This is a genomic window from Rathayibacter sp. PhB151 (assembly GCF_004366415.1).
GTDB lineage: Bacteria > Actinomycetota > Actinomycetes > Actinomycetales > Microbacteriaceae > Rathayibacter > Rathayibacter festucae.
This window is the reverse complement of record NZ_SOEN01000012.1, coordinates 56864-114534: the sequence shown is the minus strand read 5'-3', so window position 1 is coordinate 114534 and position 57671 is coordinate 56864. Positions and strand designations below refer to the sequence as shown.

Sequence of the window (57671 nt, the reverse complement as noted above, 5' to 3'; positions counted from 1 at the left end):
GGCGGGGGACGCGAGGACAGCTGCCGCGTCCGTCCGGGCGGTGTCGAACGGCGTCCAGCTACCAGCGGAGTAGTCCTCGGCCGTGGCGTCCTGGTTCTCGTCGTAGGCCGCCTGCAGTGCGGTCGTGTCGGTGGCCTGCTTCACGAGGGAGAGGGAGTCGACCTTGACCGACTTGCTGCCGCCGGCGCTGCGGGCTTCGATGGAGATCGTCGCGGTGGCTCCGGTGAGCTGCAGGTCGCCGAGCTCGACGTCCTGCCATCCGGTGGTCGCCTCGTTGATGTCGAGCGTGTAGCTCTCACCGGTCGCCCCGGTGATGACGATCCGTGCGTAGTCGAGGCCTCCGGCGGTGTTGATCTTCCCCTTCAGGCGGTAGCTGCCGGCGGGCACGGCGTTCTGCTGGGAAACGGAGCCGGAGAAGGCGTTCGCGTTCGCGAGCTGCAGCGCGAAGCGGGACGAGTCCGCGCCGGGGCTGGAGTTGCTGACGAAGGTGTTGCTGGAGTAGGCGGTGTCGACGTTCGTCGTCCAGCCGGTGATCTGCGGGACGGTGACGCGGTCGGCGGCGAAGTCGGGGTTGAGGACGTAGTTGTTCTCCGCGCCGACCCGCCATTCTCCGGTGACGGCGTTGAACTCCCAGTTCGTGAGGGAGTTGAAGGACAGCTCGCCGCCGTCGGCGGAGAGGGGCACCCACTGGTTGTAGCCGTTGCCGTTCCAGGCGAAGTCGGCCCACCGGTCGCCGGCGTAGAGGACGGTGTCCTGCTTGGTGCCGTGGACGGTGACGAAGAAGCCGGTCTGGGAGACGAGGCTGTAGTCCTTCTCGCTGCCGGCCAGGGTGTATTCGCTCGAGTAGGCGCCCTGGATCGCGCTGGTCTGCGACTCGATGACGTGGTTCGCGGAGGCGTTCCAGCCGTGCAGGTCGGAGGTGAGCATGTAGTACTTGCCGTCGAGCTTGAACATCGCGTTGCCCTCACGGCCCGCGACGACGTAGCCGACGCGGACGGCGGGTTCGATGGTGAGCGAGTCGTTGTCGGAGAGCTTGCTGATGAAGGCGTTCGCGCGGCCGCTGCTGTTGGAGAAGATCAGGTAGTCGGTGCCGTCGTCGTCGGTGAAGACCGTCTGATCGCCTGTGGAGCGGGTCGGGGAGTTCTCGATCTGCGGCTGGATGTTGGCGTAATCGAAGTCGTCGGTCGGCGAGTCGCCCTGCAGCATCAGGACCATGCCGCGCTGCTGCCCGTTGGGGTCGAAGCTCTGACCGCTCTGGACGTAGAGCGTGTACTTGCCGGTGTTCTCGTTGTAGGCGACGCCGAGCCGGCCGACCCAGATCGCGTCGGCGAGGGTCTTCATCTGTGCGAAGTAGTGGCCCTTGGACTCGGGAACGTTCATCGGGGTGGTGCGGTCGGCGATGTCGTTCTCGAAGGTCCAGTTGACGAGGTCCTTCGAGGAGTAGACCGGGATGGACGCGAACGTCTGCGTCGCGTAGGTCTTGCTGGGGCTGGTGCGGTAGGGCTCGGCCTCCTGGTAGTGCACGCCGTACCAGAAGTAAGTGTCACCGAACTGGAAGATGCCGCCGCCCTGGGAGTAGATGGGGTTGCCGTCGGTGTCGGTCCAGAAGGTGTTGTTGGTGATCGGCTCGAAGCTGCCCGCGGAGACGGTCACGAGCTGTGCTGCGGTGTCCTGCAGGGAGTTCTTCGCAGCGACGACCGCCGCGTGGGTCGCGTCGGTGGTGTCGGCGACGGTCTGGGCGGAGGTGAGAGCGGCGGCGAACGCGGACCACGAGTCGCTGGTGAAGTCCGACGGTACGCGCGTCTGGTAGTCGGTGATCAGGTTGCGCAGGCCCTGCACCTCGACGAGCGCTGCCGTTGCGGCGCGCAGACTCTGGATGGCGGCGTCGCGCTCGGCGCGGGTTCCGCCGGTACCGAGGTTGACGGCCGTCGTGAGGGCGCTCTGGAACGCGGGCCAGGAGGCGGCTGTGTAGTCGGCCTGCTTCCGGGCGGATCCTTCGCGGGTGAGCGCGGGGAGGTCGTCGAGGATCGTGCTGTCCTCGACTTCCGCGGAGACGATCGCGGCAGCGTGGTCGATGAAGCCGCCCTCGACCTGGACGCGGAGGGTGTGCTGCGCTTCGGCGAGACCGTTCTTGGTGAAGAGGACGCGAGCGGTGCTGTTCTTGGCGGCGCGGTAGTTGACCGTGCCGACCTCGGTGTCATCGATGAAGACGCGGCCGATGCCGTGTCCGGTGTCGGTCAGTCCGGTGAGCTGGACGGTGTTGCCGACGAAGACGACCTCGAACGACGCTCCGGTCGTGGCGTAGTGGCTGCGCGAGGTGGACGCCCACCCGGCGGAGTACCAGGTCTTGTTCACCGTGCCGCGTGTCGTGGTGGTGGCGCTGTGCGCGATGGTCGTGGTGACGGGGGCTGCGACGGCGGCGGGCGCGATCGCAGCGCCTTGGACGACCAGTGCGGCCGCGGCGAGGAAGGTGGCGGCGAGAGTGACCAGCCGCTTCCCTCGAACGCTCAGTGGTGTGGACATCGGAGACGGACCTACTTCCTTGTAGTTTTCGGGCTCTTCGTGGATCTCAACGGGTGGCGTCGAAGGAGCGTCCGCTCGGACGCCAGGAGGCGTCAGTGGGCGGGAGCTCGTCGCCGAGGGTGAGGTAGATGCGGTCGACGCGCAGGGCCGACTTGCGGGCGAGGACGGAGAACGTGTGCGGGCCGGCCAGAAGGTCGATGTCGGACACGGCGACCCAGATCCAGCGCTGACGGAGGCCGTACGCGCACATCTCTGCGCCGGAGAACTGCTTCTCGAGCGGCTGCGGCGTGCCGTCGACCGCGAGGACGCAGGAGTCGTCCTGGTCGTTGTCGAACTTCACCAGCAGCCAGGCGCGGTAGCGGCCGGCGGTGCCGACCGTGAGCGCGTAGTGCAGACCGGGGGCGTGGGTGGAGTCGTCCCAGCGAAGACCGCGGGTACGGACGTGCATCGCGAGTCCGCTGCCGTTTCCGGTCTCGGCGGCGGTGTGCGACCAGGTCCAGGTCGAGCTGGTGTCGGCCGTGGACCACGCCGAGGCGCTCTGCTCGAGGACGGTCTCCGCGTCGAAGGCGATGATCCCCTCCGACTCGACGATGCGGCCCTCTCCCGTGCTGTCGTCGGAGCGCTCGCGTTGACGTGCCGCCTGCTGGGGGACGGTGATCGGCAGACGGAACGTCGTCGGCCCTTCCCAGAAGAGGCTGTCGGCGTACGCCTGATCCGGCAGCGGCAGCGTCGCGGGGTCGGCGCCGTAGAGGCGCCGCGTCTGCGCGTCGATCGAGGAGGGGGAGGCGAGTGCCGGGTCCTCGACGGTCTCGAGCGCGCGGGGTCGTGAGCTGTGGCTGCTGAACGTGGGGCCGAGATTGCTCGGCCGCGCGGGCTCGGTGTAGACGACGATCTTGGACAGGGTGACGTCGTCGTCGATCGCGTGCAGGCGGAGGCGGTGTGCTCCGGCGCTGAGCCAGGGAAGTCGCGTGTGCAGCTTCTCGACGTTGTCCTGGATCGCCTGCGACCACGTTCCGCGGTGCTCGTCCGTCGTCGGGCTCTCCAGGGTCATCGGCGGGTGTCCGTCGGTGCTGACTCCGACGCGGATCCGGCCGACGGAGTTCAGGGTCGGCAGCCGGTGCAGCTCCAGGAGGTGCGCGCCTTCGGTGCGGAGGTGGATGTCGAAGGTCAGCGGGTCATCGCTGAGGTCGGAGGTGTCCAGGGGCAGCGCCTTCACGGCGGGGTTGCCGTAGCGACCCAGGCCGGGGATGGCGGCCCAGCGGGAGCTGCCGGTCAGCGGTCGGCCGTCAGGATGGGACGGGTCGATGCTGATCGAGCCCTCCGCTTCGATCCAGCCGCGGAGCTCCGTCGGCGGTGTCGCTGCGGGTCGGGCGCTCACGCGGACGTCGATGATGCCGGTAGCGGAGGTGATGCGGATGCGGCCCTCGGCGCCGTCGGGCGTCGGCTGGACTCGGACCGGGATGCGGGTCTCCGTGCTGACGGAGGACGGGTGCGGGCCCATTTCGATCCAGGGGTCCGCGTCGATCGTGACGTCGAGGCTGTCGCGTCCTCGGTTGGCGATCTCGATCCATTTCGTGGCGGTGCCGGCGGGGTCGAAGATCAGCGACGGTGCCTGCTCGGGCGCGTCGGCGCCCCAGACGGTGACGGCCAGTCCCGGTTCGCCGAAGGAGAGGGCTGGGGTCGCAGCCGGGTGCATCGGCATCACCGGTGGCGGGAACTCCTGCGGGGTGAACATCCCCTCCCATCCGCCGCCGGCCAGACGGTGGTTGTAGAAGTCGATCAGCGCCCGGATGCTGCGCCCGAAGGCACGCGAGACGGCGAGGTAGTGGTCTGCAGCCGCGGCGGCGCCGTCGTCGGCGCTGAGGGTGCTGCGGTCCGCGAAGTAGAACTCCGCACTGGTCAGATACGCGAGGTGGATCTTGACGGCGAAGAGCTGGAAGAACGCATCGCGTTCCTCTGCCGGCAGCGCCGTCCAGATCTCGTTGGTGTCCTCGAAGAGGCGACGAAGCTGCGCGAGGCGATCGCCGGCCTCGTCGCCGTACCCGCGCTGCGGGAACACGCCTGAGGCGAGGTGCTCCAGCTTGCGCTGGTTGTTCAGCTGGTAGTACTCGTCGTAGATGCGGCCGGCGCGTGCGCCGTGGCCGCCGGTGAACTTCGCGTCGATCCACTCGGCGGTGAAGGCCGTGATGTTCGCGGTGCTCGTCTCCCGGCCGGCTTCCCACGCGCTGCGCAGGAAGAACTCCATCTCGATCTCCAACGGCTTCAGACCGCCGATGTTGTCGACCCAGAGCTCGCGGATACCGCCGTCCCACGCCTTGCGCAGCTCGGACTTCATCAGCGCCAGCGGCGTCGAGGAGGTGGCGAGGTAGCTGGTGGTGTAGTTCGACCAGTAGGACGAGTGGTAGTAGAGACCATGTCCTCCGCGGCGTCGCTGCTCGTTCTCGTCGGGAAGGCGTCGGATGTGCCCGAAGCTGTCGTTGGCCCACACGATCGTGATGTCGTCGGGCACCTGCAGTCCGGCGTCGTAGAGCGGCAGGACTTCCTTGTAGGGGATGAACAGCTGCGGTGTCGTCTCAGCCGGGCGGGACAGGCCCTCGGTGAGGAGGGCGCGCTGGTCCCGCATGACCGATTCGAGTAGGCGGACGCGAGCGGTCAGCTTCTCGGACTCGGAGAGCGAGTCGTCGTCGTCGATCGCGGTGGTGACGAAGCCGGAGTCGTGCACGCCGCGCATTCCGACGGTCCAGGTCACCTCGTAGCCGCGGTTCTGCGCGACGCTGCCCCGCCAGTACTGCTGCAGCAGTGCGCGGTTGCGGCCCTCGATGGAGTAGTCGTAGTCCACGTCACCGCCGTGCTCGGCGACCCACGAGGGGAACTCGCGTTCGTTGCTGCGCAGCAGCATGTCGCAGTGGCTGGTGCCGATGACGACGCCCATCTCGTGCGCGAGGCGGCCGTTCTCGGGGTCGTGGTTGAAGGCGCCGACGTGCATCGCGGGCCACAGGTAGTTGCCCTTGAGGCGCAGGATCAGCTCGTAGACGCGCTCGTAGGTGGCCGGGCCGATGGTGTCGTCGCTGGTGTGGATGCGGGCCCAGTGGTCGAGCTCCTCTTCGTCGTTGAGGAAGATGCCGCGGTAGCGCACCGAGGGCCAGTCGGCGATGGAGGTGTTGGGGCGGAGGGTGATGTGGTCGCGGGGTCGAACCGGGACGTCTCCCCACCAGGTCCAGGCGGACACGCCGATCGCGTCGGTGAAGTGGTAGATCGCGTAGACGGTGCCGCGGCGGTCGGTGCCGACCAGGTAGAGGACGTCATCGACGACGGCGACGAGGAATCCCTCCCACCGTGCAGCTCCGTCCTCGTCGTAGAGCGCGGACACGTCGAGCCGTCCGGCGTCGATGGCGGCGTCGACGGCGGCGGAGTGGCCGATCGTGCCGATGACGATGCGGGCGGCGGCCGTGTCGGTCGAGATCACGGCGTGAGCGCCGCTGACCTGGGCGAGGTCTCGGGCGAGGTCGGCGGTGGCTCGGCGGACGGCGCTGTCCTCGGTGTCCTCGACGGCGAGGCGCACGATCTGTCCGCGCTCGGCGACGGTGATGCCGTCCGAGGCGAGGTCGGTGAGGAGGGGGATCGAGCGGGTGGGCTCCGTGGGTGGGCGCACGGTGGTGGGGCCGGTCGTTCCGGCGTCGATGAGCATGGTCGTTCAGATCTCCACGGTGTAGCGGCCGGCGGTGACCTCGAACGTGACGCTGCTCGTGCCTCGTGTCGCGGTGCCGGTGTGCTCGACGGTGTCGCCGTCGACGGTGAGGCCTCGCAGGTGCGCGAGTGCTCCGGACGGGCTGGGGACGGTGATGGTTCCGCCGGTGCCTGCGGGAGCGACGACGTCGACGGTGAGGCCTGACTCGTCTCGGTGCCAGCTCACCTCGATGGCGCCGAAGGGGGTGGGGACCTGACCGCGGGCCCAGGTGAGGGATCCGGTCTGCGGTGCGATACGCCAGGTGCGGAAGGCGGTGCTCGTCGGAGTGACTCCGAGGACGGAGGTCGAGAGCGCGACGGTAGGGGCGCACGCCCAGCCGTGGGCGAGGCTCGTGGTGCTGCCGAAGCCGGGAGTGCCGTCGATGTTCAGCAGCTCCCAGACGGTGCCGGCGGCGTAGGGGCCGGAAGCGGCCATGTGACCCCACAGGTCGTGCAGCAGCTCGAGCGCCCGGTCGGTGAGCCCGGCGGCGAAGAGGGCGCCGAGGTGGAATCCGGATGTGTAGGGGCTGACGTTCTCGCGGAAGCCGGCCGCTGCATCGAACGGCTGCGGTCCGTACGGGGTCTGCGGGAGCGCCTCGTCCAGCGCGAGCAGGATCGCCGCGGACGTGCCGGGTGCCGCGATGCCGTGCAGCACGGCGAGGGAGTTCGCGTCCTGCGCGATCGCGTCCTGGCGCTGGTCGGAGAGGACGTAGAGAGATCGGCCGGGATCGAAGAGGTGCGCGTTGATCGCGACCTTGTTCCGATCGGCGCGCTCGGTGAGCTCGGCGACGGTCTCGTCCTCGCCCAGCGCTGCGGCGAGGACGGCGGCCTGGCGGAGCACGTGGTTGTAGACGATGTTGTAGGCCGTCACAGCGCCGGTCTTGGGGCCGTCGTACCAGTCCCAGTCGAGGCCGTTCTCGTCATCGGTGATGTAGAGGTCGCGGTCGTCGACGAGGGCGCGGTCGTAGTCGAGCTGTCGCAGGACAGCCGGCCACTGCGACCGCGCGAAGTCGAGGTCGCCCGTGTGCTCGAGGTGCAGGGCGACGTTGGTGATCTGGTGCATCGAGTAGACGGCGGAGTACACCTGGCCGTGCTGCGGGGGGACAGCGGGCGGGAACAGCGGAGGCATCCGTGCCGGCAGTCGGCCGTCGGGCTCCTGGAAGCTGTTCAGGAAGGCGATCGATCCGCTGACGTACTCGGCGGCGGCGGTCGTGTAGAAGACGTTGGGGATCTGCACGATGAGGTCGCCGCTCCACACGGAGCGGTCGCGTCGTGCACCGTCGAGGATGACGGGCAGCGGATCGGGTGAGACGACACCGTCTCCGGTGAAGAGCTCGAGCGCGGCGGCGTCGTCGAGGCGGTGTTGGAACAGCTCGTCGCCTGCGGAGTCGGTGAGGCGCAGCTCGCGGAACCGTGCCTGCTCCCCCGGGACCTTGCTGGTGTCCCACGCCTCGTGGAATCCGAAGGAGCCTCGCTCGATGCGGGGCGTGGCGGGGTTCTGGGCGAGGTCGAAGTGAGCGACGGGGGCGCCGTCGATGCTGACGGCGATGGTCGTGCCCTGGACTGCTGTGCGGATGCGGTGCCAGGAGCTCGCGTCGAAGTCACTCGCGAGCGCGACCTCAGCGATCGTCGTGTAGCGGCGGACGGTGTCCTGCGGACGGTCTTCGTAGCCGTCGTCGATGTGCGACAAGCGCAGGAAAGAGGACGCGTCGTCGGTGGGAGCGCGCAGCTCGAGGAGGTAGCCGTGGGCGCCGTGCTCAGCGGCTCTGACGATCCAGCCTGCGGCGTGATCGAGGATCCGTGCCTCGAACTCGACGGTGACGTCGTCCCACTCGCCGTCGCGCAGGACTGCGAGGGTGCCGCCGGTGATGTGGAGGCTGTCCTCGTCGATGGTCCAGGCGATCGGGAGGGTGTCCGCGGGGAGCTGGTTGAGCTGCGTCGTGTAGGCGCTCTCATACCAGATGCGGTTCAGCTCGTCGTCGCTGCAGACGAACCAGCCTGCGTAGTCGCGAGCCGCGGCGGCGAAGGCGGAGAACCGGAATCCGATGCCGGCGAGGGAGAGGGTCCCGGGGGTGTCGAGGGAGAGTCGGACGTAGCGCTGTCCGCCCTGGATGAGGTCGGTGTCGATCCGGCCCGGGCGCTCGATGGTCAGTGACCGGCTGCGGCGCCGGTCGGCCGACGCGTTGTGACCGCCGCGCTCGTCGCCGTCGGCGCCGGCCCATGCGGCTGCCTCGCTGTAGGAGACGTCGAGGGTGGTCGGTCCGTCGACGGTGGCGATGTCGAACCAGGGGCGGCCGGCGACATTGCGGCCGAAGTCGAGGACGATGCTCGCCGGCGATCCGTGGTCGGAGACGGAGAGGGTGAGCGAGCCGGTCTTGGCGAGGAAGGTCTCGGTTCCGCTCACGTCGCCCGTGCTGCTCAGGACGGAGATGGGGTGCACGTCCGCCGCGGAGGGACCAGGCACGTAGCGGCGCCAATCGGTGTCGCTGGGGAGTTGATCGGCGATGTCGCGGGTCGAGTGCGCGAGGGAGTGCACGGTGTCCTCTCGGGGGAAGGGAGCCGTGGCCCCGCCGGAGCGGGGCCACGGATGGTGCGTCGAGCGGCTCAGCCCTGGAAGGCGGAGTCCATCTTGGTCAGCAGTCCGTCGACGGTCTCGGAGTCGTTGAACAGGGCCTGGACGCCGTCGAACACAGCCGGCTGCACCGTGGTGCTGGGCCAGAGGCGGTCGGGCCAGGTGGTGACCTTGTTCTCGCCGGCGTACTGGGCGACGAGGGTGCTCACGGCGTCGGTGGCGGGCTCGTCGCCGGGCATCGCTGCGGCATCACCGAACGCGTTCGCGAAGATGATCTGCGCTTCGGGGGTCGCCAGGTAGTCGACGAAGGCCTGAGTGGCCTCCGTGTTCTCGCTGGCCGCGTTGACGGCGAAGCCGCTGACCGAGGTGGGCAGGTACTCGTCTGCGGTGTCGTCCGTCGCGGGGAAGAGAGCGTAGGTCAGCTTGAGGTCGGAGGGGCCACCTGTGGCGATGTTCTTCGTCTCCGCTGCGATGCTGACGGTGCCGAGGGTCGTGCCCTGGCGGATGGCGTCCTGCACCTGCGAGTACGGGGTGCCGTTGGGGCTCTCGTTGAAGCAGCCGGCGTCGCGCATCTCGAGGTACTGATCGAACGCGTCCTTCCACTTCGAGTCCGCGAAGGTGGCGTCGCCGTCGACCTGCTGGTCGATGAACTCGGGGTCTGGCCCGTAGACGAGGCTCGCGGTGAGGGCGTAGGGGATCAGCTGGGTCGTCCAGGTGTCGGAGAGGCCGAGGCCGTAGGCGGTGAGGCCCTTCTCCTTCGCGTCGCCGCAGAACTGCAGCACCTCGCTCCAGGTGGTCGGCACGCTCAGGCCGGCCGTGTCGAGGGCGCCCTGGTTGTAGATGCCGCCGATGGAGGAGAGCACCATCGGGACGCCGACGAGCTCGCCGCCGTCGAGGGAGAGCTGCTGGCGTGCTGCCTCGGGGATGTCCGCGGCCCAGGAGCTGTCCGCGAGGTCGGCGTAGAAGCCGCGGTCACCGGCGACCCGGGCGCTGATGACGTTGCCGCCGCCGCCCGGGATCTCGATGAGGTCGGTGGCGTTGCCGCCGGAGAGCTGCGTGCCGACGACCTCGCGGTAGTTCTGGGCGTACTCCTTGACCTCGACGGTGATGTCGGGGTTGGCCTTCTCGAACGCGGCGACGACCTCCTTGGTCGCGGGGCCGTGGTTCGTGCTGATGCTGATGCTGCCTCCGGCCGCGGCGGTCTCGGAGGCGGGTTCGGTGGAGCAGGCCGCGAGGGTCCCGCCGAGCAGGAGTGCCGCGGCGGAGACCGCGACGGAGCGGCGCAGTGTCGTCGATGACAAGGTCGTACCTTTCAGGGTTGAGGGTGCTGTGACGGCTGATCGCACGATCAGCCTTTGAGTCCGGATGCGAAGCCGCGGAGGATGAAGCGCTGCATCAGGAAGTAGGCGATGAGGATGGGGATGACGGACGTGATCAGGGCGGAGAAGACCAGCGGCCAGTTCGCGCTGTACTCGCCGACGAAGGTGTAGACCGACAGCGGTGCGGTCCTGCTGGAGCCGCCGGTCAGGTAGAGCAGCGGGTGCAGGAAGTCGTTCCAGATGCCGAGAGCGGCGAGGATCGCGACTGTTCCGGTGACCGGGCGCAGCAGGGGGAAGACGACGGTCCAGAACGCGCGCAGCGGGCGGGCGCCGTCGAGCATCGCGGCTTCTTCGTAGTCCTTGGGCATGTCCCGGAGGAAGGCGGAGTACAGGAAGATCGTGAACGGCAGGTTCCCGGCGACCGAGATCAGGATGACGGAGAGCGGGTTTCCGACGAGGCCGAGCTTGGAGAAGGTCAGGTAGAGCGGCAGGAGAGCCAGCTGACCGGGGAAGAGGAAGCCGGCGAGGAAGAGGTAGAAGACGCCTCTCGACCACTTCTCGGTGCGGCGGGTGAGGGTGTAGCTGGCGATCGAGGCGATCACGATGATCAGCAGCACCGAGGTGACGGTGATGACGAGGCTGTTGATGATGCTCGCGCCCATCGCGGACTCGGTCCACGCGATCGCGATGTTCTCGAACTTCAGCGGCCAGGTGAAGCCGAACAGCCCCACTGCAGCGTCGGGGTCGCGCAGCGCGACGGCGACGAGCACGATCATCGGGATCATGAAGATCACCGCGGTGACGATCAGGATCGTCTCGATCAGGGCGGTTCCGCGGGTGTAGGTGGTGTTCACGAGAGCGCCTTCCGCTGAGTGATCCGGAACTGCACGAAGCCGATGACGCCGACGAGGATCGTCAGGATCACGCCTTGAGCGAGCGCGTTCGGGTACTGCAGGTAGAGGAAGGCCGTCTTGTAGACGATGGTCGCCATCGTCTCGCTGGCCCCGGAGGGTCCGCCGCCGGTCATCGAGAACACGGTGTCGAACTGCTTGAGGTTTCCGAGCACGCACAGCAGCAGGTTCACGACGATCGAGCCGTTGATGAGCGGGATGGTGATCGACCAGGTGCGACGGAACGGGCCGGCGCCGTCGATCGCGGCCGCCTCGAGGGTGTCGGCGGAGACCGCCTGCAGCCCGGCGAGGTAGATGACCATGGAGTAGCCGGCGCCCTGCCAGACGATGGTCGCGCAGACCGCGTAGAGGACGAGGTTGGGGTTGCCGAGCCAGTCCTGCTGCAGGGAGTCGAGGCCGAGGTCCCCGAGCATCGTGTTCAGCGTTCCCTGCGGGGTGAGCAGGTACTTCCAGAGGTAGCCCGCGACGATCGGGGTCAGCACCACCGGCAGGAAGAACACCAGTCGGAGGACGTACTTGCTCTTCACCTGCGTGTTCAGTCCGAGGGCGAGGAGCAGGCCGATGACGTTCTGCGCGAGAGTCGCGACGATCGTGATGACGAAGGTGTTGATGATCGCGCGGACGGAGTTGTCGTCCGCCAGCACCGACTGGTAGTTCTCCAGCCCGACGAACGCGGGCACGCCACTGGCGCCGTTCCAGTCGGTGAAGGAGAGGACGATGCCGCTGATGTTCGGGAGGAGGGTGACCAGCGCGTACAGCAGCACGGCCGGAACGATGAACCAGAACGGCGTGCGCACTCCTGCCACGAACCGGCGGCGCGCGGGACGGCGGCGCTTGTCGGCTGCGGGCGGCGGCGTCACGGTCGTGGGCCGGTCGTCGAGAGTGGCACTCATCGAGCGCTGTCCGTTCGACGCGAGAAGGTACTCAGGACACTCATCTCCTTTGATGACGTAGTGGGCGACTGCAGTGGACGAGCCGGCCGTGTGGAGGCGAATCGGGCGATTCGAGCAAACAGTGATCGATCACGTTTGGCGGTGAGTTGAACATAGTGATCGATCACGTTCTGTGTCAAGATGAGTTTCGCAGAGATGATCTGCACCGAACCGATGCTCGTGAGGGAGGCCAATGTCGGCCACAGCACCCGCTCGCCGCGCGACGATCTTCGAGGTCGCCCGCCTGGCCGGCGTTTCACACCAGACCGTTTCGCGCTACCTCAAGGACAGCAACGGCCTGAAGGTCGCCAACCGCGAGCGAGTCGAATCCGCCATCCGCGAGCTCGACTACCGGCCCAGCCTCACGGCCCGCGCGATGCGCACCACCCGCACCGGCCGTCTCGCGATCCTCTTCCCCTCAGGTAACGCAGCGAGCTCGCTCCGCATGCTCGAGGGTGCCACCGAAGCCGCGCGGCAGGCCGGCTTCCAGGTCGACGCGATCACCGTCGCCGGAAACACGGCCGAGCGGTCGGAGCGAATGCTCGAGCTCGCCGAAGCCGGCCTCTTCGAGGGCCTGCTCGCGCTCACCCCGCTTGCCGCAGAGAGAGAGGCGCAGATCGCGTCTCGAGTCCCCGTCGTCGTCGGCGCCGAGTACGACGACGAGATGCGCGGCATCGGCGACCTCGCTGACGCCTCCCCCGTCGCGGAGATCATCGAGAGCCTCGCCGGTCAGGGGCACCGCACCTTCCTGCACATCGCCGGCGACCGCAGCTACACCACCGTGCGAAGCCGCGAAGAGGCGTTCTTCGCGACCATCGAGCGCCTCGGCCTCGAATCGGCCGGCAGCGTGGGCGGAGACTGGCTCGGCGACACCGGACGCCGAGCCGTTCTCGATCTGCCGGACGACACCCGCGTGACCGCCATCATCGCCGCCAACGACCACCTCGCCGCGGCAGCCATCCACGGTGCGATCGAACGAGGGTGGCGAGTACCCGAGGACATCAGCGTGAGCGGCTGGGACGACGACCCGGTCGGTGCATGGCTGCCGCCGACACTCACCACGGTGACGATCGACTACGAAGAGCTCGGCCGACGATCCATGGCGAAACTGCTCGCCAGCATCCGCGACGAGGACTCCCCCGTCCCCACCGATCCGGTCGCGTCCGTCATCTGGCGCGGCTCCACAGCCCCCGCGCGCACTTAGCCCTCGCACCCCTCCTCCCGCAGTGCACGACCATGCGTCGTCGCCTGCTTCCTCGTCATGCCCGAACCCCTACAAGGAGGCACGCCCGTGCCCGACGGTCCACGACGCCCACGTCGCGGCGGCAGCCCGACCATCTACGACATCGCCGATGCCGTCGGTGTCTCGGCATCATCGGTCTCCCGAGCTCTGACGACGCCAGGTCGACTGAGCGCAGAACTGGAAGGCCGCATCCGCGCAGCAGCCACCCAGATGGGGTATCGGTCGAACCCGGCAGCTCGCGCGCTGCCGACGGGCAGGTCCGGGGCCATAGGCCTCGTGCTTCCCGATCTGACGGATCCGCTGAGTCTGGGACTGATCGCCGCCGCGGAAGCCGCCGCCGCCTCCGCCGGACGCCATCTGATCGTCGCCGACGCACAGCGCGCCCCAGGCCCAAGGACGACTCTGGAGCTCGCCGACGCCACAGGTGGTCTCGTTCTCTTCGACAGCCTCCTCAGCGACGGCGAGATTCAGGGCCTCGCGGCCACCCACGAGACGGTCTCCGTCGCGCGAGAAGTTGCCCAGGTCCGCAGTCTCATCCCCGATTACACGCCGGGGATCGATGGCGCATTCGATCACCTCCTCCGTCTGGGCCACCGGTCGATCGCCTACCTCACCACCTCCAGCGGATCTCGGATGCGCGGAGCAGCGGCGGAAGCGATCACCACACGCGCAGCGGATCGAGGTATCCCGCTCGAGGTGGTCAGCGTCACCCACGGACACCTCGATGGAACCCTGGCTCGCCTGCACGCCGCAGAGATCAGCGCCGTCATCACACAGGACGGCATCCTCGCCCTCGCCATCGCGGAGGCGGTCAGGAAGTGGGGCGCCGTCGTCCCCGACTCGTTGAGCGTCATCGGAATCGACGACCTGCACGTCTCACCCCTCACCTCGCCGGCGATGAGCAGCATCCGCCTTCCGCTTCCAGAACTCATCACCCGTGCCGTGCGATCCGTTCTTACGCCGGCCGACCTGCCAGCGGGCAGCCCACTTTCCACGCAGTACATCCCGCGGGACTCCGTCGGGCGCCACTCCCCTACCTCCCCTGAAAGGGCGCTCGTCCATGCAACTGTCGCCTGACCCCGACCGGCTTCTCCCCGTTGATCCGAGGACTCGAGCGATCGCTCGAGATCTCTACGACCGCGTCGCCGCTCTGCCGATCCTGTCTCCCCACGGCCACGTCGACCCCCGGATCCTCGTCGACGACATTCCGTTCGATGACGCATCGCAGCTGTTCATCCGCTACGACCACTACGTCACCCGGCTGATGCACGCCGCCGGTGTCGGCCTCGACGAACTGGGCATCCCCGGGAACGGGACGATTGCTCACCCGCGCGAGGTGTGGCGCACCTTCAGCCGACACTGGCCTCTGTACGCGGGCACGGCTTCCGGGTTCTGGCTGCAGAACATCCTCGCGGAGCAGTTCGGCATCACCGAGCACCCCGCCCCTGACAACGCCGACCGGATCTTCGATCTCATCACCGCCGCACTCACCACCCCGGAGTTCCGACCGCGAGCACTGTTCGACGCCTTCGGCATCGAGGTGATGGCGACGACGGACGATCCGATGGACGATCTCTCCTCCCACGCCGCACTCGCCGCGGATCCGACGTTCCGCGGCCGCGTGCTGCCGACGTTCCGCCCCGACGCGTACCTGGACCCGGCAGCGCCAGGATGGGCGGAACGCATAGCCCGTCTCGCCGACTGGAACGGCTCCGCCGACTCCAGCTACGCCGGCTACCTGAACGCGCTGGAGGGTCGGCGCCGCTACTTCCTCGAGCACGGTGCCGTCTCCGCCGACCACGGGATGCTGCAGCCGCTGACGGTCGAACTGGAGGGTCCGGACGCCGCCGCCCTCTTCGAGAGGGCACTCTCGGGCGGCCTCGACACCGCCGACGCGCGGATCTTCGCCGGGCACATGCTGTTGCAGATGGCGCGGATGAGCACCGAGGACGGCCTCGTCATGACCGTGCACCCCGGCGTGCTCCGCAACCACGACACCGCCACCTTCGAGCGCTTCGGACCCAACACCGGGCACGACATCCCCGTCGCGACCAGCTACGTCGAGAATCTCCGTCCCCTGCTGCAGCGATACGGCAACACCAAGGACTTCCACCTCGTCCTGTTCTCGATCGACGAGACGATCTACTCCCGTGAGATAGCCCCGCTCGCCGGCTACTACCCGTCCGTGTTCATCGGCGCCCCGTGGTGGTTCCTCGACGCGCCTGACGCGATCCTCCGCTTTCGAGCGGCGACCACCGAGACCGCCGGATTCTCCCGCGGCTCCGGCTTCATCGACGACACCCGCGCCTTCCTCTCCATCCCCGCCCGTCACGACATGGCGCGGCGCCTGGACTCCGCTTTCCTCGCCCGACTCACCGCCGAGGGCCGCATCGATCTGCCCACCGCCGAGCGCACCATCGTCGACCTCGTCGACACCCAGCCTCGAAAGGTCTTCAAACTGTGAGCACCGACGCCCCCCGCCGCCTCTCACGAACCGACGTCGATCGGCCGACCGCCCCGATTCGGATCGTGCATCTGGGACTCGGCGCCTTCCATCGAGCCCACCAGGCCTGGTTCACCGACGTCGTCGACCGCGACCACGAGTGGGGAATCGCCGCCTTCACCGGGCGCACCCCCACTGCCGCCGACGAGCTCGCGCCACAGGACGGCCTCTTCACCGTCATCGAACGCTCGGCCGACAGCGACACCGCTCGCATCGTGGGCAGCATCGTCGAAGCCACCCCCGGAACCGACATCGACCGGCTCGTCACCCTCATCGCCGCACCCACGACCGCGATCATCACCACCACGATCACCGAAGCCGGGTACCGCCTCCTCCCCGACGGCTCTCCCGACCTCCACGACGACGACCTCCGAACGGACATCGCAGCCCTCCGCGGCGATGGCCGGACGAGCACCGCGCTGGGACGGATCCTCCTCGGACTCCAGGAGCGGCGCTCGTCGCACGCCGGCCCGATCGCCGTCGTCCCCTGCGACAACATCCCGGACAACGGCGCCTGGCTGCGCCGCGGCATGCTCGCCCTCGCCGCCGACATCGACCCCGACCTCACTCAGTGGATCGAGGACAACGTGTCCTTCGTGTCCACGTCCGTCGACAGGATCACACCGAAGACCACGCACGCCGACCTGGCCGTCGCCGCCGACCTCACCGGCTTCACCGACGCCGCCGCCGTCGTCACCGAACCCTTCCACGACTGGGTGCTCTCCGGTTCCTTCCCAGCCGGACGACCGGCATGGGAGGACGCCGGCGCACGCTTCGTCGAGGACATCGAGCCATTCGAGCGCCGCAAACTCTGGCTGCTCAACGGCGCACACACCCTCCTCGCGTACTCCGCCCGGCTCCTCGGACACGAGAGCGTGTCCGCCGCCATCGCCGACCCCACTGCGCGCGCCTGGGTGAACGAGTTCTGGGACGAAGCCGTCCGGCACCTCCCCGCCGGCCTCGACCTCGACAGCTACCGTGCCGCGCTACTTGACCGCTTCGACAACGCCCGCATCGTCCACCGACTCGACCAGATCGGCCAGGACGGCGTGACCAAGCTCCGAGTGCGCATCGTGCCGACCCTGCTCGCCGAGCGCGCTGCAGGACGCGACGGCGCCGCGAGCATCCGCCCGATCTCCGCCTGGCTGACCACGCGCCTCACCGGACTCGAGCTACCGGACTCGGCTGCTTCGGCCATCGAGGGCGCGCTCCACGCCCCCGACCCGACCATCGCGCTCCTCTCCCTCATCGACCCGCGTCTCACCGCCGACCCGGCGCTGCTCGACGACATCCGCACCGCAGCCGCCGACGCTTCCGTCCCCGACTCCCCTACCGAGAAAGACCTCTCATGATCATCGACAGAGCCGACGTCATCGTCACCAGCCCCGACCGGAACTTCGTCACCCTCAAGATCACGACCGCAGACGGCCTGACCGGACTGGGCGACGCGACCCTCAACGGCCGCGAACTCGCCGTCGTCGCCTACCTCCGCGAGCACGTCGTCCCCCTGCTCATCGGAGCGGACGCCTCGAAGATCGAGGACACCTGGCAGTTCCTCTACCGCTCCGCCTACTGGCGCCGCGGCCCCGTGACCATGGCCGCCATCGCCGCCGTCGACATGGCCCTCTGGGACATCAAGGGCAAAGCCGCCGGCATGCCCGTCTACCAGCTGCTCGGCGGCGCCTCCCGCACCGGTCTGATGGCCTACGGCCACGCCTCCGGCAAGGAGCTGCCGGAACTGTTCGACAGCGTCCGCCACCACCAGGAGCAGGGCTACAAAGCGATCCGCATCCAGACCGGCGTGCCGTCGCTCAAAGCGATCTACGGCATCGCCTCCCAGGGCGGAGACCACGGCGACGCGGAGATCCGCTACGACCACGAACCCGCCCGCCGAGGCGCGAAACCCGTCGAGGAGGACTGGGACACCCGCGCCTACCTCACCCACCTGCCCGGCGTGTTCGAAGCCGTCCGCAACGAGTTCGGCCCCGACATCCCCCTGCTGCACGACGGCCATCACCGGATGACACCCATCCAGGCCGCGAAACTCGGCAAGGCACTCGAACCCTACGACCTCTTCTGGCTCGAGGACTGCACCCCAGCCGAGAACCAGGAAGCCCTCCGCCTCGTGCGCCAGCACACCACCACACCGCTCGCGATCGGCGAGATCTTCAACACGATCTGGGACTTCAAAGACATCATCCGCGACCAGCTCATCGACTACGTCCGCGGCGCCGTCACCCACATGGGCGGTATCTCACCGCTGAAGAAGACCCTCGACTACGCCGCGATGTACCAGATCAAGTCCGGCATGCACGGACCCACCGACATCTCCCCCGTCGGCATGGCCGCCGCCATGCACCTCGGCCTCGCGATCCACAACTTCGGCATCCAGGAGTACATGCGGCATGGCGCGAGGACCGACGCGACCTTCGAGCAGTCCTTCACCTGGACCGACGGGTTCCTGCACCCCGGGAACAAGCCGGGCCTCGGCGTCGAGCTCGACCTCGACGAGGCCGGCAAGTACCCCTACGAGCAGGCTTACCTGCCCTACAACCGCCTCCTCGACGGCACCGTCCACGACTGGTGAGCGTCCTCAGAGGAAGTGCAAGCTGAGGCACCTTCTCGGCTATTGATGTCGACATCCGGGGCTCGGACCGGACGGTCTAAGCCCGTCGCCGACGTCGAAACGAGGGAAGGGCCCGCGACACCTAACGGTGCGCGGGCCCTTCCCCGTTGGCGGGCCTCAGCCCTGCACGTCGGGCGGGAACATTCCGGTCGGTGGGGCGGTGTAGGGCAGCATGTCGCCTGGCCGGTTCTCGTCCGTGGACGTCGCGAACGGGCCGCTGGGCGAGAGCAGGACTCGCATGTGCGGGTCGAGGTGGTTGATCCAGTAGGCGCTGAGTGAGCCTGCGCTGGTGCGAATTTCTTCCCACATTCGCCAGAGGGCTTCGATGCGGGTCAGTGCCTCGACGCTGCTCCACCACTCGGCGGCCCACCGGTCGCCGGCGGCCTGGCCCTTGGCTGTGACCCGGCGCCGGTAGGAGGGCCGGAGGAACTTGCGGACCCACTCGTCGGCGGATCCGAAGTACGTCGCCGGCACCTCTTCCTCGTCCACGTCCTCCACCTCGACCGGGTGCAGGCTGACGGGTCGAACCGGGGCCGAGAACGCATCCGTGTCGACGTCGAACAGGTCTTCGTCGCTCATCGCTCACCCGGCAGAGTCGCGTCCTGCGCCGTATCGAGGTCCGCCGCTTGCTGCGCCTCGAGCGGAGGCATCACCGTCACGACGGGCGAGACGGGTGCGGTGTTCGCGGGTCCGCTGCTGGCGTCGTGTGCGGCGATGGAGGCGTTGATCGCGGCGACTTGCTCCTTTGGCCCGTTGTACCAGGGCACGGTGTCGACGAGGGCGGCGCGGGCGCCGGAGGAGAGCATGATGGCGCGTCCGCGGCTCATGCTGGTGAGGTCGGCGACTTCGAGGATCTTCTCTCGGCGCAGCGCTGAGGTGGTCGACCGGATGCCTTTGTTGTAGCTGGCGGAGGTGGTCTCCTTGTCGTAGGTGCCGATCAGCTCGGAGAGGGTGCGCAGGAATTCGTCTTCTGCGACTCCGCCGGCGTACAGCTTCACGTTCGCGGCGGACCAGAGCTTGAGCATGCCCTCCTTGCCGAATACGCCGACGCCCTGGGACCAGGACTGGAACACGGCCATGATCGGGATCCCGCGCGAGCCGTAGTGCGAGTAGAGGTCGGGGAGGTCCTTCCACCGGCACACGTTCGCGGCCTCATCGAGGACGGCCACGAGCGGCGTCGCGAGGCGCCCGCCGCGGGAGTGCGCTGCGTGCTCCTCAGCGGCCTCGATGGTCGCGGCGGTCAGGGCGGTGACGAGGGGGCCGGCGGTGCCGGCGCCCTCCTTGGACAGCGAGTACAGCGTCTGGGTCGACGTGACGAACGTCTCGGGGACGAACTGCTGTCGGGTGTCGTTCGGGCGGGCGTTCACCCAGTCGGCGGTTGCGGCGCTCTTCAAGCACACGGCCATGCCCTGCGCGGTCGAGTAGATCCCGTCGCGGGCTTTCTCGGCGGTGTTCATGATGCCGCGGACCGCCCGCGCGTTGGTCGGGTAGCCGTTGTCGTGTAGGAGCTCGACGGGGGTTTCGTCCTCGACGGAGGTCAGCCAGAGCAGTACGTCGCTGATCGGCCGGTTGCCTGCCGCGGCGGCGAGCAGCAGGTCGGACAGCAGCTCTTGGCCCTTGCCGTCGAAGTAGGCGTCGGTCTTCGCGTTCAGCGTTCGGGTTCCGGAGGCGAAGTGCGTCGCGAGCTTCGCGGCCTTGGTGTCGTCGGTGACGTAGGAGAGGGGGTTCCACCACCAGGTCGCGTCCTCGAACGCGACCCGCTGGGGGTCGAAGACCCAGACGTGGCCGTTGGCGGCGCGCACGTCGCGGGTCGCGTCGAGCACGTCGCGCTTGTTCGATGTCGTGACGACGGCGCCTGGGGCGGCCATGATCGCGGGGATGACGAGGGAGGTCGACTTGCCGACGCGGGGGCCGGCGATCAGCAGCATCATGTCCTCGAACGAGGCGTAGAGCATCTGCTTCCCCATGTGCAGCCGGCCCACCGGGACGCCGGGGTTCTCAGCGACGCCGAGGCGGGCGGACTTCTTGAGCGCCTGCTTGCGCATCATCGGCGCGAGGTCGCGGGGCGTCGCCATGTAGCGGGCGGCGTGGTCCACGCTCGAGCGGTTCTTGCGTCCGAGCGAGCGCATCCACACGAGCCAGAGGCCGACGAGGACGATGACGGCGACGGCGGCCGCGGCGATCATCGTTGCGGACGTCGACCACACCACTCGGCCGCGGAACAGGCCCGAGATGATTTCGAACGGGTCCGAGGGTAGGCCCTCGTTCACGCCGTCGAGCTGCGATCCGACCGCGACGGCCACCCAGACGATGCCGATCGCGGCGATCGCTGCGAGGGCTGCGCCGAGCATCAGGGCGTCGTTGCCTGCCTTGCCGGGCTCGCGGCGGCGGTTGTTGGCGGTGGCGTTCATGCGGACTCCTCCGTGTAGATCGGGCCGGTCCACTGCGGGGTGCAGTCCTCGGCGGATGCTTGGTGCGAGGTCCCCCAGGAGAGGACCGCGAGGCCCCGCTCCACGAAGGAGACGGGGAGGTCGGTCGTGTGGAAGCCGTGCTCCCCCGGAGCGGACCGCTGGCAGGCCCAGCGGTAGCCCTCGAAGGCGAGCGTCGACGGGCAGCTCACGCGATCACCCGGTCCCACTGGTCCCAGGCGACGAAGCTCGCCAGGAGCCCGACGCCGGTCCAGCAGAGGGTGAGCAGGAACCGGTCGCGGTCCGCCGTCCGCTGGCTGGCGCGGAGCGCGCTGATGATCGCGGCGCCGGCGGCGCCTGCCGCGACGCAGCTCGCGCCGAGAGCGACGAGGACGCTCACGGCAGGATCTCGACGTTCACGGGATCGGTGGGCAGCGGCTCCGCCGCGCGACCGGCGCGGGAGGTCGCGTGCCAGAGCTTGTTGGTGTCGTTGACCTCCTTCTCCGCTGCGGTCAGCTCGACGCGCACCGGGATCCCGGGACGTCCGCCGACCTTGATCAGGAAGCGGCCGCGTCCGGGAGGTTCGGACTCGTGCCCGGACACGGGGTCCCAGGCGGGCGGGTCCTGCCAGGAGGTGAGCATCCCCTGTTCCGCGATCGACATCGGCACGGCCGAGGTCAGCAGCGGCATCTCAGCGCCCGGGAGGCCGCCGCAGATGACCATGCCGGAGCGTTCCACGAAGCCCTTCGCCTTCATCTGATCCTCCGAGGAGGCCAGTGCGAGGAGGTCGGACATGGTGTGGCTGATCATCGCCAGGCCGACACCGCGCGCACGGTTCAGGCGGGTGAGCGCGTCGACGCGATCGACCATGCCCTTACCCGCGCGCAGCGCCCGCCACAGCTCGTCCAGGATCACGAAGTAGTGCCGTTGCGGTTCGAGCTCCGCGTCCGCGAGGGCGGCCGCGACGTTGACGGTCCCGAATCCGGCGGACCAGCAGGCGAGGAGGATCGCGGCCTGGAGGTCGCCTTCGGAGTCATCGATCGAGGACACGTCGTAGACGACGGGCCGGTCCCGGCGCATCGGCGTGGTCGTCTGCTTCGAGAACACCTCGCCCAGGCGTCCACCGGTGGTGAGGCCGATGAGGGAGGCTTCGAGGTTCTCGGTGACGTCCTTGTACTTCTCGATGTTGCCGCGGTCCAACGCGACCTGACGAACCTCGTCCGGCGCCTCCTGGATCACGCGCAGCAGGTCCGCGAGGACCGGCACTCCCTGGTGGTGCTCGTCCAGGTACTTCAGCGCCCGGTCGATGATCGTCTCTTCACGGTCGCTCGGCGGCTGGGAGCGGAGGATCGTCAGCAGCGCTGCGACCATCGTGTGCCGGCGGCCGTGGGCGTCCGCGAGGACCTGGTGCGCGAGGCGCTGCACCTTCGCGGCGTGCTTGCGCAGCCGACCGACCTCCGCGATCATCGCCGCGGTGTCGTCGGAGACGCCGAGCGCGTCGACCTGGTGCGCGAGCTCGTCGGCCCGCTCGAGCGAGCGGTCGGCCTCGTCACGGAGGCGCTGCGCCGCCTCCGACGCCTCACCGGGATCGAGGATGTTCAGGTACCCGCGGCCACGGCCGAGAGGGATCACCTGCCCGTCGAGGGCTTCGATCAGATCCACATAATCCGGCTTCAAGTCGCCCAGCACGAGCGGAATCGTGCCGTACCCGGCGAGGCCCGCGGCCATGCGGCGGGTCAGCGAGGACTTCCCCAGGCCGGGCTTGCCGAGCACGAACATCGACGGGTTGCTGATCAGGTTCGCGCGCTGGAACCAGCTGATCGGGTCGCAGCAGACGGAGGCGCCGGTGGAGAGGTTCTTCCCCAGCGGCACCCCGATCATCGGCGTACCGGTGCCGACGGAGAACGGGTAGAGCCCGCACACCTGGACGGTCGTCCCGCGGAACTCGTCTGCGGCCGTGACGTTGACGGCTTCACCGCCGCCGCGGCCGAGCCATCCGCGGATACTCGGGCGCAGAGGACGGCGCAGCGCCGTCCCCTGGCTCTTCTTCTTCCCGCCGTGCGGGATCTCGATCTTCTTGCCCTCCCGGCGCCGGGTGCGCGGGGTCGTGCGCTCCCGAGTGAGCGTCGGCCGCTGCACGACCACCGCGACCGAAGCTCCGCTCTGCCCGCGCGCTGCTCGCTGCGAGGGTGTGGCCGTGACGGTGCCGGGCTCTGCCGAGGACGACACGGCACCGGTGGGCAGGCCGTCGCCGGTCAGCTCCTCCCCCGTCGTATCGCCGTGGGCGGCGGTGACCGCTCCGTCCGGCAGGACGTCCTCGCCGGGTTCGAGCTCGTTGTCGCTGTTCGAGGAGAACAGGCGGGTGATCAGGCTCACAGGGACTCCCTCACTTCGGTAGGCAGGCGCAGGTGACGCGGGAGCACGAGCCCCAGCGGCAGACCCGCAGCGAACACGGTGTCCTGCGACCCGAACGCCGGCCGCACCCGAAGACGCGCCGCGGCGGTCAGCGAGTCGATCGCCGCGCGCGCGTCCGCCTCGTGCACAGCGTCGGTGGTCGTCGCGGTGACGATCAGGCCGAAGTTGAGCAGGCCCGCACCGGAGGCCTCTTCCGCCGCGGTCGCCTGGGCGGAGCGGGTGGAGAGGGTCGAGCGGGCGGTGGGCTTGGTCGACGCGGAGCTGTTGAACTGCGCCGCGTTCAGGTCCGCCTCCACGATCGCCGCGGCGCGGGCCGGGTCGATGGGGCGGTAGAGCAGGGTGACGCGCTTGCGGGCGACGTCGCGGTGCGGGGCCAGCAGGCGCGCGAGGATCCCGGACTGCACGACACCGCGCGGCGGGGAGGTCATCGTCCACGACGTGGACACGGCGCCATCGTGCCGGTACGACTCCCACCGGGACTCCGCCGCCGCAGGGCCGACGTCCGTCCAGGACAGCTCGGGCACATCCCCGGAGGCGCGGGCCTCATCGATCAGGACGGCGGCGGCGGGGTCGTAGGCGATCCGGATCACCTCGCACAGCTCCTGAGCACCGAGCGGCCGCGCAGCGCCCGCCCCTGTCGCGGCAAGGCTCGTCGTCAGGCCGGGCAGGCGGGCGGCGAGGTCGGCGGCGACCTCCTTCGCGTTACGGCGCTTCCCGCCGATGCGAGACAGGGAAGAGAAGGTGATCGCGACGTAGGCGCGGATCGTGGCCGACCCGACCGGGTAGCTGCTGACGACCTCAGAGAGCATCGCTCGAGCGAACTCCGGCGTATCCGGGTCCATCGACCCCTCGACCTCCGAGCGCAGGCGCGTGCCGGTGTCGGGGGCCGTCTCGACGGTGACGGAGGCGGCCTCGATGCCGGGCTCGTCTCCGAGATTGGAGAGCCAGATGCCGTACTCCGCGACCTGGTTGTTGACCTGCTCCTGATCCACCAGCGCGGCCCCGTCCGGCTCTGTAGCGATCACGACGGTGTAGTGCTTGGTCGAGGGGACGTGCACGAGAGCGAACCGGCGGCCGTGCGAGTCTTCGTGCTCGGAAAGCTGCGACGCCGCGGCCAGGCCGGGGAGCTGGAACGTGCCCCACTTCGCTCTGCCCGCGGGACCGGAACGGTAGACGTTCGCTCCCTTGGCCTTCGTCCGCATCCAGTTCACGCGATTCACCGTCCTTCCGAGGGCGCTCTGCCCGTGCTTGTCCTTCACCGAAACCGTCAGCAAGATCCCGCCGAAGATCGCGGCGACGATCAGCGCGGCCCCGAGGCCGGAGAACATCGACGCGATGATCGAGGAGAGGATGCCGACGAACAGCACGCCCGTGGCGAGCTGTCCGAGGCCGCCGAGTCCCGCGGTCTGCGGGCGACGCCAGTTGCCGTACGTGCGCGGCGCCTCAACGCTGCGCGTAGGGGTTGTCGTGCTCATCAGTTCCCGCTTCCGTTGCCGCCAGTGGCGTCGTCCGTGGCGGCCTTGACCGCCCCTGCTGCGTGCTTCGCACCCTCGGCGGCCTTCCCAGCCACCGCAAGGCCGACACCGATCGGGCCGCCCGCCGCGGCCGCCGCACCACCGGCTGCCGCCGCACCGCCCGCAGCTGCGCCGCCGCCCGCAGCTGCGCCGCCGCCCGCAGCTGCGCCACCGCCTGCTGCCGCGCCGCCGCCTGCACCGGAGGTGGCCGGAGTCGCAGCGGGCGACCCCTTGCTGCCCGCGGAGGCACTACTGCCGGACGGTGCAGAGCCGAAGCCGCCGCCGCCGGGCGTTCCTCCGCCCCCGCCGCTGTCACCTCCGCTGCGCGAGCGGATCGCTCCGCTGGCAATCTCCGCCGCTCCACCGGCCGCGGCCGCACCGAGCAGGAGGCCGGCCCCGCCACCACCGCCGCCCACCGAGGCGACAGCGGGGACGAGGAAGCGCATCAGAGCGGGCAGGGCCACGAGCGCGATGAGCATCAGCGCGAGGCCCGTGACGATCTGGAACAGCCCGGTGCCGTCCGACTTGAACAGGTCAGTGCCGGTCATCCGGAAGGCGATCGCGTAGACGATCGCCGCGGCCGGCTTGTAGAGGATGAACGCGAGGGTCCAGGCGAGGGTCTTCTTGAACCACTGCTGCCCGATCTCAGTGTTCGTCGCGGCCGCGGCGATCGGGAAGATGCCGGCGAGGACGACGAGCATCGCGCCGCGGAACACCATCAGCGCGACCTGGACGTACGTCATCAGCACGGCGAGGATCCCGAGGAGGAAGAGGCCGATCAGGCCGATGGGAGCGGTCGCGGTGAGAGAGATCATCGCGAAGACGTTGGTGCCGAAGCAGTTGCTCTCACCGTTAGTGACGTCGCAGTCGGTGGAGTTGTTGAGGATCCAGACCGAGAACGCGTCCCCGGCCTGCGTGGCGAGGCGGATCACGACGAGTCCCGCTCCGGCGACGGCGATCAGCGTCAGCACCGACCGGGCGAGGGTGCGCAGCTCGCCCGCGCGCTGCGTCCACACCATGCGGCCGGCGGCGACGAGGACCGAGAGGATCGCGAGCCCGCCGGCGTACCACTCGAGCTGCCCCTGCACCCAGCCGACGGTGCTCGAGGACTCGTTCAGGTGCAGCGCCAAGGGCAGGAACCCTGTCACGAGTGCGGACGCGGAGGAGAGCAGGAAGACGGCGAAGATGATGACGCCGATGCGTCCCATATGCGCTTCGCCGTCGCCGTGGCGACGACGGGTGCTCATCATGACGCCGGCGATGATCAACGACATCACCGCGAGGCCCGCCGCGACCCACGTCACGTAGCCGAGGATCGTCTCGAACGCCTCCGGCAGGGGCGGCGTGCCGCCGCCGTTAACGCCGCCTCCCCGGTCGACGACGGTCACCGGGGAGGGAACGTTCACCCAGAGGGTGCCGAGCGAGACGACCGCTTTGCCGAAGCCCTCCAGGATGTTGTTGACGAACTGCTGCAGAGCGTCGTTCGACGCCTGCGAGACGACGTTGCCGATGCCTTCTCCGGTCCAGCAGAGAACGTCGACGACGGAGCACGGCTCTTTGTCGGGGACTGGGGTCATGTGGTGCCGCTCCAAGGGAGGTAGCCGCCGAGGCTCTGCAGAGCGACCGGGCGGAAGGTGGGGAGTCCGTCGTCGGTGAGCACGAACTTCCAGTCGCCCTCGGACCAGCTGAGGGCGTAGGGGAAGCTGATGAGACGTCCGTCGGAGATCTGGAAGGCGATGTCGATGGTGGCGTTCTGGCCGTCGTAGGCGAGGACTTTCACGCCGGCGATCTGGGAGCTCAGGCCGGTGTTGCTCTGAGTGGTCTCGCGGGCCAGCGCGGCGTCTCGACCGGGGCCGGGGACGGTGAGGCGTTCGGTGACGAGGTCGCTCAGACGGCCGTCCGTTCCCATCGCCCAGAGGTTTGCGACCGCGAAAGCTGCGCCTTCCACAGTGTGCGCGAAGCAGCTGCGGACTCCGTCGGCGTCGACGACGCCAGGCCCTGCATCGTCCGAGGAGGGCGCTGCCATGGTCCCGACGATGGTCCACTCCGCGTCGGGTGCGGCAGCGAGGCTGCCGCTCTCGTCGAGTCCAGGGAGGCCGCAGATGCTCGCAGCATCGGCGTCGAGCTCTGAGGCCTGGGAGGTGGGCGTTGCAGTGGTGGCGGGCATGGCGGTGCCCTGCCCGCCACCACTGTCCAGGGACGTGACGGCGAGCAGGATCGCGGCCAGGACGAGGACTCCGAAGACGATCGCTCCGAAGATGAATCCTCGACTGGTGAACGGGTTGCGGGACTGCGTGTCGCTCATGACGTCGTGCCTCTCGTTGGTGATGCCGGTCGGTGTCCTCGCGCGCTAGCTGCCCATGAGGAAGCCGACGATCGTGAACGCGGCGGAGACGATGATGACGCCGACGAGGAGTCGGCCGAGCCAGCCGCCGATCTCTCCGCCTTCGCCGCGGCGGGCGGAGACGGTCATGGTGACGCCGAGGATGATCAGGCCGACGACGGCGACGCCGAGGCCGACCCACTTGGCCCAGCCCATGACGGTGGTGAAGGCCTCGAATCCGGGCGGCATGCCCCCGGGGCCCGGGTCGGGGACGACGGCCCCGAAGCTGCCGGCGGCTGTGATCAGGTCGGAGGTGAGGGCGAGTACAGACATGGTGTTCTCCGTTTCGTGTGGTGGTGGTGCGGGGTGTTCGGCGCCGCCGGTGAGGGCGCCGAAAAGGTCCGGCTATCCGGTGGTGAGGGGGCCGTCGGCGTAGGCGACGTCGAAGTGCAGGTGGTTCGGGGTGTCTGTGAACTGGGTGATGTGCTGGTAGCTGGTCGAGCGGCACTGGATCTGCCCGGCACGCGAGCCCGCCGGAACCTGTGGGTCCAGGACGGTGAGGAGCGTGAGCGCGTTCACGTCGCAGCCGGTCGTGGCCGTGCCGTCGAAGGAGAAGAAATCGACCGCGTTCCCGCCGCCGTTCATCCAGTGCGAAGAGCCGGTGCCGGCGCCCAGGAGGGATCCGGTGCACTGGCGGTTGAGGTCGGAGACGCCCACCTTTCCGAACGTGTTCAGCGCGATCGTGATCACCTGGAGGATCCGCACGTCGATGCCACAGTTCTCCTTCGCTGTGCCGGCGGCCATGTCGCGGATCTGCTGCGCGTACCTTTCCTCGAGCAGTCGCAGGCGCCCCTCGTCCATCGCCGTCACGAGGCCGGCTGCGAGGGACTGCGCGTCGCCAGATACGGCGACGCATCCACCGATCGGCGCAGCCGTCGCAGGTGCGGTGCTGGCCGGCGTCGACGGAACATCGACCGGTGCAGCGGTCGTCGCGGGGGCGGTCGTGCTGCTGCCGAGGCCGTTGAGGTAGGTCATGATCGCCACGGCGTCGGCGCGGTACTTCGTGTAGTGGTTCGGGTCGGCGTTGCGCTGGACATTGTTGATCGCGATCGAGGGCTCCATCGACTGCCAACCCTCGACCGCGACGAGGCGGTCGTAGAAGAAGCCCGCCGAGGTCGTCGGGTCCATTCGCTGCTCAACGGTGCCCCAGCTCGACTGCTGCTGGAACAGTCCGATCGAGTCGGCAACTGACCCGTCCGGGTTGATCGCACCGTCCCCGTGGGTGATGTTCACCAGGGAGGACTCCCCGATCGCTGTCTGCACGCCGAGCGTCTGCCCGTCCGCGCCGAGCCCCTTCGCGGCTCCCGCGTTCACGATCAGTGCAGCGTTCACGAGTTGGTCGTGCCCATAGGCGCCGACCTTCGCGTCCGCAGGGATGGCGGAGACGTTGACGGGCCCCCCGCCCGGCAGGCATGCCGCGGCAGCAGAGCCGCCGAAGAACAGCACCCACAACAGCATTGCGACCGCCACGACGGGCACCATGACCGCCGCCATTACCCCCAGTCCCCCCTTCTGCATTCGGCTATTCCGAGGCCAGAGGGGTGATCTGCTCGACGGCCCAGGGAGTGCTCTCGCTGGTGCGGTGGACGTACACGGAGTACTCCCCCGCGTCGGTGGGGACGAGGATGCGCATCGTGAACGCGCCGTCACCGTCGCGGACGGTCGCAGCGCCCGTGAGGCTCGTGCAGGGCACGTTTGCCGGGTCGACCGTCTCGTAGGCCACTGCGGCCCGCTGGCTCAAAAACGGGTAGAGCTCGCTGATCCAGGTGTCGTAACCGACCGTTGGACGGCAGAACGCCACCACCGCCTCCGTCGCAATCGCGACGGCTGTGCTCATGAGAGACGGTTCTGGGGACGGCTCCGTGTCGACCGGTTGTACGCCCTCAGGGGTCGGCGTCGGCGATGAGAGTCGGGTGTTGGGGAGAGGTGAGGCGGTCTGCGGTGACTCGTTCTCACGTGACGCCTCACCTGGCGAAGTCGACGAGCAGCCGCTCACGAGGAGGGAGGCGACGAGGGCGAACAAGACGGTTGAGTACCGAGACGAAGAAGCGGGCACATGACAAAACTACCGATTTCGGTAGCTATTGCAACCCGGTTCGGTTACCGAAATGGGCTTATATCATCTTTGGTACATTCCAGGGGTGGCTAGACGACCGGCGCCGGGACCGACCGACTTTTCGCGACGCGTGGTCCGCGCGGTCGAGACGCTCCGCGATCGTGCACGACTGACCAACACCGAACTCATCCGTGCTGCAGGCATCTCGGCGAACTACTTCTACATCCGTCTGCGCGGCGAAGCGCCGTTCACCACCAACGACATCGAGAAGCTCGCTGGAGCCTTCGGGGTCGAACCGTACGAAGTGCTGCAGCTCGCGTCTTCTCCGAACCCGGAAGACGGTGGCGGAGAGCTCACTGCTGAGCGCATCGACGGCAGGGAGTTCGCTCGACGACTCCGATTCCTCGCCGAAGGGCCGACGAGTGCGGATGCTCAGATCTTCACGCTCGACACCCTCGTTCAGTCCATCCGCGGTCGTGACATCAGCTTCGAGCCGAAGGACTGGGATGAGCTGCTTGAGCTGGAGGGCTCCACGCGGCTCCCAGTCGATCTGCTCGTCGGTCTCAGCGAGTTCTTCGGCGTCAGCTACGAGTACCTGACTGCAAGGCGTGAAGACGAAGCCAGCGAGCTCATCGAAGCGGAGATCCGCTTCCACCGGGCGCTACTGGCTACCGGAGCCACCTCGGTCAGTGCTCGAGCGCTTGGGGGCATGAACGCGAAGCAGCTCGCCGCCGTGACCAAGGCGATTCTGTCGATCGAGCGAACTCCGAAGGAGGGCACTACCGAATGAGCACCACCCAGAGCAACGAAGCCCTGTGGTTCGAACACGCCGACGTCGCCGCACGCACGACGCAGACGTTCGAGGAGAACCGGTTCCAGGACGATCAGACCCTGGATGCCCTCCTCAAGCATGTCTCTGACCTGCACGGCAAACCGATCCACGTCGATGCCATCGACGACGATGACTGGCAGACGCTCACAGCTCTCTGGGTCGATTTCCCCGACGAGGCCCAGATTCTCTACCGCTCGACCGATACCCGGCTCTACCAGATGCACTGCATCCTGCACGAACTCGCTCATATCGCCCTCCGCCACCCCGGCTGCAACGTCCTTGGGGACGACTCTTCCGTCGCCTCCTATCGGGGGACGAACGGAGTCGTGCGCGGCCGGCTCCTAGAAGCAGGCGGCTTGGAGGACCTCGAGAACGTCGATGGGGACCGGCGCATTCTCGAAGGCGAAGCAGAGCACCTCGCCCATCTTCTTTCCCGCTCACTCCTGCGTCCTCGTTTCCGGGAGGACGAGGAGGTCTTCGGGTAGATGCAGGCTCTAGCCCTGATCGCTCTTGCGGTCCTCGCCGTCGTCTTCGTCGCCCGGATCCCCGCTGCTGTCTCCCAGCCCTCGAGCCGGCTGTCCTGGCTCGCGAGCGGAGTCGGCTCCCTCGCGCTCCTCACCCGAGTCCACCCCGGATTGGACCGGTTCCTCGGTGGCGAGAACTACATCAACCTCGCCCAGAACGTCCTGGCGACCACCGCGTTCTGGTTGGTCATGAGAGCAGCCCTCCTTCAGTCCCGCAGCACCCCACGATTCTGGACGAGGAAGCTCATCCTCGCCGCCATGGTCGTGTCCTTCGTCGTGCCGTTCCTGTTCATCACCGACAAGGAACCCACCTCGAAAACTTTCATCACCGAGCACATCTCCCAGACAAGTACCTGGCTTTACGCCAGCATCTACATGACGGCGATCCTCGCCATCTCGACGATGCTCCTCCTTGGTCTCCGTCGCAGAAAAGCGCGCTCCTACGGCTTCTTCGTCGCAGGCAGCAGCCTCGTCATCCTCGCCTGCATCGACGAGATCATCGTCTTGTCCCTCGACCACTTCGAGATCACCGACCTCGGTTTCCGCGTCCTCCTGCGGAACGCGTTCGACTTCCTGTTCTACTGCGGCGTGATCCTCATCGTCACCGGAATCGCCTCATTCACTCTGCAGAAGGCCATGCGCGAGGCACGACTCAGTCGGCATGCACGGCGACTTCGCCGCCTCGCCGGCAGACTCGCGGTGATGCCGACTACGAACGGGTCAAGTCGCGCTCGAGACGAATCATCGATCGCGGTCGTGTACGACCTGGTCATCGCGCTACGCGACTTCGAGAACGCTCACCGCGGCCGTCTGACACCAGCCGACGCTCGTCACGTTGCAGCGGCGGAGGCCATCGTGATGGAACAGCTCCCCTCCCCCGCGACCACAAGAGCTTGGACTCGATGAGCGCCCGGCAAGGCGGCGTGAGAGCTGTCGCAGGAGTAGCGGGAGCCGCTGTGACTGCCCTCTCCCTGCTGGCAGGCGTCGGTGTCGTCCTGGGGCGGCGAGTCGTGATGCCCGGGCGCAAGAGGACCGTGCAGGTCCTCTCGGCGACCCCGGACAGCCTCACTCTCCACGCCACGCCCGAAACCCTTCACGACGGCGAGTACGGCTTCTGGTTCGACTCCGATCGGGGCCACGCGCTCGTCGGCCGGATCCTTCATCACGACGCGATCGAGCGGACCGTTCGGCGCGAGGTTCTTCGAGTCACCGGCGGCGATCTCTCTACCGCTCACGAAGGCCGATGGACCGGGCACGTCTTCGCACGTCCTGAGGACATCGACCCGCGCGTGCGCGAGATTCACGTCGACGCGCCAACAGGCCCATGTCCGGCGTGGCTCTTCCCGTCGACCGGCGGCGAGGGCGAAACAACCTGGGCGATCCACGTGCACGGCATACGCACCACCCGCATCACCGCGCTGCGCTCAGTCCCGGCAGCACGCAAGCTCGGCTACACGTCGCTCGTTCCTTCGTTCCGAGGTGACGGAGATGGGCCACCAGCGAAGAACAGGGCGTCGACTCTCGGTCAAACCGAATGGGATGACGTCGATGCTGCGATCAACTACGCCGTGGAGCACGGAGCGCACAGCATCGTTCTGTTCGGCTGGTCCCTCGGTGGCGGCATCGCACTTCAACTCACCGAGCGGTCTCGACACCGCCAACTCATCACCGCCCTCGTCCTCATCGCGCCCGCCACCGACTGGCGGCAGGTCATTCGGGCTGGAGCGCGCCGTGCTCATCTGCCATCGGTGGTGGGTGCGCTTGGGACGTTCGCGCTCTCCACTCGCCCCCTCAGCACCCTCGTAGGACTTCCCGGGCCCATCGATTTCGATGCCCTGGACTGGACCAAAGGACCGAGACTCACCGTTCCGACCCTCCTCATCCACTCAGAAGGAGATCGGGAGGTGCCTGCCTCGTTGTCACGGGCCTTCGTGAGCGTGAACGTCGAGCGGAGCGCGCTAGCCCTGCTCCCGCCCGCTGCGCATGCCTGGGAGTACAACGTCGCGCCGGACGTCTTCGACGCCTCGGTTCGTGAGTGGTTGCAGAGTCCTGGCTGACCCTCTGGACGGTGTACCGGAATCGGTACGGGAGCGGCACCTATTTTGGTAGGGTGCCGACATGGTTGTTCGACGGGAGTCTCATGCCCCGGCAGGTAGGGGCCGTCACGGCGCGACTTGGGCTGACGCCCCTGCCCCTCGGCAGCAATCGCGCTTAATCCCGGGATTGATCCGCCCTACGCGCGGCGTGGCGCGCACAATCCCGGGGTTAAATCACCACTCTGGTGGCATGGCTCCGATCAAGCAGAAGCGACGCGCGCGCAACGGCGCCGTCACCGTGCCCGTCGAGTTTCAGATGCCTCACGTGCTAAAGGACGACGTCGACGGCGCCGCCAAGGCCTCAGGCGTCTCCCGCTCGCTGTACTTCGAGCTTCTGGCAGATCAGCTCCGCGACTCCACCGGGCGCCTGCCCGTGCTGGCACCGACGTTCGATATCGACCAGGAGGCGCACATCTCCGCCGCTTAAACGAAGGAGGCCCGCCGAAGCGGGCCTCACCAAGTTTCGTAGCTCGTACCCCGACACCGACCAAAGCAACGGGTCCGAGCTAATCAAGTCACCACCCTCACGGGAGGCTTCTCTATGCCCGAAAGATTACACGACGGGCTGAGAGATTCAATGATGGATCTTTCGGCGCGCCGTAGCAGCTCGTCGACGCTCGGCGGTGACGCATGGTCCCTGACGCGTCGGCTGAGCCCGCGCGGCACTGTCCGGACGATGCGCCGCGACGCCTACGGGCGCTTGGATGAGAACGCGTATCCCATGGCGTTCCTGATTTCTCCAGTTGCCCCGAGCACTCCCTGGGCGGTCTACCTTGCGGACGACACAGGCACGTTCCGGCTGCTCTGCTTCGACTTCGACGGCAAGGACTCCCACGGCGTCGACGCGGACCTCATGGAGCAGGCCGCGGACGACTGCGACGCTCTCTCCGCCGTTCTGGACGCGCACCATGTGGCCCACCTGGTGTGCCAGTCCTCAGGGACCGGCGGCCGGCACCTGTGGATCGCACTCGCCGAGGGTGCGCCGGCCGAGTTGGTGGCTCGGTTGGCGATCGCTGCTCGCGCGAACTTCCGCACGCTGGATCACGGGATGCTCTGCAACCCCCGCACCGGCGCCGCTCGACCGCCGCTGTCCCCGCACCGCGACGGCAGTTTCTCGAGCGTTCTGCGCGGTCGCGTGGAGGAGCTGCTGGACGCGACCGTCACCGTGGCCGCGGTCGAGTCCGTGACTACTGCGCTGCAAGCGTCCCGCCCGCCCCGGTCTGTCGACGCCGCTCCCCCGGTCGCCGCGACGACTGCGCATCGGGCGCACCGCCAGCTCAGCGCTGCCGGCGCCGGGCACATGGCGACGGCGGGTGGCGGTGCGAATCCGTCGTGGACGGCGTTCATGTGCCTGCTCTCCGCGGCGCACGCTGGCTGGTCCTTGACCGACGTCGAGCACGCCGCGCGGACCGCTCCCGGGATGGAGCACTTCCGGACCAAGAACACCGGTCGCGGCCACCGCCGTCCGCGCTCGCGGGACGAAGCGGCCGAGCGCCTGACGCGGCAGTGGCAGAAGGCGCTCCAGTACGCGGCGCTGCACGCCGTTCTCCCGTCCGAGCGCGAGCCGGGCGACATGGTGGAGCTGGAGAGCCTCGTCGGCTCAGTCAGCGCCCTCCTCGAGCGGTTCCGGGCGAGCCCGGGCCGGTGGGGCCGGAGTGAGCGGGCGACGTCGGAGAAGACGATCCTCACCGCGCTGGCCTACCTGACCCTGCATACCGGCAAGCGCACCGTCGCCGCATCCATCCGCGACCTCGCCCTCCTCGCGGGCCTGGGCCGCACCACCGCGGCCAGCGCCCTGCGGACTCTCCGCGAAGACGGCTACGTGCAGCTCGCCGTCCGCGCGGACGGCTCGAACGCCAGCGAATGGCGACTGTCCGAGCACTTTTCCACAGGCCCACTGCAAGGTCCGGCCACAACCACTAATAACCCCCGCCCCCCCGGTCCGATCTTCACCGAACGAACCATGCTCCTGACCATGCTCGAAGCCGACCTCACCGACACCCGGCACGACCTCTTCACCCGCGCCGGCCTGGGACACCTGGCAGGAAAGACCTACGCTCTGCTGCGTCGCGAAGGGACCCTCGCCCTCGACGCCGCCGCCACGCTGCTCGGAGTCACTACTCGCACCGCCGCCACTGCTCTCTCCCGCCTACGCACACACCGGCTGATCATCAAGCACACGACCGGGTGGACCCGCGCCAAGCGTGACCTCCGCACTGCCGCAGCTCGCATCCTCGGCGTCGACGGAGCCCTCGCAGATCGAGCCCACCGATACGACGTCGAACGCGAGGTCTGGGCCTGGTGGCAAGCCGAACTGACCCACCGCTCCTCCTCCCCCAGGCAACGCCCACGACGCCGACACGTGTCGAGCCGACCCCTGTTCGAGGACACCACTCCCGGTGAGCGCGTCTGGCCGCTCTACCCCCGCGACGCCGCCGGCCGCGGCGATCACCGAGAAGCGCTGCATTGGGGACGCACCGGCATGCTCGCCCCCGGATCGCTCTGGTGGTCCTCCACCGCTGCCTAGCCCCCGACGTGGCCCTCGACGTCGACACGGATTTTCGACGAGCTCGACGCGCCCGAGACGGCTCCACCCAGCGGCCGAACCATTGGTACCCAGGAGCGCTGTCGGACCCTCCGACTTACACTCGACCTTCATCGAACGTATGTTCGAACGTATCAGGAGGTATCGAGATGACTGTGACGATCGTGGAGCGGATCTCGACTCCGGCCCTGGACGCCGTGGCGATCGCGTTCCTCGTCGCCGGCGACGCGGTAGCCGCCGGGTTCCCCTCTCCCGCGCAGGACTACTTCGACGGCTCCCTCGACCTCAACGACCACCTCATCCGCGACAAGACCTCCACCTTCATCGTCCGCGTCTCCGGGGAGAGCATGATCGGCGCCGGCATCAGCGACGGCGACGAACTGGTGGTCGATCGCTCCCTCTCCCCCAAGCACGGCAACGTCGTCGTCGCGATCCTCGACGGCGACCTCACCGTCAAACGCCTCGAACACTCCCCCGGCGGCGTCATCCTGCGCGCCGAGAACTCCGAGTACCCGCCGATCCTCGTCCCTGAACTCAGCGACCTCCAGATCTGGGGCGTCGTCACCGCCTGCCTCCACCGCCTCCACCGTGCGCTCTGAACAGCGCAAGCGTCATCCTCACCAACCTCTCCCCCAGGAACTCCCACGCCTCCCTCGACGTCTTCGATACCGCCTTCGACACCAGGGGCCTCGGCGCGACCATCGATGCCGTGACCAAGCGCCATGGCCGCTCCGCTGTCGGCCTCGGACTCCCCGCGGTCCGCAAGGGACCCGTCTGGACGATGAAGCGCGGCGCGCTCTCCCGACGCCCCACAACCCCTTGGGGCGAACTGGCGATGGCGTTCGCGCACTGACCGCAGCTGCAGGCGTATGGAGACATGAACCACATTGCGGTGTAAGTTCCAAACTTCGAAAGATACAGAACTACAAAGTCTGTAACTTTGGTCCCAGGTCGCCACGCCGTGGTCTGTAAGTTTCAGAATTACGAACTCTGTAAGTCGTATTGTAAGACTGGGGAGCCCAGTGTGTCAGGGAGACGGAAGAGGACCCGTCTACAGAGTTACAGACTTTGTAGTTCTGTAGATCACAGGCTTTGTTGACGGCCGAAGTTGCTGGTGGCGGGGAAGTTCCACGTGCCACCTGGACCTAGTGGAACGAACTGGGCTCAAGCGTTAGAAGAGACCTGCGTCGCAAGCGTCCGTCGATGTCCCAGCGCTGCTCGGAGGCGACCAGGTGCAACTCGGGTCGTCGAGGGCGGTGGTACCACGTACTTCGTGAGTTACAGACGTCCGAAGTTAGGGACCTTTCGCCGAACTTTGGTACTCTGTAACTACGGGAGTGAGAGGAGCATCCATGCGCATCGTGTCCCTGGCAAATCAGAAGGGCGGGGTCGGGAAGACGACGAGTCTGATGAACCTTGCGGCCGTCGCCGCCAAGAACGCGCGAGTGCTCGTGGTCGACGTCGACCCCCAACAGTCGACCACCACGTGGGCGGCTCGGGCAGGGGAGCGGCTGCCCTTCGACTTCGCGGAGAACACCGACCCCAACACGCTCACACGCCTGCGGGAGCTGCCGTACGACGTGGTCTTCGTAGATACACCAGGAAACCTGACTGATACGGCGATCCTCGGTGCCGTTCTCGATGTCTCCGACTTCGCGATCGTGCCGATGGTTCCAGAAGCGCTTGCTGTCGATCCGACGCGCAACACGATCAGCAAGCTCATCGAGCCCCGAGATGTTCCGTACCGAGTCCTGCTCGGCAAGGTGGACATGCGTGTACCGAACCTCCTCGAAGACTGGGTCAATCTCGTGGATGTAAGCCTCAAGCTCCCTCGCTTCAAGCAGCACATCCGACAGTACAAATCGATCAGCGATTCGCCGCTCACCGGAGACGTTGTGACGCAGTACCCCGACACCAGGCAAACCGCCAATGCGATCTACGACTACAACGCAGTCGCCCTGGAGCTCACCTCCATCTGGGCGCACTCGACCACGAGGAGCTCCTAATGGCCCGCCAGGACCTCAGCGCCATGCTGTCTACGCCGCCCCAGGCGGATCTGTCTCTCACTCCCCCCGAAGCATCCCCAGAGGTGGTGAAGCCTCTTCAGCCGTCGAAGTCGCCGGGAGTGGAAGACGACGCCTCTGCAACTCGACAGGACCCGGCTGAGGGAGCCGGCTACCGGTCCTTCGCCAGGAAAGAAGCGAAGATCCGAGACGATCAGTACACCGCGCTGACTGCGCACGCGCGTCGACTCACGCGAACCAGGCCCGCCGGGACCGAGCGAATCACGGAGAACACCCTCATCCGAGTAGCGATCGATCTTCTTCTCGAGAGAGGTGATCAGATCGCGGGCGGGTCGGAGGCCGAGATTCGGAAGTCTGTTGGTCTGTAAGTAACAGACTTGGTGGGAGACGTCCCTTGCCGCCATCCTTGAGCACGCCCTCCGCTCGGGTATTTCACTGACCGTGACGGTCCTTCGATAGAATGATCTATAGGAGGTGGTTGCCATGGCGATCGCTCAGAGGCCCGATGGGGACACCGTTCGCCGGCTACGCAGCCGTCAGGTCGTGACGAGAGTGTCGTACCTGCGGGAGCTGCGCCGGGCCGCGCAGGACACCACGCAGAGGCAACTCGCGCACCTGATCGGTATCTCCCAGCCCTCCGTCAACAGCGCCTTGAAGTCGGCGGCCGCCGTGCCGGACGTGCGCCCGGGGTTCTCCGGCGCCACCACCTACGAAATCGCCCAGCGCTACGACGCCGGCGAGCTGACGCGCGAGCAGACCATCGATGAGCTCGGCCGCTGGTCGTACCGACCCGGCTCGCCCAGCGACGGCTACGACTGGACGACCGGCGACGCGGGGGAGTTCGCGGACGTCCGACGCGCGTTCAGCGAGCACCTGATCGACGCGGAGATGTACGACGAGATCCTGACCCGCTACAGCGAGCAAGGTCGGTGACGGGCGAGGACTCGTCAGCGATCGCCGCGCACCGCGAGACGGTGCGCGAGTGGGCTCGGGCCGGCGGCCCGCTGAGCCCTGCCGGCGAGCGGGCGACGGTCAACAACCGCGACTGGTTCGTCCGGGACCCTGATGGCACGTATCAGCCGCGCGCTGCGCGGCAAGAGCTGCACGATCGACTCGTGGCCGAGTACCGCGATCGCTTCCCTGACGTGCGCGCGGACCGGAAGGCGATCATCCTCGCCGGCCCGCCCGGGGCCGGGAAGTCGACCGTCCTCGCGGACGTGCTCGGCGCCGACCGCGGCGCGTGGATCACCGTCGACGCGGACGAGTTTAAGCGCGCCCTGCTCACCGAGGCGATCAAGGACGGCAGCTACGACCGCGCGATCATCCCGTCAGAAGTTCGAGCCGCCGAGGCGGCGGGGGAGCGGTTCTTCCCGCTCGAGCTGGCCTCCCTCGTCCACGAAGAGTCGTCCATCCTCGCGCTCCAACTGCGCAGCGAGGCGGTGCGCGACGGTCAGAACCTCGTGATCGACACCGTGCTCTCCTCACCCGAGAAGGCCGTCGAGCTGGGGCAGCGACTCGGATCCGCCGGCTACAGCGTCGAGGTCATCGACGTGGAGGTCCCGTTCGAGCTGTCGGAGTCGCGCATCGCCGGCCGCTGGCAGCAGTCCTACGAACGCGCCCTCGACGGCGCCGACGAGCTCGGCGGCCGATGGGTGCCCAGCGAGTACGCCCGCGGCGTCTACGCCGGCCCGGACGGCCGCTCCCTCCCCGAGGTCGCCGCCGAGCAGCTGGCCGACACCGGACCGACCGTCATGCGCTACCGCCGCTACAGCACCGCCGCCGAAGGGCAGCCGCGCACGCTCGACGTCGACAAGTCGCGCACCGCGTTCGGAGAACCCCTGATCGACACTGCCCTCGCGCAAGCACGAGCGACCGTTACCCGCAGCTTCCCCACGACGCCGGCGCAGGCGCCGGACCGCGGCGACCGAAGCCGTTAGACCCACTGCCGGCGGCGCCCGTCAGCCTGCACTCTTCCTCTACCCGTTCCGGGGGCCGCTAGACGCGGCACCGGCGATGCCGGGGGAGGGAGGCCGCTGCGCGGCCCGTTCTTGCGCGTTTTCTTCACCTCTCCGCGGTTTCAACCTATTTCGCTCCGGCGGCTGCGTGCCACCGATCCCGAACGCGGTCGCTGCGCTCCCTCACATCGCTCGTGATCGGCGTCACTCCGCCGCCTCCACTCAAACGGTCTTCCCCGCCGGAGAGGCAAAGAAAAACGATCAGCCAGAGGGAGACACACCATGAGTCAGCAGCGCGGCACCCGTACCGAGGTCATCACGAGCGAGTACCACGGACCCGGAGCGGACGGGATCAGCCGGACCGCCCGTCAGGTGGTCATCGTCGGCGCCGGTGGCCGCGACCCGGTGACCGAGCAGACACCGGCCGTGCACCTGGTCACCCGCGAGGGCCGCGCGGGGCTTCCCGGGGTGACGTTGCAGCACTTCGAGCCCGTGGAGGCGCTGCCCGCGGATCGCGTCGGCTACATGGCCTCCGGTGCCTACGTCGTCGTGCCGGTCGACGTCGCGCGAGCGCTCGACCTGTTCCCGGCCGCGTACGCGCTGCACGACCGCAGCGAGACGCCCGCCGACTACCGCGCCAACGACTGACCCCCCGAACCGAGAAGGAGAACCGACATGCTCACCATCACCCACACCCCCGAAGCCGGAACGATCATCGAGGGCACCAGCCGCGGCGACGGCACCGCCGAGATCCTCAAGGCGTCCGGCTGGCGCTGGGGCCGCTCCATCAGCGCGTGGTACGTCCCGCAGTCCCGTGACCGCCTGCCGAAGTGGTGGACCATCAACCGCGCCGCGACCGCCCTGCGCGACGCCGGACACGAGGTCACCATCGAAGCCGAAGAGACGTTCCGCCCGACCATCGAGGCGGAGGCGGCGACCATCGAGCGCCAGGCCGTCCGGGTCGACGCGCTCGACGCGAAGGCCGACCGCCGCGCCGTCGACGCCGATACCGCCGACGCGGCCGCGCGCCGCGCGTTCGATCGGCTCCCGGAGGGTGGCGAGCCGATCAAGATCGGCCACCACTCCGAGACGCGGCACCGCAACGCGATCGAGAAGGCCCACAACGCGATGGGCCGCAGCGTCGAGGCCGACCGCGAGGCCACCCGCGCCCGCGCCCGCGCCGACGTCGCCGCCCACACCACCGAACACCGCTACGCCCCCGGAATGGTCGCCCGCCGCATCGACCGGCTCGACACCGACATTCGCGGATGCACGCGGAAGATCGAGGGCAGCTCGCACAACTTCGGCGGCGGCTACATCGAAACGACCGCCCCCGCCACCGGCGCTTACCGGGAGCGGCTGCTCACCCAGCGCGCGCAGCTCGACGACCAGCGCGACTACTGGACCGCCGTCCGCGAAACGCAAGCCGCCGCCGGACAAGTCACGATCCACAGCCGAGACACGATCGCCAAGGGCGACATGATCAAGCACCGCTTCGGCTGGCACGTCGTGACCCGCGTGAACCCCAAGAGCGTGACCGTCGCGCTCGACTGGAACGACGGAACCCGCCCCTACAAAGTCGCCTACGCCGACGTTCAGGGACACCACACCGCCGCCGAGGTTGAGGCAGCCCGTACCGCGGCCGCCGAGAAGGCCGCCGCGAGCTAAACGGCGAGGGCTACCTACCTATATAGGTAGGTAGCCCGTGAGGGGCGGGCCCTCACGCTCCCCGGGGATCCCGCTCCGGGAGGCGCGAGCTGCGCTCGTGCAGCGGCGACGGAGCGCCGCCAGAAGGTCGCCCGGCTGCGCCGGCCGCCGTTGGTCGCCCTACTTTTTTGCCGTGAAGCCTTCGGCGGCGCCGGATCGCGCGGAAGCAGTAGGCCGATAGCGTGCGCGGAAGATGCATTCAGTGGAGCAGCGCTCGTCCCGGTCAGGGCACGCGGCGAGGTCGTGGTCCGCGCGGCTGAGGCGGCTGCGCAGCTCATCGAGTCGCGCCCGCTTCTCGTCCAGTTGCCGCACCCGCTCCGCGAGGAGCGGGCGCAGTCCGTCGCGGACGTCCGTGCAGGAGGTGGTTTCGAGGGCGCGGAGGTGCCGGCCGATGTCCTCGAGTGGGAGGCCGAGTTCCTTGCTGGACTCGATGAGGTCCAGGCGGGCGAGCACGTCCGCGTCGTAGTCGCGGTACCCGTTGCTGCTGCGGCTCGGGGTGAGGAGTCCGATGGACTCGTAGTACCGCAACGCCGTCGCGGAGACGCCGCTGCGCTTGCTGACATCCGAGATTCGCACACGCCGACCCTACGGCCGGAGCCCCCGCTTGACCTTCAAGCGGCTCGAACGTTTACCGTTGCACCCCGTGCCCCTCCTCCTTCCCGGTCTGCTGCCGTGAGCGCGTTTGTCGCCTGGCTCGAGCATCGCCAGATCGCCCACTATCTCGTCGCGATCGCGGCCGGCGCTGCGCTCGGGCTGCTGCTGCCCGCCGCGCACCATCTGGAGGTCGCGATCGAGCCGGTGCTCGCGCTGCTGCTGTTCGCCACGTTCCTCGGCGTCCCGTTCGCCGCGATCGGCCGGTCACTGCGTGACGGCCGTTTCCTCGCGGCGGTCGGGGTCTTGAACTTCGTCGTCGTGCCCGTCGTCGCCTATGGCCTGTCCCGGTTCGTGGCGGACACTCCTGCGTTGCTGTTCGGGGTGCTGCTGGTGCTGCTGACGCCGTGCATCGACTACGTGATCGTCTTCGCCGGCCTCGCCGGAGGCGCGTCCGACCGGCTGCTCGCCGCGGCGCCGCTGCTGATGCTCGCGCAGATCCTGCTCCTGCCGCTGTATCTGCTGCTCTTCCTCGGAACGGGGGGCGTCGCCGTGGTCGAGGTCGGCCCGTTCGCGCGCGCGTTCCTGCTGCTTATCGTCGTGCCGCTCACCGCGGCCGCTCTCGTGCAGGCCCTCGGCCGCCGGCACCGGGCGGGCCGGGTCATCGAGTCCACGATGCTCGGCCTGATGGTGCCGCTGATGATGGCGACCCTGTTCGTCGTCGTCGCCTCGCAGGCCGGCGCCGTCGGCGCGGCCGTCGGACAGCTGCTCGTCCTCATTCCGCTCTACGCAGGCTTCCTCGTCGTCATGGCTGCCGCCGGGCTCGGTGTCGCCCGCCTCTTCGGCCTCGAGTACTCCGCGACTCGCGCGCTCGTGTTCAGCGGCGCGACCCGCAACTCCCTCGTCGTCCTGCCGCTCGCCCTCGCGCTGCCCGCATCGCTCGCGCTCGCGCCGGTCGTCGTTGTCACCCAGACCCTGGTGGAACTCGTCGGCATGGTCGTGTTCGTTCGACTCATTCCGCGGCTCGCACCTGGTCGCCCCGCAGAATCGCCGCCGAGCGAAGTGAGCGGGCCCGCGCGGTAGGCATCCGTTGGTGGACCCTGTCAGTGCTCGTGGCGGTGGTGGCTGTCCGGGTAGTGCTCGTGGGTGTGCGTGATCGCCTCGTGAGTGTGGACGTGCCGGTGCCGGGTACCGGCGGGGACGGGCTCGTCGTGCTCGTGGCGGTGGTGTTCGTCCGGGTCGTCGTGGGTGTGCCAGTGGTCGTGGCTGATCGCTTGGTGGGTGTGCTCGTGCTCGTGGCGCTCCGTGAGGTGCAGTCCGATCCCGACCGCCATCAGCGCGGCGGCGACGAGCAGCGGCGCGGTCACCGGTTCGCCGAGGACGGCGGCGAGGACGGCGCCGAAGAACGGGGCGACGGAGTAGTAGGCGCCCGCCCGGGCGGTGCCCACGTGCCGGAGGGCGACGATGAAGAGCACGAGGCTCACTCCGTAGGCGAAGAAGCCGACGGTCATCGCGGCGGCGATGTTGCCGAGGGCGGGCAGCTGCGCTCCGAGTGTGAAGGCGAGGACGAGGTTCACCGGCCCGGCGACGCCGCCTTTGACTGCCGCGAGCCAGGTCGTGTCGGTGAGGGCGACCTTCCGGGTGAGGTTGTTGTCGATGCCCCAGCACAGGCAGGCGCCGAGGATCGCCAGCGCCGGCCAGGGGCTGCCGAACGCGATCCCCGCGGGCACGGTGAGCACGACGGCGCCCGCGACGATGGCGAGCATGCCGACGGCGATGCGCCGGTCGACGTTCTCGCGGAAGACGAACCAGGCCAGCAGTGCGGTCGCGACTCCCTCCGCGTTCAGCAGCAGCGACGCTCCGGAGGCGGGTGTGTTCACCAGGCCGACGAGCAGCAGGACGGGGCCGAGGATCCCGCCGAAGAGGATCGCGCCGCCGAGCGGTGCGTACTCGCCGCGCTCGAGGTGCACGCGAGGGGAGCGGCGGACCAGACGCAGGAGGCCGAGCCCGATCCCGGAGCCGCAGTAGAGGAGTCCGGCGAGCAGCCAGGGGCTGACGGAGTCGAGCAGGAGCTTGGCCGCGGGCGTTCCCGCGCCGAACAGGACCGCGGAGAGCAGCGCCGCCTGCACTCCCCGGCTACGCAGTGCGGTCCGCATCGCCCGCCTCCCCGTGATGGTGGGCGGGAGTGCCGCCGAGCTGGTGCTCGGCCTGGAAGATCGCGTCCGCCACGAGCTGGCTGGCGTGCTCGTTCGTCAGGCGGTAGAACACGCGCGTCCCCTCCTGACGGGTCGAGACCACCCGCGCCAGCCGCAGCTTCGCGAGATGCTGTGACACCGCGGCGGGTGACTTCCCGACCCGCTCGGCCAGGTCGTTCACCGCGAGTTCGCCGTCGGCGAGGGCGAGCACGATCCGCACCCGGGTGGCGTCGGCCAGCATCGAGAACACCTCGACCGCGAGTTCGACGTACGGGCTCTCGACGTGCCGCCCGCACCCGCTGTCTGCATCCATGCGCAGATTCTTTCAGATGAGCAGTGGTCAGGGGAACACGGCTGCAGTGCCCGGTCGGTAACCCGAATACGGACCAGGCACTGCAGCCGCGATCACTGACGTCGCGGCAAGGGCGACATCAGTGAACGTCTGTGGGCCGCGCTGGTGCGGGAGTCGATCATCCGAGGGTGACGCCGCGGGCTCGCATGAACGGTTCAGGGTCCACGCGGGCGCCGCCGGTGCGGGTTTCGTAGTGGGAGTGGCAGCCGGTGGAGGCTCCGGTGGTGCCGACGAGGGCGATGATCTGGCCCGCGGTGACGGTCTGGCCGGCGTCGACGAGGAGGGTGGAGTTGTGGGCGTAGCCGGTCTGGATCCCGTTGCCGTGATCCAGGAGGACCCAGTTGCCGTAGCTGCCGAAGGCGCCCGAGTAGGAGACGGTGCCGCTAGAGGCGGCGGCGACGGGGGTTCCGCAGCTGGCGACGATGTCGGTCGCGTAGTGGAAGGGGTTCACGCCGGCGACGGGCTGTTGCGGGCGGGGTCCGAAGGGGCTGCTGATCCGGCCGGAGACGGGCTTCACCCACCCCTGGGAAGAAGGGCCGGCGACCGGCGCCCCGCCACCTGCGGGCGCAGTGCCTCCGGCCGGAGCGCTGCTGGCGGGCGCAGCGGCGCGTGCAGCTTCGGCGATCCGGGCGGCTTCGACCTGGGCGGCGATGCGGGCGGCTTCCGCGGCTGCTCGGGCTGCTTCCGCGGCGCGGCGCGCGTCCTCGCCTGTCTGGTAGTCGGCTTCGGTCGCGGCGCGGTTCTCGGTGAGAACGGCGAGTTGGCTGCGGAGGGTGCTCTCGTAATCCTGCTGTTCCTGCACTCGCGTGTCGGCGGCCTCGCGCGCGGCGATCGCATCGGCGAGAGCGGCATCCGCGGCGACCGCGAGGTCCGCGAGAGCATCGCGGGCGATGTTTGCCTGCGAGGTGAGGGCGGTGGCGGTGTTGGAGTCGGTGCGGGCGGTCGTGTAGATCGCGTCGGTCTTCTCCGTCAGCTTGGTCATCGATGCGAGCTGATCGAGCAGGCTGCCGCTGTCGGGACTGGTCAGCAGCGCGAGAGTGAGATTCGTGCCACCGGCGCGGGAGAGGGTAGACGCGAGCTGACCGGCCTGCTTCCGGGACTGCTCCGCGAGGGCGGTCGCCTCGTCCGCGTCCGCCTGGAGCTCGTCGGCTCGGTAGGTGGCGTCGTCGAGAGTCGCCTGCGCCTTCTCGTAGTCGGCGACGCGCGCGTCCTGGGCGCTGCGCGCGGTGTCGGCGTTGTAGCGGAGCTCGGTGAGCAGCGCGGTGATCTCCCCGATCTGCGCCTGCTTACTGGTCTCGCTGGAGCGAGCCGCTTCGACGTCCTCCCAGCTCGGAAACTCCGCCGCCATCGCCGGAGCGGGAGCGAGAACGGCCAGCAGGACGCTGAGGGCGACCGCGGAGACCGCGAAGCGGTGGACCCTGCGGCGCGGGGTGTGCTGGTGGCGGGTCATGCGGAGGCCTCCGTCGTGCGTCGGGGTCGTCGAGCGAGGTTGAGGAGCGCGCTGGTCGTCAGGGCGGTGACGGTCGCGGCGATGAGAGCGACTGCGCCCGCGCGGCCCTGATCGAAGAGGACGGCGTCGTCGGGGTAGAGCATCGCGATCCACCACGACGGCGCGAGGATGCTGTCGGTGTCGCGCAGCGTCCAGCCGAGGAGGAGGAATCCGGCCACGGTGGCGAGCAGGGCGAGCAGTTGCTCGATGGCGTCGCTGGTGCGTCCGGGACGACGGGAGAGGGCAGCGGCGAGCAGCAGTCCGGTGGTGATGCTGGTGGCGATGATCGCGGCACGCCCCTGGTAGAAGAACAGCGACCATTGCAGCCAGTCGGTGCCGTAGTACGCGGTGAGGTTCGCGAAGAACAGGACCACGGCGACGCTGGGACGCCGCAGCACCTGCACGAGAACGCCGGACCGGCGTGACGCACGAGGGAGGGCGAACGGCGGCGGGTGTGCAGCGCGGTTCGCGCGATGAAGATCGACCGGTCTCCCGGCGACGAGCAGCGCGGGGACGACGGCGGCGAGAAGCAGGTGCTGTCCGAGGAGGGTGCTGAGGTGCACTTGGGCGTAGACGCCGGGTCCACCGTTCGTCGCCCAGAGCAGAACCAGCACGCCTGCGCACCAGGCGATCGTGCGCCGGAGAGGCCAAGTGCGGCCGATGCGGCGCAGCCGCGTGAGAGTGCGCAGGTACCAGAAGGCCACGGACACGGCGGCGGCGAGGCCGATCCAGTCCAGGTGCCAGGAGGTGAACAGGCGGGCGACGGTGACCGGGTCGGGGTAGGGGTAGCCGAGGAGGTTACGGCGGGGATCGTTCACCGTCGCGTCACCGATCGGGGTCTCGGACAGGGAGAGGGCCACGGACACGCCGATCGTGGCGGCCATGATCACCAGCTCCACCGCGGCCAGGCGCAGGAACGCCCGGCGACGCCGGTCCTCGACTCGCAGGCCGGGCAGCACGCGGGCGCGGTGCCACGCGCCGATAGCGCCGAGTGCCAGCAGGGCGGTGGTCTTGATGATCAGCAGGGTCCCGTAGGGGGTGGCGAGATCGGTGGGGTCGGAAAGGCGGAGGGAGGCGTTGATGATCCCGGAGAGGGCGACGGCGGCGAACGCGAACCCGGCGACCCGCGAGTACCGTTCGGCGACGTCGGGAAGAGCCGCGCCGAGGTGTCGGGCGAGGAGGACGACGGCGAGCAGGCCTCCAGCCCACAGGGTCACCCCGATCAGGTGCACGGCGAGGCTGTTCACGGCGTTGATGTGCTCGTCGGCGCCGGCCGCGTGACCGGTCAACGCGAGCGGGAGCAGAGCGAACAGGGCGAGCGCGAACGCAGCGACACTCCACGCCCGGTCGGGGGTGAGCAGGGTGATCACGTGCACGGCCGCGGCGGCGGCGAGGGAGAGCAGCAGGACCTGACCGAGCTCGAGCTGGGTGATGTAGAACCACAGCTGCGCGGGGAACGTGGGGGAGCTGACGGGGGCGCCGATCGCGTTGGCGACGGTGAACACGAGGACCGCGGCGGCGGAGAGGACCCAGGCGGCGGCCGCCCAGGACGCCCACCGGATCGCCGTCTCCCGGACCGCGTCCCCGGGACGGTTCGAGCGGGGCAGGAGAAGGGCGACGAGGAGCAGGCCCATGGTGAGCGTTGCGGCGAGGTCGTGCAGGACGCGGGCGAGGGGCAGGCCGCGGGTCGCGACGACGCCGGGGTCGATGAGGAGCCGGTCGGGGTCCAGGGCGCCGGTCGCGGCGAGGGCGAGCAGTGCGGCGCCGGCTGCGAGGGGCGCGCCGAGGATCAGCGCGACGCGGGTCGTCCGTGAGGGGCGCTGCGGCGCTTCGTCGAGGGCGGGGTGTGTGCTGGGCACTGCGGGGTGGCTCGTCTCGTCGTTCGGGGAGGTCCGGGGTGTGTGCGTCATGTGCGGGGTCAGATGGGGGTGACGAAGCCGTTGATGAGGTTTTGGAGGCGGTAGATCCCCTCGGTCCACAGGCCTGTGAGCATGGCGGCGCCGATGAGGATGAGCAGCGCTCCGCCGAGGAGGTTGATGGTGCGGATGTGGCGTTTGAGGAACGCTGTCGCGGTGCTCGCCCAGGAGAAGCCGAGGGCGATGAGCAGGAACGGGATCCCCAAGCCGAGGCAGTAGAGCAGCCCGAGAAGGGCGCCGCGGCCGGCGGAGGCGCCGTCGAGGCTGAGGGCGGAGATCGCGGCGAGGGTGGGGCCGAAGCAGGGCGTCCAGCCCAGGCCGAAGACGACGCCGAGAAGGGGCGCGCCGAGCAGCCCGGTCGCGGGCTTCCATCGCGGCTTGATGGTGCGTTGCAGGAAGCGGATCTGGCCGATGAACACGATGCCCATGAGGATCACGAACGCGCCGAGGATCCGCGTGATCACGTCCTGCCATTGCAGCAGCCAGGTGCCCAGGGCACCGAACGCGGCGCCGTAGGCGGTGAACACGACGGCGAAGCCGCCGATGAACAGTCCCACCCCGAGCAGCAGCCGGCGGCGGCTTCCGGTGGCGAGGTCGGGGTTCCCGCCGATGTAGGCGAGGTAGCCGGGAACGAGGGGGAGCACGCACGGAGACGCGAAGGACACCAGTCCCGCGAGGATTGCGATGGGCGCCGCGAGCAGCAGCTGGCCGGCGAAGACGGTCTCGCTCCAATTCACGGCGCCGTCTCCGCGATCGTGTCCGCGATGAGGGTGTCGAGGATGGAGCGGGCGGTGACTCGTCCGAGAATGCGGGACGCGGGGCGCCCCTCCGCGTCCAGGACGATCGTGGTGGGGACGGCGTTCGCAGCGAACTTCCCGGAGAACGCGAGCTGCGCGCCCGCGTCGACGTCGACGATCGAGGGGTAGGTGATGCCGTACGTCTGGGCGAAGGCGGCTGCGGTGTCGGCCTGGTCGCGCACGTTGACGCCGAGGAACTCAGCACCCTGCCCGGTGTACTGCTCGTACAAGGCCTGCAGATCGGGTGCTTCCGCGCGGCAGGGGGCGCAGGCGGCGTACCAGAAGTTCACGACCAGGACCGTGCCGCGATAGTCCTCGGCCGTGATCGTCTCGCCCGTCTCGCTGAGCCCGGTGAACTCCACCGGCTCGCCCCGCGTCTCGGCCGGCCACTCGACGACGGTCCCGTCACCAGCGACGTAGTTCTTGTTCGACCCGGTCCGGTACTGCTCCGACAGCTCATCCTGGGCGCAGCCGGTCGTGGCCAGCGCGACGGCCGCGACCACCGGGAGGGTGAGCAGGGTGCGTCGCGGGACGCCGGTCACGAGGCGAGCGCGGCGTCGAGGGCCGCCTTGATGTCGCCGAGTCGTTGAAGATCGATCGCCTCGTCGTTGACGAAGATGGTGGGGGTGCCCTGCACGCCGAGGTCCTGACCGGCTCGGAAGTCGAAATCGACGCGCTCGGCGGTGGCCGGGTCGGCGACGTCGGCATCGAACTGGGCCATGTCCAGCCCGAGCTCCTCGGCAAAGCCGCGGAACACGTCGGCCTTGGAGTCCTGGCTCTCACCCCAGCTGGCCTGCGTCTGGAACATCCGGTCGTACATGTCCTCGAACCGGTCCTGCTGCGCGGCGGCCTCGACCGCGATCGCCGCGTTCTTCGAATTGCGGTGCGAGGGGATCGGGAAGTAGCGGGTCGCGAACGTGACCCGGCCGGCGTACTCCTCCCGCAGTTCCTCGATGGTCGGGTACACCTGCCCGCAGACCTCGCATTCGAAGTCGAGGAACTCCACCAACGTCACCTCCCCGTTCTCGGCGACGTCGAGACGGTGGGTGTTCTCCTCCAGCACCGCGGTCGACGCGGCGACCTCCTCGCGAGAGGGCGAGAACGGGCGGAACGTCGTGATCGCCGCGATGACCGCGACGATCAGGACGACGGCGCCGATCGCGATGAGGTTGACCTTGGTGCTGGTTTTCATGGGGTGCTTTCTGTCAGGCCGGAGGTCGGCAGAAACGGTGGAGCAGGGGATGCTCGGGTCAGGGTTCGCGGGAGCAGTCCGTGCCGGAGCGCTCGTCGGTCTCGGTGTGGGAGGTGCGGGGGAGGGTGTGCACGAGGACGGTGTGACCGATGTGCTCGAGCCCGCGTTCGAGGAACTCGCGCACGTGCTCATCAGCGATCGCGTACGACGCGCTCCGGCCTTCGCGGTGCACCTCGACGACGCGGTGCGAGCGCAGCAGCCGCAACGCGTGCGAGGTCGCGGAGGGGCTGAGACCGCTGTGCTCCGCGAGCTCGCCGACGGTCCGCGGCCCGGGGAGCAGCGTGATGAGGATCCGCAGACGTCCGGGATCGCCGAGGAGCCCGAAGACGTCGGCGAGATCCTCGATCATCGCGGTCGAGGGCATCGCGTCGACGGGAAGCGCGGCGACGGGCGCTGCGGGCGGGGAGTCGGGGGTGTCGGTGCTCATCGGTGCCTAGATCAGGTTCGTGGTCTCGGAGAACTCTTCGGGCTCGCACTGGATCGTGACGTGCTCGATGTGGTGAGTGTCCTTGAGGACGACGAGGACCCCGGCGAGGACCTTCTCGTAGTCGGCGCCGCGTTCGAGGACGATGTGCCCGCTCGCGCTGTCCATCCCGGAGGTGATGGTCCACACGTGCAGATCGTGCAGCGCGACGACGCCCGGCACAGCGAGGACGTCGCGCTGAATGGCGGGCATGTCGACGTCGTCGGGAGCGGACTCCATCAGGATCCGCAGCGCCTGGCGGGTGAGGTTCCAGGTGCGGGGCAGGATGAACAGTCCGATGCCGACACCGATGATCGGGTCCGCGTACGGCCAGCCCGTGGTGAGCAGGATGATCGCGGCGACGATCACGCCGACGGATCCGAGCAGGTCGCCCATCACTTCGAGGTAGGCGCCCTTGAGGTTCAGGCTCTCCTTCGATCCCGCCATCAGCAGCCGGAAGCTGATCAGGTTGATGATCAGCCCGATCACCGCGGTGATCAGCAGCGGCGCTCCCGGAACCGAGGGCGGTTCGGAGAAGCGCTGCACAGCCTCGAAGATCACGTACCCGGCGACCGCGAACAGCAGGATCCCGTTCGCCAACGCCGCGAGGACCTCCAGCCGGTAGAAGCCGTAGGTGCGCTGCGAGGTCGCGGGGCGGGAGGCGAGCGTGATCGCCGCCAGCGCCATCCCGAGCCCGAGGACGTCGGTGCCCATGTGGGCGGCGTCGGAGATGAGCGCGAGCGAGTTGACGGAGAACCCGACGACGAACTCGACCACCATGTACGCCGCCGTGAGGCAGAACGCGATGACGAGGGGCCGACGGTGCTTGCCGGCGGCGGACACGGCGGACCCGTGAGCGTGATCAGATCCCACGAGCACCACCCTCAATAGCTGCATGAATGAACATATGAACAGTCTTGCACTTGTTGGTGAGTCGCGGTGCGGTTCTATCCCGCATTGTTCGAGAGCCAGGCGTAGGGGTCGATGGGGTCGGTGCCGCCCGCCCACACCTCCAGGTGCAGGTGGGGTCCGGTGCTCTGACCAGTGGATCCGACAGCGCCCAGACGCTGACCGGCCTTCACGGGTTGCCCTTCGGAGACGGTGAGGGATCCCCACTCCATGTGGGCGTAGAGGGTGCTCACGAGTTCGCCGTCGACGACGTGGTCGATGACGGCGTAGTTGCCGAATCCGGTGTCGGTCTCGCCGGTCTCACGGACCACGCCGTCGGCGACGGCGCTGATCGGGGTGCCGGCGCCGGGGATCATGTCCAGGCCTTTGTGGAAGGTGGAGCAGCCGCTGCACGGCGCCACTCGAGGGCCGTAGTCATCGGAGATGCGCACGCCGACAGGGAAGGGCCAACGCACGGAGCCGCTGGAGAGCTCGGTCGCCGTGGACCCGGTCTCGGTCGCTGCTTCCGAATTGTCGTCAGTTGCGGCGAGGGGGCCCACGGCGCCGGTCGTCTCGGTGGTGACCTCGACGATGCGTGCGGGTGCAGCGGCGGCAGTGAAGTTGTCGCGGATGACGATGCTGTCAGGCAGGTCGGAGGCGACAAAGGCTTGCGCGCTGACCGCGGCGGCGACTCCCGGGGTCTGCGAGGCGGCCGCACTGGAGGCGGGCAGCAGCGTGCCCGGGAGGGCCATGACGGTGGCGAGCGCGATCGCCGAGAACGCGGCCGCGGCGGGAAGCACTCGGCGGGAGATCGGTTGAGGTCGCGGCGTCGGACGGGCCGGTCGGCGACGGAGCGAGCGAGTTCGGTGTTCGAGCGCGAGAGCGGCGCGGCGGGTTCCGGGGGTGGGCGGGGGAACGGAGGCAGAGAGGGGCATTGCACGTCCAGGGTCGGCGAGAGGTCGGTCGCGGGGGACCTGGCTCCGTTCAGGGGGCGCGCACGAACGCGCCGACCGATGCGGAGATCAGGTCAGCAGCGACGGCCTACAGCCGAAGAGGAACGCAGCTCGCAGAAAGACTCGGCCGCACGCGGGCAGCCGTGGTGAACAGCGTCCATGTCGGCGTGGGGGGCGCCAAGCTGGCTGGAGCCCCGCGCCCGGGCCGCGCACGAGCGGCGAGGGCGATGACGATGACGATGACGGCACAGACCACCGCAAGCAGGGCGCACAGCTCAGCGATACCCCCGAGCGTCGCCGCCTCGGTGAGGTCAACCCCGCCGGATGTCAGGACTTGCTGATCACCGACCGTGGTGGTGATCGTCGACGCCGCGACCGTGTCAGCCGGGACAGCATCGTGCAATCGCTCGAGAGGGTGCCCGAGGAGCAGCGCGAGCGCGGTCAGGACGACGAGGAAGAGCAGCGTGAGGGTTCGCTGCACACCAGCGCGCGAAGCGTCTGGTTGCAGGTTCGTCACGATGGCATCTTCCCGATAGCGTCGAAGAAGCCTGCGGTGTAGGCAGGCAAATTTCGACGTAGCGTATCAAGATCAGCTGTTGGTGGCTACGAGGTTAGGGATCGAAGATCATCAGCGGACGGGTCGCAGACTGCGCTCCTTCCCGCGTCTCCGCCTTGGAGAGCCCCGCTACACGGAACAGGACGACTTGATGCCGCTCTCCGCCCCCACCCGACGGGGTCGCCCCGTCCTGTTCGGCGTCGTCCTGGCTGCCGTTGCTGCGTTCGCCGTGCTACTTCCGGCTGCGCCTGCAGCGGCTCACACGGGAGTTCAATCCAGCAGTCCCTCCGCGGACGCGACAGTCACCGTGGCACCGTCGGAAGTCACGCTCACCTTCGGGCATGAGGTCGGTTCCGACCCGACCAACAACGTCTCACTCGTGCAGGTGGTGCGAGAAGACGACAACCTGTTCTACTCCAACGGCTGCGCCGATGTGAACAACGAGTCCGTGACCACCGGCATCGCTCTGGGCGAGAGCGGCCGGTACCTCGTGGCGGCGAAGATCGTCACCGAGGACGGGCACGTCTCGACCGCGGAGTACGGCTTCACGTACGAGCGCCCCGCTGAGACCGCGGCGAGGACTGGCGTCGCTCAGCCGCCGGCCTGCGCGAACACCGCGACGGTCTCAGCCGCGCCGGAGTCTCTGTTCGCCCCCTACGTCGCCCCCATCCCGGCGTTCGTGCTGGTGGGCATCGCGCTGGGATTCTTCGTGGTGCTCGCGATCGTCGTCCTCTTCCTCGTGCGCCGGACGACGCCGAGAACTGCGAGCGTCGGCGGTGAGCCGCCGGCTGCTGAGTGAGCGCCCGCCTGTCCCTGAGTGTGCCGGTTCGAGTGAGCGTGCCGCTTCGCGCGCCGGCCCGGTCGAGTCGTGCCCTGGATCTGGTGAGGGCTGCTCTCGCGGGCGTGCTGTTGGATGTGGGCTTCCCGGGTGTGAGCGTGTGGCCGGCGACCCTGCTCGGTGTGGCCGTGTTGATGACGCTCTTGCGCGGCCGGACGATTCGGGCGGGAGCGGTGCTCGGTGCGGTCACGGGAACCGTGTTCTACCTCACCCACGTCGCCTGGACGTCGGAGTACCTCGGCCCTGTCCCGTGGCTGGCGCTCTCGCTCCTCGAAGCCGCGTTCTTCGCGGTGGGCGCGGGCGCGATCTCGGGACTGTGGTCTCTGATCGAACGATTCTGGCCGACCCGGCTGGGGCGGCTGATCCTGCTCCCCGTAGGTGTCGCCGGCGTATGGGTGGGTCGGGAGGTCGTTGCCGGGTCGTGGCCGTACGGAGGGTTCGCGTGGGGCAGGCTGGCGTACTCGCAGTCGGAGAGTCCGCTCGCTCCCGTGATTGCCTGGGTCGGGGTGAGCGGCTTCAGTTTCGTTGTCGTCGCGTGCATCGTGTTCCTGTTGCAGCTGCAGCAGTGGCTCCCGGACCGGCCGGCGGTCCTTGCTCTGGCGGCGACAGCAGTCGGGGCCGCGCTGGTGGCGGTGCCCGTGTGGGAGGCAGTGCCGTCCGGGCAGCTGCGCGTCACGGCCGTGCAGGGGGCGGGGCCCGCCGGTTACTTCGATGCCCGAGATCCGGGTGAGCTGCTCGACGCGCAGATCAACGCCACCCCGCGAACGGCGGGGGTCGCGGACGTTGTGCTGTGGCCGGAGAACAGCATGGACGAGGACCCTCTCACTTCACCGGCGACCGCCCGGCGACTCTCCGAGCTCGCTGCCGAGCTTCAAGCGCCGGTGATCGTCGGATCTATCACCACCCGCGAGGGCCGCTACTACAACAGCTCCCTCGTCTGGACACCGGATGGAGCCGCTGGTCTCTATGACAAGAAGCATCCGGTGCCGTTCGGGGAGTACGTCCCAGACCGCGCGTTCTGGTCGCGTCTGGCACCGGATCTGATCGGCCTGGTGCAGCGGGACTACGAGATCGGTGCGCTCTCACCGGCGGTCGCGGTCGCCGGCACCATCGCCGGAGTGTCGCTGTGTTTCGACATCGTCGATGACCGTCTCTTCGACGAGATGATCGCCGGAGGCGCGCAGGTCATCTTCGCGCAGACCAACAACGCCGATTTCGGGCGCACCGACGAGTCCGCGCAGCAACTCGCGATCGCTCGCGTGCGCGCGATCGAGACCGGCAGGACGATCGTCAACGTCTCCACCGTCGGGCAGAGCCAGACGATCCTCCCCGACGGTTCCACGGGGGCCCGGATCCCGGCGTTCACCCCCGGAGCCTTCACCGACACAGTGCCCCTGGTCGCCGCCGTCACTCCAGCGATGTCCCTGCGTACCGCTCTCGCAGGCGGTATCACCCTCAGCGTCCTCGCACCTGTCCTGACGGCCGCCGTCCTCACTCTGAGTGGCATCCGACGGCCCGCCTCGTCACGGCGTCAGCGCACGTCGGGTGGTGATTGAGGGGCACCTGCCCGCCGATTCAAGCCCTGCAGGTACTCGTTGTACGCATCCAGGTCTGGGGTGCCGTTCTCATCTCCGGCGCGATCCGCCGCTCGAGCGGCCCGAGTGTCATCCCGCTGCCACCGCACGAGCAGCAGCAGCACGATCAGCAGGCTCGGCAGTTCCCCGTAGGACCACGCGAGCGCGCCCGCGATCTGCTGGTCCGCGATCGGATCCACGCCCCACGACGCCGGAGCCTGGAACGCGGCGACGAACGCGCTCGCGGACATCATGACGATGACCCCGAAGAACGCGTGCAACGGCATCTCCGCGAACAGGTCGAACATGCGCCCCAGATGCGTCTGACGCACCGGCAGCGGATCCGCCGACAGCAGCGGAACCGCGAACACGACACCGGCTGCTAAGAACAGCACCTCCAACCCGAGATGACCGGCAGCACTGTCCAGCAGGAGCTCGTCGAGGTCACTGAAGTACAGCCCGTAGAACAGCAGCAGGAACAGCGGAATGGTGAACCCTGGATGAAGCAGCAGCCGTGACGTGCGCGCACGCAGCAGCGCGAGAGCGGTGAGCAGCACGACGCGTCCCGGCCATCGATGCGGTGTCGCGCGCAGCAGGAGGGTGCCCGGAGAGCCGAGCACGAGCAGCGGTGGAATGGCCATCATCAACGTCAGCTGCTGGAACATGAAGATCGAGAACATCTCCCGGCCGTAGTCCTCCAGACCGCTGGCCATCGTGATCACGAGGATCGCGCACCCGAGGAGAAAGCTTCCCGCCCGCCACCACGGCCACCGCCGCCGCGTCCACCAGAGCCGCGCGACCCCGATGATGTACACGCCCGACAGCAGGATGCCGAATAGGCCCCAGGCCGGGAACGCGCTGGCGGAGAGGGTGAGGAAGCTGTCCAGGGACGGCGGCGCGTCCGGGAGACGCGTGAATAGCGACGCGAGGGTCATCAGCGTGCCCTTCGTTCATTCGTTCGGTGAAGGAAAAGACGGACCCGCCCCGCAACGGGAGCGGGCCCGTCGGGGTCAGCTGCGGCGTCGCATCCGGCCGATCACGAAGACCGTGATCGCGGTCGCGACCGCGATCACACCGACTCCTATGGACAGCCCCGCGATCACCGGAGCCGCATCGAACCCGGGATCGGACGCGCCGGCTGAAGCATCCGTGGTGCTCTCGCTCTCCCCATCCGTTCCGCAGCGGGCAGCTGTTGCGGCGCCTTCGGCGGCGGTCGTGGCCGGGTCAGGGGCGTAGTCGAAGGTGTAGCTGTCGGAGGTCGGGTGACCGTCGGAGGACACCACCTGCCACCGCACCTCGTACTCGCCCGGCGCCCCGAGCGCCGCCGGCACCGACACGGTGGACCCGTCCAAGGCGACGCATCCCTCCGAGTAGTAGCGGCCGTCCGGGCCGAGCACCTGGATCGCGAACGCGTTGCTCGCGCCTCCCAGATCCAGCAGGGTGTCATTGAAGGACAACGAGACCTCCGTCACCTCTGTCACCTGCGCGCCGGGTGAGGGGCTGCTGCCGAGTACCGAGTCGTGGGCTGCAGCCGCGGGTGCTACGGCCAGAGCGAGCAGCAGTGTCGCGGCCGCGGTGATCGTGGCCCTCGCCGCGAGGCGACCGGTCATCCGCGCGCTCGCTTCCGACCGAACAGGGCGATGGCGCCGAACGCAGCCCCCACCACCCCGAGCAGCAGGGCCGCGATGCTCAGCCCGAGGGCCAGGCCCGACTCCGCACCCATCCCGGACGCAGACGCCGTGGCGTCGACGCTATCGGTGGAATCGGCGGTGGCGCTCGATCCGCCGTGATCGTCTTCAGCCGGTTCGTCCTGCACGTAGAGCACAGGGGCGGACTTCAACGAAGTGTCGGCTTCGACCTCCTCCGCGGTCGAGACCCAGTCGACGCTCATCCCGTCGCTGTAGGACTGCACGGCCGGGAGCAGCAGGCTCCCGGTCTCCGGGATCGGGCCCAGCGAGACGGTCCACTGCATGAACTGACCCGGCTGGATCTCGCTCCCCGCATCAGCGGTGAAGACGATGCTGGTCGGCGCCTCGATGATCTCGTTCCCGCCGACCGTCACCGGTTCCGGGAGTGTGCTCTCCACGACCGACGTACTCCACCCCGGGGTCGGCAGGTAGCGCACCGACACGATCGGAGTGTCGGTCGGGAGGGACACGGTCACCGCGGTCGTCATCGCGGTCTCGGACTCGTTCACGGCTTTGAACGTGAAGTTCTCCGAGGCTCCGGGATCGGTGGCGTTCGGGGTGATGCTGATGTGCGCGGACGCGGAGAGCGGGGCGGCTACTGCAAGGGCGATGCCGGCGCTGAGCGCGGTCACCGCGGTGAGAGTGAATCGTGTGGACACAAGAAAATCTTTCCGTGGGGCGGGCGCGACAAAGCAGCCCGAGAAGGGTGAGAAGAGTGCGGGCGGTGGCTGCGCTCAGGCAGCAGCGACCGGCGGCCCTCGATGCCTCATCGTCGACAACGTCACCAGCCGCGGGCGCACCGTCACTGCAGCAGTCGCCGGGGCTCTCTCGCCGGTGGGTACCGGTTCGAGCGTGAACGCGAACAACGCCTGAACCGTCTCAAACCGTTGACGCCGGAGAATGCCCCAGAACGCGCGTTCGCCCATCCGCAGCGCGAAGATCGTCGCAATCGCGGCAAGGAGGTGCGCTCCCCACATGAGGGTGTTGTGGTCCGCGTGGGTCACAGAGTTCGCCAGGTCCAGAGCCGGAACGCCCGCGTTCTGGTGGTGCCCGGCGCGCTCCGGCGCGGCGGGCGACGCGGGTGTGGTCGCCGGATTGCCCAGCATCATCGCCGCGTGGAACGCGAACTGGCTGATCAGCACCGACACGCTCAGGCGCACGCGCGAGAGCCGTCGGCCGGCGAGAGCGATGCACACCGGGACCGCGAACGCGAGTGCCAGGAGAACGCCGAGCCGGCTGGGGGCTGATCCGTCGGCGATCGAGTGAGACACCAACGCGAGCAGTGTCGCAACGAGCGCAGCGACG

The 57671-nt window shown here is 68.7% G+C and carries 55 protein-coding genes (2 of these 55 running past the window's edge); 22 read left to right on the top strand and 33 right to left on the bottom strand.

Features of this window, described 5'->3' with window-relative positions; genetic code table 11:
* The 6 genes from EDF35_RS19440 to EDF35_RS19415 form a co-directional block, all read right to left on the bottom strand.
* On the bottom strand, positions 1-2523 hold the 5' portion of the coding sequence (locus EDF35_RS19440; protein ID WP_208323105.1) for a carbohydrate-binding protein. The gene continues 600 nt to the left of window position 1, outside the view; the window shows 2523 of its 3123 coding nt (coding positions 1-2523); the start codon lies at positions 2521-2523; the stop codon falls past the left edge of the window.
* Positions 2524-2569: 46 nt separating this feature from the next.
* Positions 2570-6211, bottom strand: coding sequence for a glycosyl hydrolase 115 family protein (locus EDF35_RS19435; protein ID WP_133963516.1), 3642 nt, complete (start codon positions 6209-6211; stop codon positions 2570-2572).
* Between the two features lie 6 nt (positions 6212-6217).
* A complete protein-coding gene (locus EDF35_RS19430) occupies positions 6218-8785 on the bottom strand; it encodes an alpha-L-rhamnosidase C-terminal domain-containing protein (protein WP_166674181.1) in 2568 nt (855 codons plus the stop codon).
* A 68-nt stretch (positions 8786-8853) separates the two neighbouring features.
* Complete coding sequence (locus tag EDF35_RS19425; RefSeq protein ID WP_166674180.1) at positions 8854-10122, bottom strand: extracellular solute-binding protein; 1269 nt, start codon at positions 10120-10122, stop codon at positions 8854-8856.
* Between the two features lie 47 nt (positions 10123-10169).
* A complete protein-coding gene (locus EDF35_RS19420) occupies positions 10170-10994 on the bottom strand; it encodes a carbohydrate ABC transporter permease (protein ID WP_133963513.1) in 825 nt (274 codons plus the stop codon).
* Complete coding sequence (locus tag EDF35_RS19415; protein WP_133963512.1) at positions 10991-11944, bottom strand: sugar ABC transporter permease; 954 nt, start codon at positions 11942-11944, stop codon at positions 10991-10993. Before EDF35_RS19415 ends, EDF35_RS19420 begins: the two co-directional genes overlap by 4 nt.
* Positions 11945-12176: 232 nt before the next feature.
* Here EDF35_RS19415 and EDF35_RS19410 point away from each other — a divergent pair, with 232 nt between their 5' ends.
* The 5 genes from EDF35_RS19410 (at position 12177) to manD (ending at position 18316) form a co-directional block, all read left to right on the top strand.
* Positions 12177-13187 (top strand): LacI family DNA-binding transcriptional regulator, encoded by a 1011-nt coding sequence (locus EDF35_RS19410; RefSeq protein ID WP_133963511.1) that lies wholly within the window; start codon positions 12177-12179, stop codon positions 13185-13187.
* A gap of 87 nt (positions 13188-13274) precedes the next feature.
* Complete coding sequence (locus tag EDF35_RS19405) at positions 13275-14303, top strand: LacI family DNA-binding transcriptional regulator (protein WP_166674179.1); 1029 nt, start codon at positions 13275-13277, stop codon at positions 14301-14303.
* Complete coding sequence (uxaC, locus tag EDF35_RS19400; RefSeq protein ID WP_133963509.1) at positions 14287-15690, top strand: glucuronate isomerase; 1404 nt, start codon at positions 14287-14289, stop codon at positions 15688-15690. The genes EDF35_RS19405 and uxaC overlap by 17 nt, the downstream gene beginning before the upstream one ends.
* A 65-nt stretch (positions 15691-15755) precedes the next feature.
* Positions 15756-17081 (top strand): mannitol dehydrogenase family protein, encoded by a 1326-nt coding sequence (locus EDF35_RS19395; protein WP_243840065.1) that lies wholly within the window; start codon positions 15756-15758, stop codon positions 17079-17081.
* The gene (manD, locus tag EDF35_RS19390) at positions 17078-18316 is read left to right on the top strand and encodes a D-mannonate dehydratase ManD (protein WP_133963507.1); all 1239 of its coding nucleotides are present in this window, start codon (positions 17078-17080) and stop codon (positions 18314-18316) included. Before EDF35_RS19395 ends, manD begins: the two co-directional genes overlap by 4 nt.
* A 156-nt stretch (positions 18317-18472) precedes the next feature.
* Here manD and EDF35_RS19385 read toward each other — a convergent pair whose 3' ends face one another.
* The 11 genes from EDF35_RS19385 to EDF35_RS19330 all read right to left on the bottom strand — a co-directional run bounded on the left by EDF35_RS19385 (position 18473) and on the right by EDF35_RS19330 (position 28912).
* Positions 18473-18934 carry a DUF4913 domain-containing protein gene (locus tag EDF35_RS19385; RefSeq protein WP_173252771.1) on the bottom strand — a complete coding sequence of 154 codons (462 nt, stop codon included), beginning with the start codon at positions 18932-18934 and terminating at the stop codon, positions 18473-18475.
* Entirely contained in the window at positions 18931-20766 is a 1836-nt protein-coding gene (locus tag EDF35_RS19380) for a TraM recognition domain-containing protein (protein WP_133963506.1), read from the bottom strand. Before EDF35_RS19380 ends, EDF35_RS19385 begins: the two co-directional genes overlap by 4 nt.
* Positions 20763-20975 carry a hypothetical protein gene (locus tag EDF35_RS19375; protein ID WP_133963505.1) on the bottom strand — a complete coding sequence of 71 codons (213 nt, stop codon included), beginning with the start codon at positions 20973-20975 and terminating at the stop codon, positions 20763-20765. The genes EDF35_RS19380 and EDF35_RS19375 overlap by 4 nt, the downstream gene beginning before the upstream one ends.
* Entirely contained in the window at positions 20972-21163 is a 192-nt protein-coding gene (locus tag EDF35_RS19370) for a hypothetical protein (protein WP_133963504.1), read from the bottom strand. The genes EDF35_RS19375 and EDF35_RS19370 overlap by 4 nt, the downstream gene beginning before the upstream one ends.
* Positions 21160-22767, bottom strand: a complete 1608-nt coding sequence (locus EDF35_RS21070) for an ATP/GTP-binding protein (protein WP_208323109.1) — start codon at positions 22765-22767, stop codon at positions 21160-21162. Before EDF35_RS21070 ends, EDF35_RS19370 begins: the two co-directional genes overlap by 4 nt.
* A 368-nt stretch (positions 22768-23135) precedes the next feature.
* A complete protein-coding gene (locus tag EDF35_RS19355; RefSeq protein ID WP_208323104.1) occupies positions 23136-24653 on the bottom strand; it encodes an SCO6880 family protein in 1518 nt (505 codons plus the stop codon).
* Positions 24653-26269, bottom strand: a complete 1617-nt coding sequence (locus EDF35_RS20960) for a hypothetical protein (RefSeq protein ID WP_166674178.1) — start codon at positions 26267-26269, stop codon at positions 24653-24655. The genes EDF35_RS19355 and EDF35_RS20960 overlap by 1 nt, the downstream gene beginning before the upstream one ends.
* On the bottom strand, positions 26266-26997 hold the full coding sequence (locus EDF35_RS19345; RefSeq protein ID WP_133963503.1) for a hypothetical protein: 732 nt from the start codon (positions 26995-26997) through the stop codon (positions 26266-26268). Before EDF35_RS19345 ends, EDF35_RS20960 begins: the two co-directional genes overlap by 4 nt.
* Positions 26998-27042: 45 nt before the next feature.
* Positions 27043-27348 carry a hypothetical protein gene (locus tag EDF35_RS19340; RefSeq protein WP_056045694.1) on the bottom strand — a complete coding sequence of 102 codons (306 nt, stop codon included), beginning with the start codon at positions 27346-27348 and terminating at the stop codon, positions 27043-27045.
* Between the two features lie 72 nt (positions 27349-27420).
* A complete protein-coding gene (locus EDF35_RS19335; protein WP_166674177.1) occupies positions 27421-28407 on the bottom strand; it encodes a hypothetical protein in 987 nt (328 codons plus the stop codon).
* A gap of 190 nt (positions 28408-28597) precedes the next feature.
* Positions 28598-28912, bottom strand: coding sequence for a hypothetical protein (locus tag EDF35_RS19330; protein WP_056045686.1), 315 nt, complete (start codon positions 28910-28912; stop codon positions 28598-28600).
* Positions 28913-29216: 304 nt separating this feature from the next.
* On the opposite strand from EDF35_RS19330, the gene EDF35_RS19325 reads away from it, so the two are divergent.
* The 14 genes from EDF35_RS19325 (at position 29217) to EDF35_RS19260 (ending at position 40775) form a co-directional block, all read left to right on the top strand.
* The gene (locus tag EDF35_RS19325) at positions 29217-29921 is read left to right on the top strand and encodes a helix-turn-helix transcriptional regulator (protein WP_133963501.1); all 705 of its coding nucleotides are present in this window, start codon (positions 29217-29219) and stop codon (positions 29919-29921) included.
* Positions 29918-30448, top strand: coding sequence for a hypothetical protein (locus tag EDF35_RS19320; RefSeq protein ID WP_056045680.1), 531 nt, complete (start codon positions 29918-29920; stop codon positions 30446-30448). Before EDF35_RS19325 ends, EDF35_RS19320 begins: the two co-directional genes overlap by 4 nt.
* Before the next feature lie 150 nt (positions 30449-30598).
* A complete protein-coding gene (locus tag EDF35_RS19315) occupies positions 30599-31393 on the top strand; it encodes a hypothetical protein (RefSeq protein WP_133963500.1) in 795 nt (264 codons plus the stop codon).
* Between the two features lie 50 nt (positions 31394-31443).
* Complete coding sequence (locus tag EDF35_RS19310; RefSeq protein WP_166674176.1) at positions 31444-32544, top strand: alpha/beta fold hydrolase; 1101 nt, start codon at positions 31444-31446, stop codon at positions 32542-32544.
* A 229-nt stretch (positions 32545-32773) separates the two neighbouring features.
* The gene (locus EDF35_RS19305) at positions 32774-33010 is read left to right on the top strand and encodes a hypothetical protein (protein WP_056045669.1); all 237 of its coding nucleotides are present in this window, start codon (positions 32774-32776) and stop codon (positions 33008-33010) included.
* A gap of 249 nt (positions 33011-33259) precedes the next feature.
* Positions 33260-35110 (top strand): hypothetical protein, encoded by a 1851-nt coding sequence (locus EDF35_RS19300; protein ID WP_133963498.1) that lies wholly within the window; start codon positions 33260-33262, stop codon positions 35108-35110.
* Positions 35111-35277: 167 nt separating this feature from the next.
* A complete protein-coding gene (gene umuD, locus EDF35_RS19295) occupies positions 35278-35727 on the top strand; it encodes a translesion error-prone DNA polymerase V autoproteolytic subunit (protein ID WP_133963497.1) in 450 nt (149 codons plus the stop codon).
* Positions 35679-35981 (top strand): DUF4113 domain-containing protein, encoded by a 303-nt coding sequence (locus EDF35_RS21460; protein WP_082499394.1) that lies wholly within the window; start codon positions 35679-35681, stop codon positions 35979-35981. Before umuD ends, EDF35_RS21460 begins: the two co-directional genes overlap by 49 nt.
* Positions 35982-36480: 499 nt before the next feature.
* The gene (locus EDF35_RS19285; RefSeq protein WP_133963496.1) at positions 36481-37134 is read left to right on the top strand and encodes a ParA family protein; all 654 of its coding nucleotides are present in this window, start codon (positions 36481-36483) and stop codon (positions 37132-37134) included.
* On the top strand, positions 37134-37520 hold the full coding sequence (locus EDF35_RS21065; RefSeq protein ID WP_197409455.1) for a hypothetical protein: 387 nt from the start codon (positions 37134-37136) through the stop codon (positions 37518-37520). The genes EDF35_RS19285 and EDF35_RS21065 overlap by 1 nt, the downstream gene beginning before the upstream one ends.
* Positions 37521-37635: 115 nt before the next feature.
* The gene (locus tag EDF35_RS19275; RefSeq protein ID WP_056045655.1) at positions 37636-38085 is read left to right on the top strand and encodes a hypothetical protein; all 450 of its coding nucleotides are present in this window, start codon (positions 37636-37638) and stop codon (positions 38083-38085) included.
* Positions 38086-38267: 182 nt separating this feature from the next.
* On the top strand, positions 38268-39089 hold the full coding sequence (locus tag EDF35_RS19270) for a zeta toxin family protein (protein ID WP_243588116.1): 822 nt from the start codon (positions 38268-38270) through the stop codon (positions 39087-39089).
* Between the two features lie 300 nt (positions 39090-39389).
* Entirely contained in the window at positions 39390-39755 is a 366-nt protein-coding gene (locus tag EDF35_RS19265; RefSeq protein WP_056045649.1) for a hypothetical protein, read from the top strand.
* 27 nt (positions 39756-39782) lie between these two features.
* Entirely contained in the window at positions 39783-40775 is a 993-nt protein-coding gene (locus EDF35_RS19260) for a DUF3560 domain-containing protein (protein WP_056045646.1), read from the top strand.
* 159 nt (positions 40776-40934) lie between these two features.
* Here the strand turns inward: EDF35_RS19260 and EDF35_RS19255 are convergent, their stop codons facing one another.
* Positions 40935-41390, bottom strand: a complete 456-nt coding sequence (locus EDF35_RS19255) for a MerR family transcriptional regulator (protein ID WP_082499393.1) — start codon at positions 41388-41390, stop codon at positions 40935-40937.
* A 96-nt stretch (positions 41391-41486) separates the two neighbouring features.
* Between EDF35_RS19255 and EDF35_RS19250 the strand changes: the two genes are divergently transcribed.
* A complete protein-coding gene (locus tag EDF35_RS19250) occupies positions 41487-42488 on the top strand; it encodes a bile acid:sodium symporter (RefSeq protein ID WP_056045643.1) in 1002 nt (333 codons plus the stop codon).
* A 20-nt stretch (positions 42489-42508) separates the two neighbouring features.
* Here EDF35_RS19250 and EDF35_RS19245 read toward each other — a convergent pair whose 3' ends face one another.
* The 11 genes from EDF35_RS19245 to EDF35_RS19195 form a co-directional block, all read right to left on the bottom strand.
* Complete coding sequence (locus EDF35_RS19245; protein WP_133963495.1) at positions 42509-43561, bottom strand: DMT family transporter; 1053 nt, start codon at positions 43559-43561, stop codon at positions 42509-42511.
* Positions 43542-43913 (bottom strand): metalloregulator ArsR/SmtB family transcription factor, encoded by a 372-nt coding sequence (locus EDF35_RS19240; protein ID WP_056045635.1) that lies wholly within the window; start codon positions 43911-43913, stop codon positions 43542-43544. The genes EDF35_RS19245 and EDF35_RS19240 overlap by 20 nt, the downstream gene beginning before the upstream one ends.
* A 157-nt stretch (positions 43914-44070) precedes the next feature.
* On the bottom strand, positions 44071-45402 hold the full coding sequence (locus tag EDF35_RS19235) for a M23 family metallopeptidase (protein ID WP_133963494.1): 1332 nt from the start codon (positions 45400-45402) through the stop codon (positions 44071-44073).
* Entirely contained in the window at positions 45399-47300 is a 1902-nt protein-coding gene (locus EDF35_RS19230) for a cytochrome c oxidase assembly protein (RefSeq protein WP_133963493.1), read from the bottom strand. The genes EDF35_RS19235 and EDF35_RS19230 overlap by 4 nt, the downstream gene beginning before the upstream one ends.
* A 59-nt stretch (positions 47301-47359) precedes the next feature.
* Positions 47360-48094: a cytochrome c biogenesis protein CcdA gene (locus EDF35_RS19225; protein WP_133963492.1), complete on the bottom strand. Its 735-nt coding sequence runs from the start codon at positions 48092-48094 to the stop codon at positions 47360-47362.
* Positions 48091-48696 (bottom strand): TlpA disulfide reductase family protein, encoded by a 606-nt coding sequence (locus tag EDF35_RS19220; RefSeq protein WP_133963491.1) that lies wholly within the window; start codon positions 48694-48696, stop codon positions 48091-48093. The genes EDF35_RS19225 and EDF35_RS19220 overlap by 4 nt, the downstream gene beginning before the upstream one ends.
* Positions 48693-49346, bottom strand: a complete 654-nt coding sequence (locus tag EDF35_RS19215) for a thioredoxin domain-containing protein (RefSeq protein ID WP_133963490.1) — start codon at positions 49344-49346, stop codon at positions 48693-48695. Before EDF35_RS19215 ends, EDF35_RS19220 begins: the two co-directional genes overlap by 4 nt.
* 58 nt (positions 49347-49404) lie before the next feature.
* Positions 49405-49833 carry a metalloregulator ArsR/SmtB family transcription factor gene (locus EDF35_RS19210; protein ID WP_197409454.1) on the bottom strand — a complete coding sequence of 143 codons (429 nt, stop codon included), beginning with the start codon at positions 49831-49833 and terminating at the stop codon, positions 49405-49407.
* Between the two features lie 6 nt (positions 49834-49839).
* Entirely contained in the window at positions 49840-50742 is a 903-nt protein-coding gene (locus EDF35_RS19205) for a cation diffusion facilitator family transporter (protein ID WP_056045871.1), read from the bottom strand.
* Between the two features lie 74 nt (positions 50743-50816).
* Positions 50817-51509, bottom strand: coding sequence for a M23 family metallopeptidase (locus EDF35_RS19200; RefSeq protein ID WP_166674175.1), 693 nt, complete (start codon positions 51507-51509; stop codon positions 50817-50819).
* A gap of 289 nt (positions 51510-51798) precedes the next feature.
* Positions 51799-52227 carry a hypothetical protein gene (locus tag EDF35_RS19195; RefSeq protein WP_133963488.1) on the bottom strand — a complete coding sequence of 143 codons (429 nt, stop codon included), beginning with the start codon at positions 52225-52227 and terminating at the stop codon, positions 51799-51801.
* A gap of 190 nt (positions 52228-52417) precedes the next feature.
* On the opposite strand from EDF35_RS19195, the gene EDF35_RS19190 reads away from it, so the two are divergent.
* Together EDF35_RS19190 and lnt are read left to right on the top strand one after the other, a co-directional pair.
* Positions 52418-53065, top strand: coding sequence for a copper resistance CopC family protein (locus EDF35_RS19190; RefSeq protein ID WP_082499391.1), 648 nt, complete (start codon positions 52418-52420; stop codon positions 53063-53065).
* Complete coding sequence (lnt, locus tag EDF35_RS19185; protein WP_133963487.1) at positions 53062-54660, top strand: apolipoprotein N-acyltransferase; 1599 nt, start codon at positions 53062-53064, stop codon at positions 54658-54660. Before EDF35_RS19190 ends, lnt begins: the two co-directional genes overlap by 4 nt.
* Here lnt and EDF35_RS19180 read toward each other — a convergent pair.
* From EDF35_RS19180 to EDF35_RS19165, 4 genes are all read right to left on the bottom strand, one after another.
* A complete protein-coding gene (locus EDF35_RS19180) occupies positions 54636-55613 on the bottom strand; it encodes a cytochrome c oxidase assembly protein (protein ID WP_133963486.1) in 978 nt (325 codons plus the stop codon). The genes lnt and EDF35_RS19180 overlap by 25 nt on opposite strands.
* Positions 55614-55688: 75 nt before the next feature.
* Positions 55689-56288 (bottom strand): copper resistance CopC family protein, encoded by a 600-nt coding sequence (locus tag EDF35_RS19175; RefSeq protein ID WP_133963485.1) that lies wholly within the window; start codon positions 56286-56288, stop codon positions 55689-55691.
* The gene (locus EDF35_RS19170; RefSeq protein WP_133963484.1) at positions 56285-57025 is read right to left on the bottom strand and encodes a YcnI family protein; all 741 of its coding nucleotides are present in this window, start codon (positions 57023-57025) and stop codon (positions 56285-56287) included. Before EDF35_RS19170 ends, EDF35_RS19175 begins: the two co-directional genes overlap by 4 nt.
* Positions 57026-57100: 75 nt before the next feature.
* A protein-coding gene (locus EDF35_RS19165) for a hypothetical protein (protein WP_133963483.1) crosses the window boundary here: on the bottom strand, positions 57101-57671 show its 3' portion. Its footprint extends 35 nt past the window's final position; only the last 571 of its 606 coding nucleotides appear in the window; its start codon lies off the right edge, out of view — the gene reads right to left on this strand; its stop codon occupies positions 57101-57103.

Excerpts from the sequence above, each read along its gene's own strand:
- EDF35_RS19435 (WP_133963516.1), bottom strand. The coding sequence starts at position 6,211 with ATGCTCATCGACGCCGGAACGACCGGCCCCACCACCGTGCGCCCACCC.
- EDF35_RS19415 (WP_133963512.1), bottom strand. The coding sequence starts at position 11,944 with ATGAGTGCCACTCTCGACGACCGGCCCACGACCGTGACGCCGCCGCCC.
- EDF35_RS19410 (WP_133963511.1), top strand. The coding sequence starts at position 12,177 with ATGTCGGCCACAGCACCCGCTCGCCGCGCGACGATCTTCGAGGTCGCC.
- uxaC (WP_133963509.1), top strand. The coding sequence starts at position 14,287 with ATGCAACTGTCGCCTGACCCCGACCGGCTTCTCCCCGTTGATCCGAGG.
- manD (WP_133963507.1), top strand. The coding sequence starts at position 17,078 with ATGATCATCGACAGAGCCGACGTCATCGTCACCAGCCCCGACCGGAAC.
- EDF35_RS19385 (WP_173252771.1), bottom strand. The coding sequence starts at position 18,934 with ATGAGCGACGAAGACCTGTTCGACGTCGACACGGATGCGTTCTCGGCC.
- EDF35_RS19380 (WP_133963506.1), bottom strand. The coding sequence starts at position 20,766 with ATGAACGCCACCGCCAACAACCGCCGCCGCGAGCCCGGCAAGGCAGGC.
- EDF35_RS19355 (WP_208323104.1), bottom strand. The coding sequence starts at position 24,653 with ATGAGCACGACAACCCCTACGCGCAGCGTTGAGGCGCCGCGCACGTAC.
- EDF35_RS20960 (WP_166674178.1), bottom strand. The coding sequence starts at position 26,269 with ATGACCCCAGTCCCCGACAAAGAGCCGTGCTCCGTCGTCGACGTTCTC.
- EDF35_RS19345 (WP_133963503.1), bottom strand. The coding sequence starts at position 26,997 with ATGAGCGACACGCAGTCCCGCAACCCGTTCACCAGTCGAGGATTCATC.
- EDF35_RS19340 (WP_056045694.1), bottom strand. The coding sequence starts at position 27,348 with ATGTCTGTACTCGCCCTCACCTCCGACCTGATCACAGCCGCCGGCAGC.
- EDF35_RS19330 (WP_056045686.1), bottom strand. The coding sequence starts at position 28,912 with ATGAGCACAGCCGTCGCGATTGCGACGGAGGCGGTGGTGGCGTTCTGC.
- EDF35_RS19320 (WP_056045680.1), top strand. The coding sequence starts at position 29,918 with ATGAGCACCACCCAGAGCAACGAAGCCCTGTGGTTCGAACACGCCGAC.
- EDF35_RS19305 (WP_056045669.1), top strand. The coding sequence starts at position 32,774 with ATGGCTCCGATCAAGCAGAAGCGACGCGCGCGCAACGGCGCCGTCACC.
- EDF35_RS19300 (WP_133963498.1), top strand. The coding sequence starts at position 33,260 with ATGCGCCGCGACGCCTACGGGCGCTTGGATGAGAACGCGTATCCCATG.
- umuD (WP_133963497.1), top strand. The coding sequence starts at position 35,278 with ATGACTGTGACGATCGTGGAGCGGATCTCGACTCCGGCCCTGGACGCC.
- EDF35_RS19285 (WP_133963496.1), top strand. The coding sequence starts at position 36,481 with ATGCGCATCGTGTCCCTGGCAAATCAGAAGGGCGGGGTCGGGAAGACG.
- EDF35_RS21065 (WP_197409455.1), top strand. The coding sequence starts at position 37,134 with ATGGCCCGCCAGGACCTCAGCGCCATGCTGTCTACGCCGCCCCAGGCG.
- EDF35_RS19275 (WP_056045655.1), top strand. The coding sequence starts at position 37,636 with ATGGCGATCGCTCAGAGGCCCGATGGGGACACCGTTCGCCGGCTACGC.
- EDF35_RS19265 (WP_056045649.1), top strand. The coding sequence starts at position 39,390 with ATGAGTCAGCAGCGCGGCACCCGTACCGAGGTCATCACGAGCGAGTAC.
- EDF35_RS19260 (WP_056045646.1), top strand. The coding sequence starts at position 39,783 with ATGCTCACCATCACCCACACCCCCGAAGCCGGAACGATCATCGAGGGC.
- EDF35_RS19245 (WP_133963495.1), bottom strand. The coding sequence starts at position 43,561 with ATGCGGACCGCACTGCGTAGCCGGGGAGTGCAGGCGGCGCTGCTCTCC.
- EDF35_RS19240 (WP_056045635.1), bottom strand. The coding sequence starts at position 43,913 with ATGGATGCAGACAGCGGGTGCGGGCGGCACGTCGAGAGCCCGTACGTC.
- EDF35_RS19235 (WP_133963494.1), bottom strand. The coding sequence starts at position 45,402 with ATGACCCGCCACCAGCACACCCCGCGCCGCAGGGTCCACCGCTTCGCG.
- EDF35_RS19215 (WP_133963490.1), bottom strand. The coding sequence starts at position 49,346 with ATGAAAACCAGCACCAAGGTCAACCTCATCGCGATCGGCGCCGTCGTC.
- EDF35_RS19210 (WP_197409454.1), bottom strand. The coding sequence starts at position 49,833 with ATGAGCACCGACACCCCCGACTCCCCGCCCGCAGCGCCCGTCGCCGCG.
- EDF35_RS19200 (WP_166674175.1), bottom strand. The coding sequence starts at position 51,509 with ATGGCCCTCCCGGGCACGCTGCTGCCCGCCTCCAGTGCGGCCGCCTCG.
- EDF35_RS19190 (WP_082499391.1), top strand. The coding sequence starts at position 52,418 with ATGCCGCTCTCCGCCCCCACCCGACGGGGTCGCCCCGTCCTGTTCGGC.
- EDF35_RS19180 (WP_133963486.1), bottom strand. The coding sequence starts at position 55,613 with ATGACCCTCGCGTCGCTATTCACGCGTCTCCCGGACGCGCCGCCGTCC.
- EDF35_RS19175 (WP_133963485.1), bottom strand. The coding sequence starts at position 56,288 with ATGACCGGTCGCCTCGCGGCGAGGGCCACGATCACCGCGGCCGCGACA.